62 protein-coding genes (2 of these 62 cut by a window edge) are annotated in these 55,262 nt (G+C 65.0%); 30 read left to right on the top strand and 32 right to left on the bottom strand.

Going from position 1 to position 55,262, the window contains the following annotated elements; genetic code table 11:
- The 3 genes from LK12_RS05820 to panC all read right to left on the bottom strand — a co-directional run.
- Positions 1-402 carry the 5' portion of a response regulator transcription factor gene (locus LK12_RS05820; protein ID WP_039280660.1) on the bottom strand. Its footprint begins 285 nt before the window's first position, so the window shows 402 of its 687 coding nt (coding positions 1-402); the start codon lies at positions 400-402; its stop codon lies off the left edge, out of view.
- Between the two features lie 537 nt (positions 403-939).
- On the bottom strand, positions 940-1,713 hold the full coding sequence (locus LK12_RS05825) for a CsgG/HfaB family protein (RefSeq protein WP_039280665.1): 774 nt from the start codon (positions 1,711-1,713) through the stop codon (positions 940-942).
- A gap of 120 nt (positions 1,714-1,833) precedes the next feature.
- Positions 1,834-2,694, bottom strand: a complete 861-nt coding sequence (gene panC, locus LK12_RS05830) for a pantoate--beta-alanine ligase (RefSeq protein WP_039280668.1) — start codon at positions 2,692-2,694, stop codon at positions 1,834-1,836.
- A 139-nt stretch (positions 2,695-2,833) separates the two neighbouring features.
- Here panC and LK12_RS05835 point away from each other — a divergent pair, with 139 nt between their 5' ends.
- From LK12_RS05835 to pgmG, 3 genes are read left to right on the top strand one after another with little or no spacing between them, the layout of a single operon-like run.
- Positions 2,834-3,643: a division plane positioning ATPase MipZ gene (locus LK12_RS05835; RefSeq protein ID WP_039280670.1), complete on the top strand. Its 810-nt coding sequence runs from the start codon at positions 2,834-2,836 to the stop codon at positions 3,641-3,643.
- Between the two features lie 9 nt (positions 3,644-3,652).
- On the top strand, positions 3,653-3,943 hold the full coding sequence (locus LK12_RS05840) for a J domain-containing protein (RefSeq protein WP_039280672.1): 291 nt from the start codon (positions 3,653-3,655) through the stop codon (positions 3,941-3,943).
- A gap of 7 nt (positions 3,944-3,950) precedes the next feature.
- Positions 3,951-5,345 carry a phosphoglucomutase/phosphomannomutase PgmG gene (gene pgmG, locus LK12_RS05845; protein ID WP_039280674.1) on the top strand — a complete coding sequence of 465 codons (1,395 nt, stop codon included), beginning with the start codon at positions 3,951-3,953 and terminating at the stop codon, positions 5,343-5,345.
- On the opposite strand, the gene LK12_RS05850 is transcribed toward pgmG, so the two are convergent.
- Positions 5,342-6,616 (bottom strand): MgtC/SapB family protein, encoded by a 1,275-nt coding sequence (locus tag LK12_RS05850; protein WP_039280677.1) that lies wholly within the window; start codon positions 6,614-6,616, stop codon positions 5,342-5,344. The two genes, pgmG and LK12_RS05850, sit on opposite strands and share 4 nt — an antisense overlap.
- A gap of 137 nt (positions 6,617-6,753) precedes the next feature.
- On the opposite strand from LK12_RS05850, the gene LK12_RS05855 reads away from it, so the two are divergent.
- Positions 6,754-9,222, top strand: coding sequence for a ligase-associated DNA damage response DEXH box helicase (locus LK12_RS05855; RefSeq protein ID WP_039281556.1), 2,469 nt, complete (start codon positions 6,754-6,756; stop codon positions 9,220-9,222).
- A gap of 21 nt (positions 9,223-9,243) precedes the next feature.
- Here LK12_RS05855 and LK12_RS05860 read toward each other — a convergent pair whose 3' ends face one another.
- From LK12_RS05860 to LK12_RS05880, 5 genes are all read right to left on the bottom strand, one after another.
- Positions 9,244-9,672 carry an ExbD/TolR family protein gene (locus LK12_RS05860; protein WP_039281559.1) on the bottom strand — a complete coding sequence of 143 codons (429 nt, stop codon included), beginning with the start codon at positions 9,670-9,672 and terminating at the stop codon, positions 9,244-9,246.
- A gap of 152 nt (positions 9,673-9,824) precedes the next feature.
- Positions 9,825-10,259, bottom strand: a complete 435-nt coding sequence (locus tag LK12_RS05865) for an ExbD/TolR family protein (RefSeq protein ID WP_039280679.1) — start codon at positions 10,257-10,259, stop codon at positions 9,825-9,827.
- Positions 10,260-10,288: 29 nt separating this feature from the next.
- Positions 10,289-10,822, bottom strand: a complete 534-nt coding sequence (locus LK12_RS05870; RefSeq protein ID WP_197063480.1) for an ExbD/TolR family protein — start codon at positions 10,820-10,822, stop codon at positions 10,289-10,291.
- A gap of 117 nt (positions 10,823-10,939) precedes the next feature.
- Positions 10,940-11,713, bottom strand: coding sequence for a MotA/TolQ/ExbB proton channel family protein (locus LK12_RS05875; RefSeq protein WP_039280684.1), 774 nt, complete (start codon positions 11,711-11,713; stop codon positions 10,940-10,942).
- A 65-nt stretch (positions 11,714-11,778) separates the two neighbouring features.
- Complete coding sequence (locus LK12_RS05880; protein WP_039280686.1) at positions 11,779-12,435, bottom strand: energy transducer TonB; 657 nt, start codon at positions 12,433-12,435, stop codon at positions 11,779-11,781.
- Positions 12,436-12,779: 344 nt separating this feature from the next.
- On the opposite strand from LK12_RS05880, the gene LK12_RS05885 reads away from it, so the two are divergent.
- Together LK12_RS05885 and LK12_RS05890 are read left to right on the top strand one after the other, a co-directional pair.
- Entirely contained in the window at positions 12,780-13,625 is an 846-nt protein-coding gene (locus LK12_RS05885; RefSeq protein ID WP_039280688.1) for a hypothetical protein, read from the top strand.
- Positions 13,626-13,711: 86 nt separating this feature from the next.
- Positions 13,712-15,019: a homoserine dehydrogenase gene (locus tag LK12_RS05890; protein ID WP_039280689.1), complete on the top strand. Its 1,308-nt coding sequence runs from the start codon at positions 13,712-13,714 to the stop codon at positions 15,017-15,019.
- A gap of 27 nt (positions 15,020-15,046) precedes the next feature.
- Here LK12_RS05890 and LK12_RS05895 read toward each other — a convergent pair whose 3' ends face one another.
- A complete protein-coding gene (locus LK12_RS05895) occupies positions 15,047-15,397 on the bottom strand; it encodes a hypothetical protein (RefSeq protein ID WP_039280692.1) in 351 nt (116 codons plus the stop codon).
- 171 nt (positions 15,398-15,568) lie between these two features.
- Here LK12_RS05895 and glpX point away from each other — a divergent pair, with 171 nt between their 5' ends.
- Positions 15,569-16,552 (top strand): class II fructose-bisphosphatase, encoded by a 984-nt coding sequence (gene glpX, locus LK12_RS05900; RefSeq protein ID WP_039280694.1) that lies wholly within the window; start codon positions 15,569-15,571, stop codon positions 16,550-16,552.
- Between the two features lie 170 nt (positions 16,553-16,722).
- Positions 16,723-17,658 (top strand): ribose-phosphate pyrophosphokinase, encoded by a 936-nt coding sequence (locus LK12_RS05905; protein WP_039280696.1) that lies wholly within the window; start codon positions 16,723-16,725, stop codon positions 17,656-17,658.
- A gap of 37 nt (positions 17,659-17,695) precedes the next feature.
- On the opposite strand, the gene LK12_RS05910 is transcribed toward LK12_RS05905, so the two are convergent.
- On the bottom strand, positions 17,696-18,640 hold the full coding sequence (locus LK12_RS05910; protein ID WP_039280697.1) for a helix-turn-helix domain-containing protein: 945 nt from the start codon (positions 18,638-18,640) through the stop codon (positions 17,696-17,698).
- 168 nt (positions 18,641-18,808) lie between these two features.
- Between LK12_RS05910 and LK12_RS05915 the strand changes: the two genes are divergently transcribed.
- From LK12_RS05915 to LK12_RS05985, 15 genes are all read left to right on the top strand, one after another.
- A complete protein-coding gene (locus LK12_RS05915) occupies positions 18,809-19,591 on the top strand; it encodes an inositol monophosphatase family protein (RefSeq protein ID WP_039281563.1) in 783 nt (260 codons plus the stop codon).
- 12 nt (positions 19,592-19,603) lie between these two features.
- Positions 19,604-20,041 carry a gamma-glutamylcyclotransferase family protein gene (locus LK12_RS05920; RefSeq protein ID WP_039280699.1) on the top strand — a complete coding sequence of 146 codons (438 nt, stop codon included), beginning with the start codon at positions 19,604-19,606 and terminating at the stop codon, positions 20,039-20,041.
- Between the two features lie 24 nt (positions 20,042-20,065).
- A complete protein-coding gene (locus LK12_RS05925; protein ID WP_039280702.1) occupies positions 20,066-20,827 on the top strand; it encodes an SDR family oxidoreductase in 762 nt (253 codons plus the stop codon).
- Between the two features lie 154 nt (positions 20,828-20,981).
- Complete coding sequence (rpmI, locus tag LK12_RS05930; protein ID WP_039280704.1) at positions 20,982-21,185, top strand: 50S ribosomal protein L35; 204 nt, start codon at positions 20,982-20,984, stop codon at positions 21,183-21,185.
- Positions 21,186-21,198: 13 nt separating this feature from the next.
- Positions 21,199-21,558 (top strand): 50S ribosomal protein L20, encoded by a 360-nt coding sequence (gene rplT / locus LK12_RS05935; RefSeq protein ID WP_039280706.1) that lies wholly within the window; start codon positions 21,199-21,201, stop codon positions 21,556-21,558.
- Between the two features lie 137 nt (positions 21,559-21,695).
- Complete coding sequence (locus LK12_RS05940) at positions 21,696-22,586, top strand: AraC family transcriptional regulator (RefSeq protein WP_052223213.1); 891 nt, start codon at positions 21,696-21,698, stop codon at positions 22,584-22,586.
- An 83-nt stretch (positions 22,587-22,669) separates the two neighbouring features.
- Positions 22,670-23,767 (top strand): phenylalanine--tRNA ligase subunit alpha, encoded by a 1,098-nt coding sequence (gene pheS, locus LK12_RS05945; protein ID WP_039280707.1) that lies wholly within the window; start codon positions 22,670-22,672, stop codon positions 23,765-23,767.
- A gap of 28 nt (positions 23,768-23,795) precedes the next feature.
- A complete protein-coding gene (pheT, locus tag LK12_RS05950) occupies positions 23,796-26,210 on the top strand; it encodes a phenylalanine--tRNA ligase subunit beta (RefSeq protein WP_039280708.1) in 2,415 nt (804 codons plus the stop codon).
- Between the two features lie 22 nt (positions 26,211-26,232).
- Positions 26,233-27,120: an aldose 1-epimerase family protein gene (locus tag LK12_RS05955; protein WP_082010388.1), complete on the top strand. Its 888-nt coding sequence runs from the start codon at positions 26,233-26,235 to the stop codon at positions 27,118-27,120.
- Between the two features lie 11 nt (positions 27,121-27,131).
- Entirely contained in the window at positions 27,132-27,884 is a 753-nt protein-coding gene (locus LK12_RS05960) for an SDR family NAD(P)-dependent oxidoreductase (RefSeq protein ID WP_039280709.1), read from the top strand.
- A 35-nt stretch (positions 27,885-27,919) separates the two neighbouring features.
- Positions 27,920-29,443, top strand: a complete 1,524-nt coding sequence (locus LK12_RS05965; RefSeq protein ID WP_039280710.1) for a peptide chain release factor 3 — start codon at positions 27,920-27,922, stop codon at positions 29,441-29,443.
- 118 nt (positions 29,444-29,561) lie between these two features.
- On the top strand, positions 29,562-30,269 hold the full coding sequence (locus tag LK12_RS05970) for an endonuclease/exonuclease/phosphatase family protein (RefSeq protein ID WP_039281571.1): 708 nt from the start codon (positions 29,562-29,564) through the stop codon (positions 30,267-30,269).
- A 151-nt stretch (positions 30,270-30,420) separates the two neighbouring features.
- Complete coding sequence (locus LK12_RS05975) at positions 30,421-30,759, top strand: P-II family nitrogen regulator (RefSeq protein WP_008832047.1); 339 nt, start codon at positions 30,421-30,423, stop codon at positions 30,757-30,759.
- Positions 30,760-30,773: 14 nt separating this feature from the next.
- Positions 30,774-32,099, top strand: a complete 1,326-nt coding sequence (locus LK12_RS05980) for an ammonium transporter (RefSeq protein WP_039280711.1) — start codon at positions 30,774-30,776, stop codon at positions 32,097-32,099.
- A gap of 251 nt (positions 32,100-32,350) precedes the next feature.
- The gene (locus LK12_RS05985) at positions 32,351-32,689 is read left to right on the top strand and encodes a P-II family nitrogen regulator (protein ID WP_039280712.1); all 339 of its coding nucleotides are present in this window, start codon (positions 32,351-32,353) and stop codon (positions 32,687-32,689) included.
- 1 nt (position 32,690) lies between these two features.
- Here the strand turns inward: LK12_RS05985 and LK12_RS05990 are convergent, their stop codons facing one another.
- Entirely contained in the window at positions 32,691-33,119 is a 429-nt protein-coding gene (locus LK12_RS05990) for a TIGR01244 family sulfur transferase (protein WP_039280713.1), read from the bottom strand.
- A gap of 295 nt (positions 33,120-33,414) precedes the next feature.
- On the opposite strand from LK12_RS05990, the gene LK12_RS25285 reads away from it, so the two are divergent.
- The 6 genes from LK12_RS25285 (at position 33,415) to queC (ending at position 38,560) form a co-directional block, all read left to right on the top strand.
- Positions 33,415-34,161, top strand: coding sequence for a cold-shock protein (locus tag LK12_RS25285; protein WP_039280714.1), 747 nt, complete (start codon positions 33,415-33,417; stop codon positions 34,159-34,161).
- 135 nt (positions 34,162-34,296) lie between these two features.
- Positions 34,297-35,487, top strand: coding sequence for an aspartate aminotransferase family protein (locus tag LK12_RS06000; protein WP_039280715.1), 1,191 nt, complete (start codon positions 34,297-34,299; stop codon positions 35,485-35,487).
- Positions 35,487-36,413 (top strand): ornithine carbamoyltransferase, encoded by a 927-nt coding sequence (argF, locus tag LK12_RS06005; protein WP_039280716.1) that lies wholly within the window; start codon positions 35,487-35,489, stop codon positions 36,411-36,413. The genes LK12_RS06000 and argF overlap by 1 nt, the downstream gene beginning before the upstream one ends.
- A complete protein-coding gene (hslO, locus tag LK12_RS06010) occupies positions 36,410-37,315 on the top strand; it encodes an Hsp33 family molecular chaperone HslO (protein WP_082010389.1) in 906 nt (301 codons plus the stop codon). The genes argF and hslO overlap by 4 nt, the downstream gene beginning before the upstream one ends.
- A gap of 181 nt (positions 37,316-37,496) precedes the next feature.
- On the top strand, positions 37,497-37,814 hold the full coding sequence (locus tag LK12_RS06015) for a hypothetical protein (protein WP_331454127.1): 318 nt from the start codon (positions 37,497-37,499) through the stop codon (positions 37,812-37,814).
- Between the two features lie 50 nt (positions 37,815-37,864).
- Entirely contained in the window at positions 37,865-38,560 is a 696-nt protein-coding gene (gene queC, locus LK12_RS06020; protein ID WP_039280718.1) for a 7-cyano-7-deazaguanine synthase QueC, read from the top strand.
- Positions 38,561-38,692: 132 nt separating this feature from the next.
- Here queC and LK12_RS06025 read toward each other — a convergent pair whose 3' ends face one another.
- The 19 genes from LK12_RS06025 to LK12_RS06110 form a co-directional block, all read right to left on the bottom strand.
- Positions 38,693-39,715 (bottom strand): OmpA family protein, encoded by a 1,023-nt coding sequence (locus LK12_RS06025; protein ID WP_039280719.1) that lies wholly within the window; start codon positions 39,713-39,715, stop codon positions 38,693-38,695.
- 190 nt (positions 39,716-39,905) lie between these two features.
- Positions 39,906-40,364 (bottom strand): DUF2793 domain-containing protein, encoded by a 459-nt coding sequence (locus LK12_RS06030; RefSeq protein ID WP_039280720.1) that lies wholly within the window; start codon positions 40,362-40,364, stop codon positions 39,906-39,908.
- 25 nt (positions 40,365-40,389) lie between these two features.
- Positions 40,390-42,585 carry a GTA baseplate fiber-binding domain-containing protein gene (locus tag LK12_RS06035; protein WP_052223215.1) on the bottom strand — a complete coding sequence of 732 codons (2,196 nt, stop codon included), beginning with the start codon at positions 42,583-42,585 and terminating at the stop codon, positions 40,390-40,392.
- A 1-nt stretch (position 42,586) separates the two neighbouring features.
- Entirely contained in the window at positions 42,587-42,997 is a 411-nt protein-coding gene (locus tag LK12_RS06040; RefSeq protein ID WP_039280721.1) for an NlpC/P60 family protein, read from the bottom strand.
- Entirely contained in the window at positions 42,994-43,818 is an 825-nt protein-coding gene (locus tag LK12_RS06045; protein WP_039280722.1) for a DUF2163 domain-containing protein, read from the bottom strand. The genes LK12_RS06040 and LK12_RS06045 overlap by 4 nt, the downstream gene beginning before the upstream one ends.
- Positions 43,815-46,148, bottom strand: coding sequence for a DUF2460 domain-containing protein (locus LK12_RS06050; protein ID WP_039280723.1), 2,334 nt, complete (start codon positions 46,146-46,148; stop codon positions 43,815-43,817). Before LK12_RS06050 ends, LK12_RS06045 begins: the two co-directional genes overlap by 4 nt.
- Positions 46,149-46,161: 13 nt before the next feature.
- A complete protein-coding gene (locus tag LK12_RS06055; protein ID WP_039280724.1) occupies positions 46,162-46,731 on the bottom strand; it encodes a hypothetical protein in 570 nt (189 codons plus the stop codon).
- A complete protein-coding gene (locus LK12_RS06060; protein WP_039280725.1) occupies positions 46,721-46,924 on the bottom strand; it encodes a phage tail assembly chaperone in 204 nt (67 codons plus the stop codon). Before LK12_RS06060 ends, LK12_RS06055 begins: the two co-directional genes overlap by 11 nt.
- The gene (locus tag LK12_RS06065) at positions 46,921-47,229 is read right to left on the bottom strand and encodes a gene transfer agent family protein (RefSeq protein WP_039280726.1); all 309 of its coding nucleotides are present in this window, start codon (positions 47,227-47,229) and stop codon (positions 46,921-46,923) included. Before LK12_RS06065 ends, LK12_RS06060 begins: the two co-directional genes overlap by 4 nt.
- On the bottom strand, positions 47,226-47,633 hold the full coding sequence (locus tag LK12_RS06070; protein ID WP_039280727.1) for a phage major tail protein, TP901-1 family: 408 nt from the start codon (positions 47,631-47,633) through the stop codon (positions 47,226-47,228). Before LK12_RS06070 ends, LK12_RS06065 begins: the two co-directional genes overlap by 4 nt.
- Before the next feature lie 30 nt (positions 47,634-47,663).
- Entirely contained in the window at positions 47,664-48,053 is a 390-nt protein-coding gene (locus tag LK12_RS06075; protein WP_039280728.1) for a DUF3168 domain-containing protein, read from the bottom strand.
- Between the two features lie 3 nt (positions 48,054-48,056).
- Positions 48,057-48,233 carry a hypothetical protein gene (locus LK12_RS24570; RefSeq protein ID WP_156135415.1) on the bottom strand — a complete coding sequence of 59 codons (177 nt, stop codon included), beginning with the start codon at positions 48,231-48,233 and terminating at the stop codon, positions 48,057-48,059.
- Complete coding sequence (locus LK12_RS06080) at positions 48,230-48,772, bottom strand: head-tail connector protein (RefSeq protein ID WP_052223216.1); 543 nt, start codon at positions 48,770-48,772, stop codon at positions 48,230-48,232. Before LK12_RS06080 ends, LK12_RS24570 begins: the two co-directional genes overlap by 4 nt.
- Before the next feature lie 78 nt (positions 48,773-48,850).
- Positions 48,851-49,981: a phage major capsid protein gene (locus tag LK12_RS06085; RefSeq protein WP_039280729.1), complete on the bottom strand. Its 1,131-nt coding sequence runs from the start codon at positions 49,979-49,981 to the stop codon at positions 48,851-48,853.
- Positions 49,982-50,049: 68 nt separating this feature from the next.
- Positions 50,050-50,547: an HK97 family phage prohead protease gene (locus LK12_RS06090; RefSeq protein ID WP_082010390.1), complete on the bottom strand. Its 498-nt coding sequence runs from the start codon at positions 50,545-50,547 to the stop codon at positions 50,050-50,052.
- A complete protein-coding gene (locus LK12_RS06095; RefSeq protein WP_039280730.1) occupies positions 50,544-50,852 on the bottom strand; it encodes a DUF6127 family protein in 309 nt (102 codons plus the stop codon). The genes LK12_RS06090 and LK12_RS06095 overlap by 4 nt, the downstream gene beginning before the upstream one ends.
- Entirely contained in the window at positions 50,839-52,002 is a 1,164-nt protein-coding gene (locus LK12_RS06100) for a phage portal protein (RefSeq protein ID WP_039280731.1), read from the bottom strand. Before LK12_RS06100 ends, LK12_RS06095 begins: the two co-directional genes overlap by 14 nt.
- A gap of 192 nt (positions 52,003-52,194) precedes the next feature.
- The gene (locus LK12_RS06105) at positions 52,195-53,520 is read right to left on the bottom strand and encodes a DNA-packaging protein (protein ID WP_039280732.1); all 1,326 of its coding nucleotides are present in this window, start codon (positions 53,518-53,520) and stop codon (positions 52,195-52,197) included.
- A complete protein-coding gene (locus tag LK12_RS06110) occupies positions 53,507-53,980 on the bottom strand; it encodes a hypothetical protein (protein WP_039280733.1) in 474 nt (157 codons plus the stop codon). The genes LK12_RS06105 and LK12_RS06110 overlap by 14 nt, the downstream gene beginning before the upstream one ends.
- A 364-nt stretch (positions 53,981-54,344) precedes the next feature.
- Between LK12_RS06110 and LK12_RS06115 the strand changes: the two genes are divergently transcribed.
- On the top strand, positions 54,345-55,001 hold the full coding sequence (locus LK12_RS06115; protein ID WP_039280734.1) for a YqaA family protein: 657 nt from the start codon (positions 54,345-54,347) through the stop codon (positions 54,999-55,001).
- An 8-nt stretch (positions 55,002-55,009) separates the two neighbouring features.
- Here LK12_RS06115 and LK12_RS06120 read toward each other — a convergent pair whose 3' ends face one another.
- Positions 55,010-55,262: the end of an IclR family transcriptional regulator gene (locus LK12_RS06120; RefSeq protein ID WP_052223217.1), read on the bottom strand. It continues 470 nt past the right edge of the window; 253 of the gene's 723 nt are visible here — the last part of the coding sequence; its start codon lies beyond the right edge, outside the window — the gene reads right to left on this strand; it ends in the stop codon at positions 55,010-55,012.

The following is a 55,262-nucleotide window of genomic DNA, read 5'->3' on the forward strand; positions in this document are numbered from 1 at the left end:
GCCGTAGAGGATGACGGCACTATGCGTGCCCCCCGAGGCACGCCGATGGAGCGCGCGCAGCCGGGCGAGCAATTCTTCGGCCTCGAAAGGCTTTGCCAGGTAATCGTCGGCGCCGCCGTCGAGCCCTTCGGCCCGGTCGCTGGTGCGGCCGAGTGCGGACAACATGAGAACGGGAGTGCCGATGCCGCTGTCGCGCAAGCGCGAAAGGATGGTCAGGCCGTCGACGTCGGGCAGCATGCGGTCGAGAATGATCACGTCGAAGCGTTCGACGCCGGCACGCAAGAGTCCATCGTTGCCGGTCGCGACCCAGGTCACGGCGTCACCGGATTCGGCGGCTACCTCCTGGACCTGCGATGCCGCGCGAGCATCGTCCTCGATGTAGAGGATGTTGAGCCCGCTCATGATCCCCTGCTGCTCCCCTGCTGCTCCCCGCAACGCCCAATACTGCACATCCGGCCCCGACTTCGCAACGGACTCTGGAATTCCCGCCCGCGCAATCGAGGCGATGCGTTCGATTAGCGCGGGCGGGAATGCCCGTGCCGAGCCTTGTGGCTTCCGGGTACAGACGGTGCGGTGCTGTTGATCCCGGTTGCTGGAAGGCTCGGCACAGGGCGGGGGGTCACGGAACGCCGTTGAAGGGGTCTGGGATCGGAGCGCTCGCTTCCCCTGAACGATAGTGGCGCGACACGGCACCTCTGACAAAGCAATGGATCGCATTCGCGATCTTGCGGGATTGCTCTTCGGAAGACTTCATCGCGGGTCCTCGCAGGCGTGTCGATTCGATTTCGATGAAGCGCAATGTTACGGCGCGCGGGTTGGTCGATCCTCTGACAAAGTTTGTTAGATACGCCTCTACCCCCAATGCGCACATGCCCGGAAATGCACGTGAAAGGGCGGACCGGCAGGCCCGCCCTTTCACGAATGCCGGTGACTGCGCCGTCAGTTGGCGACGGGTGCGGCAGCCGCTGCGTCGACGGGCAGGCCGCCGAGCTGGGTGACCAGTTTGGTATATGCATCGAGGTAGGCGAGCACGATGACCTGACCGATCTTGGTGTTTTGGTAACCACCGCCGCCGGCCGCAGCGAACGTTCCACCGAAGAAGCCGCCGGCGCCTGCACCGAAGCTGACGTCCGACTTGCGGGCATAGCCCTCGGTGAGCGCCTCTTCCACGGTGGTGCGCGCATTGACGATCGAGAGCGTCACGTTCGCTTCGCCCTTCTTGATGTTGAGACCGCCCGCGACGGCGCCGACACTACGGCCGAACAGGCCTCCGCCGATCCCGCCGAGAATTCCGCCGAGATTGGTGCCTCCGGAGTTGTTGTTGGTGGAAACGATGTCGGGCTGGAGAAAGTAATCGGCCGCCTTGACCTGGCCCTTGCCGAGGTTGGATCCGGCCTGCAATTCGCCCTGATCGGCAAGGGCGCGCTCCATGGCGCGGTTGTGCATCGAGCGGCCACGATTGACCAGGGTGAAGCATCCCGAGCGCTGGACGAACACGCGCAGGATCGCCTCGGGACTGCCGAGGCTGAGTTCGCGCCACCACTTGTTGTCCGGTTCGACGATCGCGACAGTGCCGAGGTTGCGGGTGCAAACGGGAATTTCCTGCGTACCCCGCTCCTGCGCCTGGCGGGCGGACGACTTGCTTTCCGCAAAAGCCGTAGATGCCGTGAGCGAAACCGCAAGCGCACCGAGTGCGCAGATGACCTTTTTCATGAAATATCCTCCCTGTTACTGCCGCGCGCGGACGTGCGGATTACCCGGTTCCATGAATATGCAGGAACCTATGCCCCAAGAAAACTTCGGGCAAATGACGATGACTGTGAGGTGATACTATCAGACAGCGGGTCGGACGGCCAAGTTGTCTATAAGGCGAGCCTTGCCAATCCGGGCGGCGACGAGCAGCCGCATGGGCCGGGATGTCGGACGACCGAGCAACTCGAGGTTTTCCGCATCGCGCAGGTCGGCATAGTCGACCGACGCGAATCCGGCTGCGAGCAACGCCGTTTCCAGGTCTGCGAGCGCGGCCTCGACGGTTTTGCCGCCCTCTATCGCGGCCGCGGCCTCGTTCATCGCGGCCGGCAGGGCAGCGGCCTGCGTCCGCTGTTCCGGCGTCAGGTAGGCATTGCGGGAGGACATCGCGAGCCCGTCCGCCTCGCGAACGGTCGGCACGCCCATGATGGCATCCGCATGCGGCCGGGTTAGATCGAGGTCGCGGGCCATGCGGCGGATGACCGCGAGTTGCTGCCAGTCCTTCTCTCCGAACAGCGCGAGGTCTGGCAGGACCTGGTGGAACAGCTTGCACACGACGGTGGCGACCCCGTCGAAATGCCCCGGCCGGGCCGCGCCACAAAGGCCTTCGCTGACGCCGGATACGGAAATGTTGGTTGAAAAGCCCTGCGGATACATGACCTCCACGGAGGGCGCCCAGATCAGATCGACGCCTTCTCCCTCGAGCAGCGCGCAATCGTGTTCGAACTGGCGGGGATAGGCGTCCAGGTCCTCCCCGGCGCCGAACTGCAGTGGATTGACGAAAATCGAGACGGCCACGCGCGCCGCGCGCTTCCTCGCTTCGCGCACCAGGGTCAGATGGCCGTCGTGCAGGGCGCCCATGGTCGGGACGAGCGCCAGCGTTCCCGCTTCGCGCAGTTGGGCGACTGCACTGCGCAGTGGATCAAGGCTGTGGACGGTTTGCATTGGCTGTGGCTGCTCCGATATGATGCGCTTGACCGGCAGACGCGCCAGCCCTTAGCCGCAGCGCGCCCTGTGCGGCAATGGATTTGAACTCACGAGGGCCGGCGGACCGGCCCCGCAGCAGGAAAGCGATCACCAGTTCGTGACAGCGCATCGCATCGTCTTCGCCAATGAAAAGGGCGGTACCGGTAAGTCCACCACCGCCGTGCATGTCGCCATTGCACTTGCCTACCAGGGCGCAAATGTTGCCGCGATCGACCTCGATCCGCGCCAGCGGACGCTGTTCCGCTACCTCGAGAACCGCGTCGAAACCGAACGCCGTCGCGAGATTGCACTGCCCGGTGCGCGCTTTGCGGTCTACGACGGTGACGACATTACCGAACTCGACGATCTCGCGGAGCAGATCGCGGAGGGCTACGATTTCCTGATCTTCGATACGCCGGGCCGTGACGATCCCTTCGCGCGCCATGTCGCGACGACTGCCGATACTCTGGTGACGCCGCTCAACGACAGCTTTGTGGACTTCGACCTGATCGGCCAGGTCGAGGGCGAAACCTTCAAGGTCAAGAAGCTCTCGTTCTATGCCGAACTCATGTGGGAAACGCGCAAGAAACGCGGCATGAAAACCCTCGAGGAAGGCCGCCGCGACCTCGACTGGGTCGTGGTGCGCAACCGTGTGCAGCACGTCGAGGCGCGCAACATGCGTCGTCTCGAAGGTGCCCTCAAGGAACTGTCCAAGCGCGTCGGCTTCCGGGTGGCCAGCGGCCTGTCCGAACGCGTCATCTATCGCGAGCTGTTTCCGTCGGGGCTGACGCTGCTCGACAAGGGCTTTCTGGGCGAACTCGGCACCAGCCATCTCGTGGCGCGGCAGGAACTGCGCAGCCTCGTGGCCGGGCTCAACCTGCCGATGCCGTCGCGCGGGCAGCAGGATCTTGCGCTCGCGGCGCAATAGGATCGGGCGGTGGTCAAGCTGCTCTGGCTGATAGCGTTGGCGTGCATCGCCTGGCGCTTGTTTACCGGGCGCTGGCCCTGGCAAAAGAAGCTGCGGGTGCGACAATCCTTCGCACTTGCCCACGCCCGCGAGGTGCTTGGCTTGCCTGACGGCGCCAGCCGCAGGGACATTCTCGAGGCGCATCGCCGCCGCATTGCCGCTGTCCATCCCGACCGCGGCGGCAGCAGCGATCAGGTCCACGAAGCGAATGCTGCGCGGGACCTGCTGCTGGCAGAACTGCCTGCGGAAACCCCATCCTGAGGCGGGCGTGGGCGTAGGCCATCGTTTCGAGCCGACGATCCTGCGCGAATACGATATTCGCGGCGTGGTCGGCGAGACACTGGACGGGCAGGATGCCTATGCCGTCGGCCGCTCCTTCGCCACCGTGCTGCGGCGCAGTGGCGGATGCCGGATAGTCGTGGGCTATGACGGCCGGCTCAGTTCGCCCATGCTGGAAGCGGCCGTCGTCGAAGGGATCATCGCGAGCGGGATCGATGTCGTTCGCATCGGTCTTGCGGCCACGCCGATGCTCTATTTTGCCGAAGCGTCCCAACCGGATGTTCACGGCGGTATCCAGATTACCGGAAGCCACAATCCTCGCGATCACAACGGTTTCAAGTTCGTGCTGGGCGGAAAGCCCTTCTTCGGAGCCGACATCCGGCATCTTGGAGACCTGGCGGCGGCCGGAGACTGGGATGCGGGGACAGGTGGCTGCGAGGCGCGCAACGTTCTGGAGGCCTACGTCGAACGCCTGCTGCAAGGTCTTTCCGGAATACCTGCCGATGCGCTGACGGGTTTGCGGGTCGGCTGGGATGCGGGCAACGGCGCAGCCGGACCGGCAGTGGAACGTCTGACGTCCCGGCTCCCGGGCGAGCACCATCTCCTGTTCACGGAAGTCGATGGAAACTTTCCCAACCACCACCCCGATCCCACCATCGCCGCGAATCTCGCGGACCTTCGCGCGCTCGTCGCGAAGGAGAAGCTCGATTTCGGGGTGGCATTCGACGGCGATGCCGATCGGATCGGCGCCGTCGACGGCACCGGCTGCATCATCTGGGGTGACCAGTTGCTGGCGATCTTTGCCGAGGACCTGCTGCGGCGCGTCCCGGGAGCGACTGTGGTTGCCGACGTGAAGGCTTCCCGCCTGGCGTTCGACGCCATCGCACGGTTCGGCGGCCATCCGATGATGTGGAAGTCCGGGCACTCGCTGATCAAGGCCAAGATGCTCGAGATCGGGGCGCCGCTCGGCGGGGAAATGAGCGGCCACGTATTCTTCGCCGACGATTACTTCGGCTTCGACGACGGTCTCTACGCTGCTGTGCGGCTGATGGCGGCGACGGTCCGTCTGGGTTCATCCCTGACGGATATGCGCGCGGCGATGCCCGCTACGTTCAATACGCCCGAACTGCGCTTTCACGTGGACGAAGACCGCAAGTTTGCAGCGATCGAAGAGGTGCGAGAGCGGCTCGCCGGAGACGGTGCCGACTTCGTCGACATCGACGGGGTTCGCGTTAACACCGAGGACGGCTGGTGGCTGCTGCGAGCATCCAACACGCAGGACGTGCTCACCGCCCGCGCCGAAAGCGACACCGATGACGGATTGCAGAGACTGGTGCGGCAGATCGATGCGCAACTGGCCCTGTCGGGACTTTCGCGCGGCTAGAATATCACCACCAGCGCACCGGCGATGACGGCCATCGCGCTGGCGACGAGGGGCAGGGCCCCGTGTTTGCCCTTTGTCCATCCTCCCACGCTGGCCGACACGAATGCCTTGAACAGCGTGTTGAGCGTCACCGAAAACGCCAGAACCAGTGCCGCGGTGGTTTGCGGCAGCGTGTCCGTCGGCAGGTTGCCCATGGTGATGATCGTCGAATCGACGTCGACGGTGCCGGATACGGCAAGGACGAGGGCGAGCTCGCGGTCGCCGAAGTGCTGCAGCACCCAGCGTGCAGCGACGGTGAGTGCCATGACCAGCGCAGTCAGCAGGAAGGCCGGTGCAAGGTCGAAGGGATTGCGCATCGGCACTTCCTCCTCCTGCGTGCCCGATGGCCCGCGCGGCACCTTGCGCAGATACCAACCGGCGATGACCAGGCTGACCAGCATTCCGGGTAGTATCAGCCGGATCAGCGGGAGGAGGGCAAAGGGAGCCAGCGCCGCGGTCAGCACGGCGACGCGCAGGTACATGACCACGGAGGCGGCGGAGATGCCGGTTGCGAGGATCGGCGTGCCCTCCGTTCCGTCACGCATTCGCGTCGCCAGCGAGGCGGTGACGGCGGTGGAGGACACCATGGATCCGGCCGCAGCCGTCGCGATGACCGCGCGCGTAGGTCCAAGCATGCGCGCGGCGAAATAGCCCGCGAACGAGAAACCCGAGACAAGCACTACGACCATCCACAGCTTGCGGGGATTCCACGCGTCATAGGGGCCGTACGGCTGGTCGGGCAGCAGCGGCAGGATCACGAGCGCAATCAGGGCGAAGCGCGCGATGGAAATCATCTCCTTCTCGGAGAGGTGGCGGACCCAGCGATGAAGCTGCGCGCGCATGGCCAGTATCAGCACCATGACCACGACAATCGTCGTCCCGGTCAGCCGCTCTCCGATGCCGACCAGAAAGCCGCTGGCCAGCGTCAGCAGCGCAACGACGCCGGAGGTTCCGTCGATTCGGCCGCTCAACCGGGAGGTGCGTTCGTAGCCGAGCAGTACGAGGAGCATGACCGCAACAAGCAGGCCGGTGGCCGGGCCGCGCGCCTCATCGAACAGTATCCCTGCAATCCCGCCGGCGAGGCCCATGAGCGCGAAAGTGCGAAAGCCGGCAAAGCGCGATCCCGCGGCCTGTTCACGCAGCACCCAGCCGCGTTGCAGGCCCACCAGGAGGCCGAGCGCGAGTGCCATCGCGATATTGATCAGGTGGGAATAGCCGGGAAGTGCGGTCATCGGGATGCTGTTTGCTGTGGTTGCCGGCGCTCATCGGACAAGATGGGCACGTTCGCAAGGGACCGCCTTTCGTGAAGGCCGTTTATATGCTCCACGCATTCCATGATGCGGCACTCCAGATCTGCAGGCAGGCGCCCATGACCGAAGCGGGCAAGGTTCCGCCCGAGATCGGCGCGTGGTTCGATGCGCGCAGCTGGCGCGTGCGCAGGCATCAGGCGCAGATGCTCGCCGCTGCCGATGCCGGCAAGCACGCCCTCCTCGTCGCGGATACGGGTGCAGGCAAGACCCTGGCCGGGTTCCTGCCGACGCTGGCTGCATTCTCCCCCAGCCGCCTTGGCAAAGATCCGGTGCCTGAAGGGTTGCACACCCTCTATGTCTCGCCATTGAAGGCCCTTGCGCACGACGTGCAGCGCAACCTGATTGCGCCGATCGAGGAAATCGGGCTGCCCATCCGGGTCGAGGCGCGCAGCGGGGATACCCCTTCCGATCGCAAGGCGAGGCAACGCGCCAGGCCGCCGCACGTGCTGCTCACCACGCCGGAATCCCTGTCGCTGCTGCTCAGCTACCCGGAGGCGCCCCAAATGTTCGGCCGCCTGCAGCGTGTCGTGATCGACGAGGTCCATGCCTTCGCCACCGGCAAGCGCGGCGACCTGCTGGCGCTTTCCCTGAGCCGGCTTCAGGCGCTCAGTCCGGGCCTGCAGCGCGTCGCGCTTTCGGCCACGCTGGCCGATCCCGATGCCTATCGTGGCTGGCTCGCGCCATGGGGGGACATCGACAGCGTAGCTCTGGTCGAGGGCGAGCCCGGAGCCGACCCGCAACTCGATATCCTGCTGCCGCAGGAAGAGCGCATCCCGTGGAGTGGCCACGCGGCGACATGGGCGATCCCGCAACTGATCGAACAGATCAGGGCGCACCGCACGACGCTTGTCTTCACCAACACGCGGTTTCTTGCCGAATACATCTTCCAGGAACTGTGGGATGCCAACGAGGGCAACCTGCCCATCGGCATCCACCACGGCTCGCTTTCGAAGGAAGCACGCCGAAAAGTGGAAGGCGCGATGGCGCGCGGCGAGTTGCGGGCGTTGGTCTGTACTGCCAGTCTCGATCTCGGCATCGATTGGGGGGACATCGATCTCGTCGTGCAGATGGGCGCGCCCAAGGGATCCTCGCGCCTCCTGCAGCGGATCGGGCGCGCCAACCACCGGCTGGACTGCCCTAGCGAGGCGCTGCTGGTACCGGGAAACCGCTTCGAATTTCTCGAAGCCTTTGCCGCCCAGCAGGCGGTGCGAGAAGGCCAGCGCGATGGTGAGACGTTCCGGCCGGGAGGGCTCGACGTGCTGGCACAGCATGTCATGGCTGCCGCCTGCGCAGGCCCCTTCCGCGAGGCGGAACTGTTGTCACAGGTGCGGTCATCGCTGGCGTATGCCTGGGTCGACGAAGCCGTTTTCGCGCGTGTGCTCGATTTTGTCGCGACAGGCGGTTACGCGCTGCGTTCCTACGATCGCTTTCGCCGGATCGTGCGCGAAAAGGACGGCTCCTGGCGCTTGACACATCCGGAGCATGCCGCGCGACATCGGCTCAATGCCGGCATCATCGTCGATGCCGAGATGCTGGACGTGCGCTTTCGCAACGGCCGCTCGCTGGGCAAGGTCGAGGAAGGCTTCGGTGCCAGTCTGGAACCGGGCGATACGTTTCGCTTCGCCGGCATGGATCTGGAGGTGGAATCGCTCAAGGACCTGGAATTGATTGTCAGGGCCGCCAAGCGTTCGGCGACGATCCCGAGCTACATGGGACAGCGCATGCCGATCTCCACGCATCTGGCCGACCGGGTGCGCGAGATGCTTTCCGACCGGGCGGGCTGGGCGCGCTTTCCCGATGACGTGCGTGAATGGCTGGAAGTGCAGGATTGGCGTTCGCACCTGCCGGCGCCCGGACGGCTGCTGGTCGAGAGCTTCCCTCACCGCGATCTCGCCTACACGAGTTACTACACGTTCGAGGGTTGGCCGGCGAACCAGTCGCTGGGCATGCTGATCACGCGGCGGATGGAGGAAAGAGGGCTCGGCCCGCTCGGTTTTGTCGCAACCGACTACACGCTTGTGGTCTGGGCGCTCAAGCCGGTGGACGATCCCGCCGCGCTGCTTTCGCCCGATATTCTCACGCATGAGTTCGTCGACTGGGTGCAGCAGAGCTACCTGCTGCGTCGTGCCTTTCGCGAAGTGGCGGTGATTTCCGGTCTCGTCGAGCGGCAACAGCCCGGCAAGCGCAAGTCGGGACGGCAGGTGACGTTCTCCACCGACCTCATCTACGACGTTTTGCGCAAGTACGAGCCCGATCACCTGTTGATAGAAGCCGCCTGGGCCGATGCCCGCGCACGCATGACCGACGTGGCGCGGATCGGCGATCTCCTGGACCGGGCCGCCCGGGAAATCGATCATGTACGGCTGGAACGGATCAGTCCGCTATCCGTGCCGGCGCTGTCGATGATCGGGCGTGAAAGCCTCCCCTCCGGTGCCGCAGACGACGACTTGCTGGCCGAGGCGGAAAGCCTCGCCTCGATGGCGATGCGTCTCGATCCGGCGGACAGTGACGAAAGGGAGGGGGATTAGGCATTCGGATAACCGGTCCCGTCACTTCCCGAAATCACGATGCCTTTCGTTCCCTACGAATCCGAAGCGAGTCACGCCCGCAGCCTTGATGGTGTTCAGGACGCGCGCGGCCAGTGCATAGCTGGTATCGGCATCCGGTTCGAACTGCAGTTCCGGCTCGATCGGCATTCGCGTTGTCTGGTGGAGCAGGCCGGCGAGTTGCGCGGCCGTGATCGCCGTTCCGTTCCACTCGATCGTGCCGTTCGCGGTAAGAACGATCTTGTTCTTCAGCTGATCGGGATGGACGGGACCGGGCTTGCCCTGGACGGGCAGGTCGATATCGATGCTGTTGGTCGCTGCCGGTATCGTGATCACGAACATGATCAGCAGCACTAGCATCACGTCGATGAGCGGCGTCGTGTTGATGGCGGCGATGGGGCTTGTGGACGGGGTGGACGCGGCAGAATGCATGAGCATGTCCTCTCTGACTGCTCCGCGCCTGTCCTATCCTTAGTGCCGGCGGGCCGATTTGCCAATCCGGTCCCGCATCGGGCGACAAAAAAGGGGCGGATTGCTCCGCCCCTTTTGGGTTCGACCTGCGAGAGGTCTGATGCTTGTCCCGTCTACTTGCCGAATTCGGCGAACTGCTCGTTGCCGACGAACCCGAACTTCGAGACTTTCGAGGCCTTGATGATCTGCAGCACCTGGGCCGAAAGGTCGTAGCTGGCGTTCGGCTCGGGCTGGAACTGCAACTCGGGCTCGGGGTCCATGCGGGTCGTGGCCTGCAGGGTGTCGAGCAGCCGAGCGCCGTCGATCTGCGTGCCGTTCCACAGGATCTCGTTGTTGACCGTGAGCACGACCTTGTTCTTGACCGGATCGATCGGCGGGGGCGTGTCCGTCGGAGGGGTCGCCACCGGCAGGTCGATGTCGATCGAGTGAGTCGCAACCGGGATCGTGATGATGAACATGATGAGGAGAACGAGCATGACGTCGATCAACGGCGTCGTGTTCATCTCCATCATCGGCGAGCCATCGTCCTTGCCGCCTGACATTGCCATGGAAAGTTACTCCTGTTCCTGCCTGAACGTCACGCGTTCGGATCGATCGGGTTGGTGATGAAGCCAACCGTCGGATAGCCCGAAATCTGGACGTTGTAGATCGCGCCGGCGACGCACCGCCACGGAGCGTTGACGTCGCCGCGGATGTGCACCTGCGGGATCAACTCCGGGCTGTTCATCAGGGCCTCGGGGCCGCCTGCGCGCTTCACGATCGCGTCCAGACGCTTGAAGGCCTTGTCGCGCAGTTCTTCTGCAGTGACCGGCGTGATATTGTTGAAGTAGATGCGGCATTCGCCGTTGCGCGACGCGCCGGCATAGCCTGGCTCGCCAGCACTGCGTCCGGCCTCGTCGGTGGTCGAGACGGTGAGAAGGAGGTTTTCGACCTTGTCCTTCGATTCAACGGCCACGATGACCGGGATGTGCAGCTTTTCGATCGTCTGGATCGCGACAGGAACCGCGATAAGGAAGATGATCAGCAGCACCAACATGACGTCGACGAGCGGCGTCGTGTTGATGTCGGACATCGGTGTTTCAGCACCGCCTCCGCCCGTGGATATCGCCATAGTCTTATCCTAATTCTTGCGTTGCCTTGGGGATGGCGGCGGGTTGCATGCATTGAACCGCCGCCGACCCCTTGCGGGAGCGGAACCGGGCGGGCCGGTTCCGCAAGCCCGTGCTCCTTACGGCTTGGCCGGAGCAGCAGCCGGCTTGGCCGGAGCCGGCTTCGCAGCCGGGGCAACGGTGGTGTTTGGCTTGACCGCGCCGCCCGAGGCGATGTTGGCGAGGACGTCGGTCGAGAAGCCGGTCAGCAGTTCGGCGATCCGCTTGTTGCGAGCCTGCAGGTAGTTGTAGGCAAGCACGGCGGGAACGGCGACGAGCAGGCCGAGCGCGGTCATGATGAGAGCTTCACCGACCGGACCGGCGACCTTGTCGATCGAGGCCGAACCGGCAAGGCCGATGGCGATCAGGGCGCGGTAGATACCGACGACGGTACCGAACAGACCGACGAACGGTGCGGTAGCGCCCACGGTGGCGAGGAAGGGCAGGCCGCCGGCGAGGCGAGCGTTGATCGAAGCTTCCGAACGGGCCAGCGAGCCGTGGAGCCAATCGTGCGATTCGGTCGGGTCCTTGAGCTTCGAGGCTTCTTCCTCGGCCTTCACGCCGTCATCGACGATCTGGCGCCATGCACTGTTCTTCTCGAGCTTGGTGGCGCCTTCCTTGAGCGTCGGAGCCTTCCAGAACGAGGTGCGGACGGCATTGAACTGACGAAGAATCTTCGACTGTTCGAACCATTTGGTGAAGAGGATGTAGAAAGAGCCGAACGACATGATGCCGAGGATCACGACGGTGGCGTAGGCGATGAAACCGCCCTGTTCGAGAGCTTCAGCGAAGCCGAACTTGTTCTGCGGTGCGGCGGCTTCGCCGGCAGCGGCAAGAATATCAACGATAAGCATGCGATTTACCTCTCAAGAAGAATGCAGGATGGACCGGGACCAGCTGACCCGGTCGAGCCGTCAAGTTAGTTAAGCCTGTACACAATCGCGGTCGAGTAGGTGCCCGTGGTCGGGTTGCCCGCGTCGTTCAGCGCAGGGTCGAAGCGCGCGTAACGCTCCATGCCCTCGCACGCTGCCTCGTCCAGGTCCGGACTGCCACTCGAACTCGTGACCGAGCAGGAACTCACGCGACCGTCAGTGTTGATCGTGACGCGAACGCCGACGCGGCCTTCGCGACCTTCACGTGCTGCGCGGGTCGGGTAGTTCGCCTGAATGCGGCCAGCCCAGCTGCTCATGCGCTTGGGCGACGCACCCCGGGCCTTGGACGGCGGCGGTGGTGGCGGCGGCGGCGGCGGGGCCGCGGTCGGAATCACGACCGGCGGCGGCGGCGGCGGCGTGATGACCGTCTGCACCGGCGGCGGAGCCGGAGCAATGTTGATCGGCGGCGGCGGCGCCACGATGGGCGGCGGCGGCGTTTCCTCCTTAGGAGGCGGCGGCGGAGGTTCCTCCTTGGGCTCCTCCGGTTCCTTGATATCCACTGTCGTCACTTTGTTGATGACCTTCTTCGCCGCCTCATAGGCAAGGCCCGTGACGAGCGCATAACCGACGAAGACATGGATCAGCGCGACAATGACAAGCGCGGTAATTTTGTTACCGCTCATTTGCTGGTCAGCGTAAGCCATTCAGACCCTTCACTCCATTACCTAGCCCCGGACAAGTCCAAGGGCGCCCATGGGCACCCCCCGGAGGCGGTGCCCATGACGAAACTCGAAATTACCCACCCTGACGGCTGACAGTCCACCTACCGCACGTGAGCGACAGGCAAGCGAACCGTGGGGCATTTTTGTGTTTTAGCCCCTTTTCGCGAGTTTCCTTAGCGGTGATGCCCCCCCTGCGCAACGTCTTATCGGCCTTGCAGGAGTTAACGTGCGATTCAGGGGCGGGCGTGCCAAACGAAAGTCACGCGATTTTGTGCCCGTTCCGGACCGGTCTATAACCTTCGACATTTCCACGGAGATTGTCCTTCATGTCACCGAAATCGAAGCCAGTTCTGGCGATTCTTGCCGGGGCAACGCTTGCTTTTCACGCGCTTCCCGCGCACGCCCAGACGGTCGGGGAGACCTCCTCGCAGCCGACCTATGCCGACATTGCAGACCTAGCTGATTCGGCAGGTGTGGTTGTCCTTGCCCAAGTGAAGAAAATGCTGCGCGTCGAGGATGAGCGGGCGCCCGGACTGCGGCCGGGCTACGGCCGTTTCTATATCGAGGCGGAGACGAAATCACTGCTCACCGGCAGTGCACCCTTGGGCGAATCGGTGAAGTATCTCGTCGATGTGCCGCTCGATTCCCGTGGCAAGCCGCCCAAGCTCAAGAAGACCGATGTCTTCCTCTTCGCGCGCGCGGTGCCCGGCCGTCCCGGCGAGTTGCAACTGGTGACCCCGACTGCCCAGCGGCCCTGGAGCGAGGCCGGCGAGGCGCGCCTGCGCGGCATCCTGAAATCGCTCGTTTCGTCCGACGCCCCTGCCGAGGTCACCGGCGTGCGCGAGCTCTTCTATGTCCCCGGTAACCTTGCCGGCCAGGGCGAGACGCAGATCTTTCTGACCACCAAGGATGGGTCCGCTGCATCAATCACGGTCCGCCATCAGCCCGGCAGTCCGCCGGCCTGGGGCGTGTCGTTCTCCGAACTGGTCGCGGACGTCGGCAATCCGCCACAGCGCGACACGCTGACGTGGTACCGGCTTGCCTGCTTCCTGCCCAACTCCCCGCCGCCCGGTGTCAACGTCTCCGAGGGTTATTCGGCCAAGCAGCAGGCGGAAGCCGACTACCGCATGGTGCTCGGCGAATTGGGCGTCTGCGAACGCCACATGTCGTGACCGCCCGGCCTCGGGGACGGCGCGGCGCGAAGGCGCTGGAAATTCGCCCGCACCTGCCCTAGGGCGCGCTCCCGAAAGGGAGCATTATGGCTGAACCGCTCAACATAGCACTTGCCGGTCTGGGTACCGTTGGCACCGGCGTCGTCCGTCTCATCGAGACCAATGCCGAGCTGATCGCCCGGCGCGCCGGACGCCCGATCCGCATCGTCGCGGTAAGCGCACGCGATCGTAGCAAGGATCGCGGCGTGGACCTTTCGCGCTACGATTGGGAAGACGATCCGGCGGCGATGACCGTGCGCGAGGATGTCGACGTAGTGGTTGAACTCGTCGGCGGCTCGGATGGACCGGCGCTAACTCTGGTGCGCGGTGCTATCACCCATGGCAAGGGGCTGGTCACTGCCAACAAGGCGATGATCGCACATCATGGCCTGGAGCTAGCCGCGGCTGCGGAGCAGGCCGGGGTTGCGCTCAAGTTCGAAGCGGCCGTGGCAGGCGGCATTCCCGTCATCAAGGGGTTGAGCGAAGGCGCCGCGGCCAATGCCATCGACCGTGTCTATGGCATCCTCAACGGCACCTGCAATTATATCCTCTCCACCATGGAAGACACCGGCGCGGACTTCGGCGATGTGCTCGCCGATGCGCAGCGTCTCGGCTACGCCGAAGCTGACCCCACCTTCGATATCGAGGGGGTCGACGCCGCCCACAAGCTTTCGATCCTGGCGGCTATCGCTTTCGGGGCGCGGCTGCGTTTCGACGCCGTGGAAACGATGGGCGTGTCGCGCGTCAAGGCCGCGGACATCGAGCAGGCGCGGGCCCTGGGCTACGTCATCCGGCTGATCGGTACGGCCGAGATCGACCGTAGTGGCGGTTCGCCCAGCCTCTTCCAGCGCGTGCGCCCGCACCTCGTGCCTTTCGGCCATCCGCTGGCCCACGTCGATGGTCCTACCAATGCCGTGGTTGCCGAGGGCAATTTCATGGGGCGCCTGCTGTTTCAGGGCGCGGGTGCCGGCGACGGGCCGACGGCCAGCGCCGTTGTTGCCGATATCATCGACATCGCTCGCGGCGAGAAGGGTGCCACGTTCTCGATGCCGGCTGGTGAACTCGAGGCCATGGAGCCGGCGCTTACCGGCCATCGGCTCGGCCGATCCTATATCCGTTTCACCGTCCATGACCGTCCGGGCGTGCTGGCGGAGATCACGGCGGCGATGCGCGACGCCAACGTTTCGATCGAGAGCCTGATCCAGAAGGGCGATCCCGACAACGACGGTGAAGTGATCCTCGCCATGGTGACGCACGAGGGGCCCGAAAGCGCAGTGAGCGAAGCCATGCGCATTCTTGAGGGCTCGGACAGCCTGGCGGCGCAGCCTTTGGTGATGCAGATCATCGGCGAGTAGTGCGCCGGCGCGAAGCCGATGGCGCTGTCAGGGCGCGCGCATTTCTCCCTTGGCTATCTTGTCGGCATCAGACCCGACGGGCGCCTCTGGGATCGAAGAGAGGTCGATGAGATAAGGCTGTTCCGGCGGGCATGGCGGGACGAGGCACATCCCGCCCATGGTCGCCTTGCCCTTGAAAATACCGCCCCCGGCCACGTCCGGCGGATGCAGCCGGCCGTCGTCCAGCGCTTCTGCCGAATTGGGATCGGAATCGGCCGTCGACGGGATCCGGAACTCGTCCTCGTCGGGAGCGCAGACCGTGATCTCGCCCTGCTTGATGGTCCGCAGGCAGTGGTTGCGCGACCTGTCGGGCGTGATCCGCCCTCCGGCGGACATCATTTTTTCCGCGATCGCCCGATCGGCGTCGCTGGGTTGCGGGGTGGCCTGGGCTATCGCCGGGGCGGGTGTAATTGCTGCAATAGCGAAAAGAAACGTCCAGCTTCTCGACAATCCGACATCCTCTGTCTAAGCGGTCCAAACCTTTCCTCCCTGGATTAATCCGGAGTGAACATGTCCAAGAAGCCGACTCCTGCAAGTAAAGTCCTCGACCGCGTCCTCGTACTCGAAATGGTTCGTGTTACGGAAGCCGCCGCCATCGCCGCATCTCATCTCGTCGGGCGGGGCGATGAAAAGGCCGCCGATCATGCCGCTGTTGAAGCCATGCGCAAGGCCTTTGACGAGCTTTACATCGACGGCACCGTCGTCATCGGTGAAGGCGAACGCGACGAAGCGCCCATGCTCTTCATCGGCGAGAAGGTCGGCGGTGCGCCCGACAAGGGCCCCAAGATCGACATCGCACTCGATCCCCTCGAAGGTACGACGATCACGGCCAAGGCCGGTCCGAATGCCCTGGCCGTGCTGGCTGCGGCCGAGGAGGGGTGCCTGCTCAACGCGCCTGACGTCTACATGGACAAGATCGCGGTCGGCCCCGGGTATCCGGACGGCGTGATCGATCTCGCCAAGTCGCCGACCGAGAATGTCAAGGCCGTGGCCGCGGCGAAGGGCGTCAAGCCGGAAGAGATCATCGTCTGCGTGCTCGATCGCCCGCGTCACGAGGCCCTGATCGCCGAACTGCGGTCGCTGGGCTGCGGTGTCGTGCTGATCGGCGACGGCGACGTGGCCGGCGTCATCGCGGTGACCGACGAAAACACGACCATCGATATGTACATGGGCTCGGGCGGTGCACCCGAAGGCGTGCTGGCTGCTGCCGCGCTTCGCTGCGTGGGTGGCCAGTTCAATGGCCGGCTGCTGTTCCGCAACGACGACGAGCGCGGCCGCGCCCGCAAGTGGGGCATCGACGACCTCGACAAGATCTACAAGCTCGAGGAACTGGCCAAGGGCGATTGCATCTTTGCTGCTACCGGCGTGACCAGCGGCTCGTTGCTCGAAGGTGTCAAGCACCTCAAAGGCGGCAAGATGACCACCGAGAGCGTGGTGATGCGCGCAAGCTCGGGAACGGTGCGCTGGATCAAGGGCGAGCATCGCGATACCTGATCGCGCGCGCCGCTTGTAAAAAGGCATTGCTGGCCGGGTCCGGGGCGTCCGGATCCGGCCTTCGCTTGTCCGGCTACCGGTGAAAACCTTTCGCGCTCTATTGCAATCGCGTGACGCAAGGCTAGAGGCGGCGCCATAATCCAGCACCTTCGGCCGTTTGGGGATTCGCCATGAAGATCATGTCCGGCAACAGCAACCTTCCGCTCGCGCGCGCCATCGCCGGGTATCTGGAACTGCCGCTTACCGACGCGAGCGTCCGCCGTTTCGCGGACGAAGAAATCTTCGTCGAGATTCACGAGAACGTGCGCGGCGAGGACGTCTTCGTGGTCCAGCCGACGAGCTACCCGGCCAATGACAACCTGATGGAACTGTTGATCTGCATCGATGCACTGCGCCGCGCCTCGGCCAAGCGCATCACGGCGGTGGTTCCCTACTTCGGTTACGCCCGCCAGGACCGCAAGCCCGGGCCGCGCACGCCGATATCGGCCAAGCTGGTGGCCAACCTGATCACCGAAGCCGGCGCGGACCGGGTGCTGTCGGTGGACCTGCACGCCGGGCAGATCCAGGGCTTCTTCGACATTCCGACCGACAACCTCTTCGCCGCGCCGGTGATGGCGGCAGACATCCAGGCGCGTTACGGCGACCAGTCGCTGATGGTCGTCTCGCCGGACGTAGGCGGCGTGGTGCGTGCGCGCGCACTGGCAAAACGTCTCGACAATGCGCCGCTGGCCATTGTCGACAAGCGTCGTGACCGTCCGGGCCAGTCGGAAGTGATGAACATCATCGGCGAGGTGAAGGGCCGGGCCTGCATCCTCATCGACGACATCATCGATTCGGGCGGAACCCTTTGCAACGCCGCGCAGGCGCTGATGGACGAGGGCGCTGCGAGCGTCACCGCCTACATCACCCATGGTGTCCTTTCCGGCGCCGCGGTCTCGCGCGTCAGCAATTCGGCGCTCAAGGAACTGGTGATCACCGATTCGATTCAGACCACCGAAGCAGCCCAGCAATCCGACCGTATCCGCGTTCTGACGATCGCACCGCTGGTCGGTGAAGCGATCCGCCGCATTGCCGACGAAAGTTCGGTGTCGAGCCTGTTCGACTGATCGCAGGTGTGCGGGGGTATCCGCCCGCTGCCTGGCCTTATTCCCAGGGCCGCGACTGGCCGGGCTTGATCCGCTTGAGTGCTTCCAGCCTTCGTGCCTGGCGCGATTCGAGCGCAAGCGTCATCAGTGGTTGCGGTGTCGCCACGAATTGACGGGGCGACATGCCGAACAGGGCCGTGAACTCGTGGATGAGGTGGCTTTCGTCGTAATAGCGTAGCGCGATTTCGTCGCCTTCCTCCGAATCGGCTACGCCGCGCAGGTGGCTGGCCATGTCGAGCGCGCGGGCGCGTCGCAGGACCTGCTTGGGTGACATGCCGAAATCGCGATTGACAACGCGTTCCAGTTTCCGCCGTTCTACGCCGCACAGTTCCGCCGCGTCGCCCACGGTGATGCCCGGATCGGCGAAGGCTATCTCCTCGAATCGCGACGACACCGGGTCGGGTAGCGCCCCGTCCATGTGTTCGACTCGTTTTCTGACCAATGCCTCGAGTGTCTGCAGCCAGTCTTCTGGCGAAGCGTCTGGCGGGAGCATCTTGAGCAGCCGGTCGGATGGCATGGCGACCGTGCCCGTCGGCACGAGGCGATCGATGAACTCCCCCACGCGCGGTCCGCACAACGCGTTGCAGCCGCCGGGACGGATGCCCACGCCGACGCTGATAAAGCTTCCGGTCACGGTGACAGGCATGCGTTTGGACTGAGGGCCGAAAAACAGGGCTTCGCGTCCCATCTCCTCGTGCCCAGTGGCCGTTTCGGCCGTCCATGCTCCGGCGAGCTGGACACGCACGAAAGCGATATCGTTGAACAGGCCGCACGACAAAGTGTAGTCTGCGGGCGCTATAACTTTAGTTACGTAAAGGCGAGCGACCCACGGCGCGAGGTCGGGAGCCGGCGCGCGGTTATAGGAAAGCGGTTGCCCGTCCCTTGTCACTCCTTGTTCCGGCATGATCGATGTATCGACGGCCGGACGGTTCTTTTCGTTCATGCCCCACTCTTGCCGCGTCCCTGGCGAGTTCGATTACTTGTAACTGTGCAAGTTCGCAACTTGGGAAAAGCACACATACTTATGTGGTTGCCCACCATTTTCTTGCAAGCTGATCGCCTGTTGAGAGAAACCTTGACCCAAATGGCCGTAAATGGGCACAGCGTCGACATGAGGATCGAACAGGACATCGCACTCGCCGTCAGACTTGCCGATGCAGCCGGCAATGCCGTGCGGCCCCATTTCCGCAGCGGCCTGAATGCCGAGCGCAAGGCAGATGCAACACCCGTGACCGAGGCCGACCGGGCCGCTGAAGAGGCGATGCGGCGCATCCTTCAGGCAGAAGCGGCGCGCGATGCCATCATCGGAGAGGAGTTCGGCACCCAGGAAGGCTCTTCGGGGCGGACATGGGTGCTCGATCCCATCGACGGCACGGTCTCTTTCATCGCCGGACGGCCGATTTTCGGCACGCTCATTTCGCTCCTGGTCGATGGCTGGCCCGTACTCGGCATCATCGATCAGCCGATTCTCGGAGAGCGCTGGATTGGAGCGAGCGGGCATCCCACACTGTTCAACGGCAAGCCGGTACGCACGCGGCCATGCCGTGAACTGTCCGAGGCCATGCTGGCGACCACCGGGCCACAATATTTCAACGATCACGAGGGCGACCATTTCATGGCCCTGGCAGCCAGGACCGATCACCGTCGCATGATGATGGGCGGAGACTGCTACAATTACGGGTTGCTGGCGAATGGGCAGATCGACCTTGTCTGCGAAGCGGGGCTCAAGCTGCACGACTGGGCCGCGCTGGTCCCCGTCGTGGAAGGCGCGGGTGGGACGATGTGCGACTGGAACGGCGAACCGCTCAACGCCGATTCGGAAGGCCATGTCCTGGCGATCGGCGACCCGGCCCGGCTGGAGGACGTCGTCGAAGCGCTTGCCTGCCATCACTGAGGCGGCAATCGGATGACCCTTCCACGGCGGCTGTTCGTATACGGAACGCTGCAACCGCAAGCGGCCACGCGAATGGGGGATTGGATCGCGCAGCGGCTCGTCCGATGCGAACCCGCGTCCGCGCCGGGACGGCTTTTCGCGGTACGCGGCGGCAATGGCTGGTTTCCTGCTTTGATTCCCCCGAGCGGCCAGGCGCGTGTCTCGGGGACGCTGTGCTGGCTGGATCTTGAACCGGGCGACCTTGCCCTGCTCGATCGGTACGAGGGACGCGAATATCGTCGCGTAGCGTCCCCGGTGCGGACGGCTTCCGGTCTTTCGGAGGCTGGGCAGCTGTACCTCTGGCGCATCGCCTTGCCGGACGAGGCGGAGGCGATTGCCGGCGGCGATTTCCTGGCATGGCTGCGCCGGACCGGGCGAAGGGCCTTTTCTACGCCGCGCAATGGCACTTGAAAGCAGTTCGTCGGTTAGGCCGGCATGACCCAGAAGACAGCTATCATAACCGGCGGCGGCGCCGGCATCGGACGCGGACTGGTCTTGCATTTTGCGGGGAGCGGCTGGCGTGTCGTCGCGCTCGACTGCGACGAGAAGGCGCTGGCGGAGCTTGAAACGCTGCTTCCCGGCTCGCAGATCCTGGCGATCGCTTGCGACGTCGGGATCGAGGAGGACGTGATCCAGGCTTTTCGGCGCATCGGCAATTGGACCGATGCCGTGCATCTGCTCGTCAACAATGCCGGGATTGCCGATCCCTATTGCGGTCCCCTGGAACAGCTTTCGCTGGAGAAATGGCGATCGTGGATCGACGCGAGCCTTACCGCCGCGTTTCTGTGCTCTCGCGAAGCGCTTTCTCTGCTGCGGGCAGGAGCACCCTCGGCCATTGTAAATATTTCCTCCACCCGCGCGCTGCAGTCGGAGCCGGATTGTTTCGCCTATGCTGCCGCCAAGGGCGGGCTTTGCGCTCTGACGCACGCCATGGCGGTGAGCCTCGGGCCGCAGGTTCGAGTCAATTCCGTGCTTCCCGGCTGGATCGAGACCGGCCCCTGGCAGCGGGCCGATCGCCGGCAGGATCCGGCCCACTCGCAGCAGGATCGTGCTCAGCACCCCGTCGGCCGGGTCGGCAGGGTCGAGGACATCGTCGAGGCCGTCGCCTGGTTGGCGGGAGAGAGTGCAGGGTTCGTCACCGGGCAGGAGATCGTAGTCGATGGCGGAATGACGCGGCGCATGATCTATGCGGAGTGAGCGCAGGAGGTAGCACTTGCCTTTCGGCATTTTGCGCCCTAAAGGGCCGCCCTTCACTCGACACGGTTGAGTCTTTCACAAAGAGATTCGCGGGTCGGCCTGGCGAAAAGGGCTGCCAGGGCTGACTGCACGTGTCCCTGAACAGGAGACGAAAATGCCCAAGTTGAAGACCAAGAGCGGTGTGAAGAAGCGCTTCAAGATCACCGCCTCGGGCAAGGTGAAGCACGGCGTCGCCGGCAAGCGCCACCGCCTGATCAGCCATAACGGCAAGTACATCCGCCAGAACCGCGGCACCGAAGTGATCTCCGACGCCGACGCGAAGGTGATCAAGAAGTGGGCGCCCTACGGGCTGAACTGAGGAGCGCTAGACTATGAGCCGTATCAAGAGGGGTGTCACCACCCGCGCCAAGCACAAGCGTATTCTGGACCAGGCCAAGGGCTACCGTGGCCGCCGCAAGAATACGATCCGCGTTGCTCGCCAGGCCGTCGAAAAGGCGGGTCAGTACGCCTACCGCGACCGCAAGGTTAAGAAGCGGAATTTCCGCGCCCTGTGGATCCAGCGCATCAACGCCGCCGTTCGTGCCGAAGGCCTCACGTACTCGCAGTTCATGCACGGCGTTAAGCTTGCTGGCATCGAACTCGACCGCAAGGCGATGGCCGACCTGGCGATGAACGAAGGCGCCGTCTTCTCGGCGGTGATCGCTCAGGCCAAGGCAGCGCTGCCCGCCTGAACCGGCGTGGCGCGTTTCCGGAAGTTCATTCCGGACCGGCAATGAGAACAAGGGGCGCGGCCAGACAGGTCTGCGCCCCTTTCCCTTGCCTGATTGGGCACGAAGGATAGAATGACTGGTTTCCGGAGCGATCAGGAATGCCCTCGGCCTGCAAGGTTACCGCCAACTATCTCGGCAGCTCACCAGAATTGAGCCGGTATTTCGCGGGCATATTCCATATCGAGATCACCGTCAGGGATGGCGGTTCCATCGAGGATATCATGTTCCCTGATTGGGCGACGATGCGCTTCAACCAGGAGCCCGTTGTTGCCGGCGAGACGCGAGACGGTGGGCAGATCGATACGTCCATATTCACCGTGTCGGGGCCGCGATCCCAGGAAGTCTACATTCGCACCGGCACGATCCGCCAGTGGGGTGTTTTGATCCATCCCCTCGGCTGGGCACTTTTGGTGGGCGAACCCGCGCATGAATACGCGAACCGCTCGGTCGACGGTATGCAGGACCCGGCCTTCGAGAAGTTTCGTCCGCTTGCGAAGTCACTGTTCGCGCGCGAGAGAGATCCGCAAGCGGAACTGCGGCGTCTGACCGACTTCTTCCGGGCCATGGAACCTTTCGACGAACCGGCGGAGAAGACTATCGCCAAGGTCTACGAGGCACTCTTCAATCGCGAAATCGATTCGGTCGCCAAGCTGGCGGACGAGGCCGGGCTCAACCGTCGGTCTCTAGAGCGATTGTGCCGTCGAACCTTCGGCTTTCCCCCCAAGCTGCTGCTGCGCCGCCAACGTTTCATGCGCAGTCTCACCGATTTTACGGTCGACCCTTCGTTGAAATGGATCGGCGCGCTCGATGCTTCCTATCACGACCAGGCCCAGTTCGTGCGCGATTTTCGCTATTTCATGGGCATGACCCCGACCGAATACGGAAATCGGCACAAGCCTGTGATCGAATCGGTCATCCGCGAGCGCGCTCGTTACGGCCGCGAAAGGCTCTGGAATCCCGGTAGCGTAGGAGGGCTGGCCCTGACGTAGTTCCTGTCTCCTCCGTTGCGATTCCGCCGCGAGCCTCCTAAGGACCGCGGCGCAATACCGACCAACAACCAGGCAGAAGACACTTGGACTACGCAGCAACCGGCCAGGAGGCCCTTTTGCGCATTGAAGGCGCGACCGATCTCGAGACGGTAGAGGCGCTGCGGGTCGAGTTTCTCGGCAAGCAGGGATCGATTTCGGGCCTGCTCAAGACGCTCGGCAAGATGACGCCGGATGAGCGCAAGGTCGAGGGCCCCAAGATCCACGGTCTGCGCGAGAGCGTTGCCGACGCTCTGGCGGCCCGCAAGGACGCGCTGGAAGCCGCCGCGCTCGATGCGCGGCTGGCGGCCGAAACGATCGATCTTTCGCTGCCTGCCCCCGAAGCGCCCAAGGGTACTGTTCACCCTGTTTCTCAGGTGATGGACGAGCTGGCCGAGATCTTCGCCGACATGGGGTTCGCGGTCGCCACCGGTCCGGAGATCGAGGACGACTGGCACAACTTCACCGCGCTCAACATGCCCGAAAGCCATCCGGCGCGCGCCATGCACGACACCTTCTATTTCCCGGACCGCGATGCGCAGGAGCGCGAGATGGTGCTGCGCACGCACACCTCGCCGGTCCAGATCCGCACGATGCTCGCCGAAGGCGCGCCGCTGCGCATCATCGCGCCGGGCCGCGTCTATCGCTCGGACAGCGACGCGACCCACACGCCGATGTTCCACCAGATCGAAGCGCTGGTGATCGACAAGGACATTCACCTCGGCCACCTCAAGTGGACGCTGGAGACTTTCCTCAAGGCCTACTTCGAGCGCGAGGACATCGTCCTGCGCCTGCGCCCCAGCTACTTCCCCTTCACCGAGCCCTCGGTGGAAGTGGATGTCGGTTACGCCAACGAAGGCGGTCGCCGCGTTGTCGGCGGGTCCGGCGATGCGCCGGGCCACGCCTGGATGGAAGTGCTGGGCAGCGGCATGGTCAACCGCCGCGTCATAGAGGCCGGCGGTCTCGATCCCGACGAATGGCAGGGCTTTGCCTTCGGCGTGGGCGTCGATCGCCTCGCCATGCTGAAATACGGCATGGATGATCTGCGCGCCTTCTTCGACGGTGATGTACGCTGGCTCTCTCACTACGGATTTTCCGCCCTCGACGTTCCGACCCTTTCGGGCGGCGTCGGTACGCCTGCCTGATCGGCCGGATCGCGGAAGGAAAGAACACATGAAATTCTCGCTCTCCTGGCTCAAGCAGTACCTGGAAACCGAAGCGACGATCGAAGAGATCGCCGCCAAGCTCAATGCTATCGGCCTTGAAGTCGAAGGCATCGAGGATCCGACCGAGAAGCTCGCGGGCTTCCGCGTCGCCAAGGTGCTGACCGCCGCCAAGCATCCCGATGCCGACAAGCTGCAGGTGCTGTCCGTCGATACCGGCGAAGGCGATCCGCTGCAGGTCGTTTGCGGTGCGCCCAACGCGCGCGCCGGCATGATCGGCGTGCTCGGCTTGCCGGGTGCGACGGTTCCGGCCAACGGTCTGGTTCTGAAGAAGTCGGCGATCCGCGGTGTCGAATCGAACGGCATGATGTGCTCGACCCGCGAACTGGAGCTGGGCGAAGATCACGACGGTATCATCGAGCTTCCCGAGGATGCGCCCGTCGGCACGGCCTTTGCCGAGTATCACGGTGCCGATCCGGTGATCGATGTCGCCATCACCCCCAACCGTCCGGACTGCATGGGCGTCTACGGCATTGCCCGCGACCTTGCGGCGGCCGGCATCGGCACGCTCAGCCCGATTGCGGAACTCGACCTGCCCGGCGCGTTCCCGTGCCCGGTCGAAGTGCGCACGGATGATCCCGAAGGCTGCCCGGCGTTCTATGGCCGTGTCATCAAGGGCGTGAAGAACGGCCCGTCGCCGCTCTGGCTGCAGGAACGGCTTACTGCAGCGGGCCAGCGCCCGATCTCGGCGCTGGTCGATGCGACCAACTATCTGATGCTCGCTTATGGGCGTCCGGCCCACGCCTACGACCTTGCCAAGCTGAACGGCGCGGTTGTGGCGCGGCGCGCAAAGGACGGTGAGACCGTGCTGGCGCTCAACGAGAAGGAATACACGCTCGATTTCGAAATGACGGTGATCGCCGATGACAGCGGCGTGCACGACATTGCCGGGATCATGGGCGGCGAGCATTCGGGCTGCGGGGACGAGACCACCGACATCCTGCTCGAAATCGCCTATTTCGATCCCGAGCGTATTGCCCAGACCGGCCGCAAGCTGAACCTCACTTCGGACGCGCGCGGCCGCTTCGAACGCGGGATCGATCCGAACTTCCTCGATCAGGGCCTCGCGCACCTGACCAAGCTGATCCAGACGCTGTGCGGCGGTGAGGCTTCGGAAGTGGTTCGGGCCGGCGCGGCGCCGACGACGCCCAGGATCGTTCACTTCGATCCGGCCCTGACCGAAAAGCTCGGCGGCGTGGTCATCAAGCCCGAAGAGCAGCAGCGCATTCTCGAATCGCTGGGGTTCTCGGTGGTGGCCGAAAAGGCCGGTTTCGAGAACAGCTGGGCCGTAACGGTTCCAGGCTGGCGTCCGGACGTCGATGGCGCCCCCGATCTCGTCGAGGAAGTCGTGCGCATCCATGGTCTCGACAAGATCGAGAGCGTGGCCTTGCCGCGCGCCGAAGGCATCGCCCGCCCGACCGCGACACCGGGCCAGAAACTGGAACGGCGCGTGCGCCGCGCGGCTGCGGCACGCGGTCTTCACGAGGCCGTTACCTGGTCGTTCCTGCCGCAGGCTGAGGCGGACTTCTTCGCCGAGGGCAATGGCGGCCTGTGGGCCCTTTCCAACCCGATCAGCGAGGACATGAAGGTCATGCGCCCCTCGCTGCTTCCCGGCCTGCTGATGGCAGCCAAGCGCAATCTCGATCGCGGGGCTTCCTCGCTGCGGCTGTTCGAACTCGGCCGTCGCTATCTGCGTGGCAATGGTGGCGCGAGCGACGAGCGCATGGCGCTGGGCGTCGTGCTCGCGGGTGAAAAGACGGCGCGTGGCTGGGCCACGGGCAAGGCCGTTGCCTTCGATGCCTACGATGCCAAGGCGGAGGCGCTTGCCCTGCTTGCCGAAGCCGGCGCCCCTGCCGACAAGCTGCAGGTCATGGGCGAGGCCGGGCCGCAATTCCATCCCGGCCAGTCGGGCACCCTGCGCCTCGGTCCCAAGAATGTGCTGGCGCGCTTCGGCATGCTGCATCCGACGGCGGCCAAGGCTTTCGACATCGATGGCCCGGTGGCGCTCGCGGAAATCTACCTCGACGCCATTCCCGGCAAGAAGGGCGCTGCCTCGTTCGCGCGCAGCCACTACGCGCCGCCGGCGCTGCAGGCGGTGACGCGTGACTTTGCGTTCCTCGTGCCGGTCGATCTGCCCGCCGCCGATCTGGTGCGCGTGGTGCAGGGCGCGGACAAGGCCAATATCGTCTCCGCCCGGCTGTTCGACGACTTCCGCGGACAGGGCGTTCCCGAGGGACAGAAGTCGCTGGCCCTTGAAGTCGTGCTCCAGCCGCTCGAAAAGAGCTACAAGGACGCGGACCTCAAGGCGATCGCCGACAAGGTGACCGCCGCCGCCGCCAAGCTTGGAGCCGTCCTGCGCGGCTGACCCAGGAAACAGGAGATCGCCGGTGTCTGAAGTGGACTATGTCACCATCTCATCCGGCGATCTTGCTGCCCGGATCGATCCGTTCGGCGCTGAACTCTGCTCGCTGACCGACAGTCACGGCCGCGAGTTCATGACGGACGCCGACCCGGCTTTCTGGGCGGGGCATGCGCCGCTGCTGTTCCCGATCGTTGGCGGCCTCAAAGACGACCGCTACCGCATCGATGGCAGCGAATACGAATTGCCGCGCCATGGCTTCGCCCGCCGCTCGCGGTTCGACGTGATTGCGGCAGAGGAGGGCGAAGCACGGTTCCGCTTGCGCGACAGCGACGAAACGCGCGCGGTCTATCCTTTCGCGTTCGAGCTGGAAGTCGCCTTCCGCATCGAGGCCATGACGCTTCGTGTCGAGGCGACGGTGCGCAACCCCGGAACGGCGGCACTGCCGTTCAGCTTGGGCTACCATCCGGCTTTTGCATGGCCGCTGCCGGGTGGTGCGCCGAAGACCGATCACGTGATCGCCTTTGCAGAGCCCGAGCCGCAGCCGGTCCGGCGCCTCGATGCTTCGGGGTTGCTGCAGTCCGAAACCTTGCCGACGCCGGTAGATGGGCATCATCTGCTCCTCGATACCCCGCTTTTCGAGGATGACGCGATCATCTGGGACCAGCTGACCAGCCGGTCGCTGACGTATGGTACGCCCGGCGGCGCCCAGCTCGCCATCGCCTTTCCGGACATGCCGATGCTGGCGCTCTGGCAGAAACCGGGTGCGGCCTTCCTGTGCATCGAGCCCTGGCAGGGCCATGCCGATCCGGTTGGATTTTCCGGCGATTTCCGCGACAAGCCCGGCGTGGTGCAACTCGCGCCGGGCCGGAGCCGTTCGTTCCGCCTGGACGTGTCCGTCCTCTCGGCCGATTGAAGGAGTTTATCATGAAGACCGTTCTCGTCACTGGCGCTACCGCCGGTATCGGCGAAGCCTGTGCCCGCGCTTTCGTCGAAGCGGGCTGGCGCGTGATTGCGACGGGACGCCGGGCCGAGCGGCTGGACGCGCTGGTTGAGGAACTGGGCGCGGATCGCGTTCACCCTTGCGTGTTCGACGTGCGCGACGAGGCAGCGCGCGACGCCGCACTGGCCGATCTTCCGGCCGAATTCTCGAAGATCGACTGCCTGGTGAACAATGCCGGGCTCGCGCTCGGCACGGCCAAGGCGCAGGATGCCGATCTCGGCGACTGGAAGACGATGATCGAGACCAACGTCACCGCGCTGATCTCGCTGACCCACGCGCTCCTGCCGAAGCTGATAGAAAGCAAGGCGGTGATCGTGAACCTGTCCTCGGTCGCGGCGACCTATCCCTATACCGGGGGCAACGTCTATGGCGGCACCAAGGCCTTCGTGCGCCAGTTCTCGCTTGGCTTGCGTTCCGATCTGTCGGGCACCGGCGTGCGCGTAACCTCGATCGAGCCGGGCATGGTGGAGACCGAATTCACGCTGGTGCGCACCGGCGGCGATCAGGCGGCCTCGGATACGCTCTACGCAGGCGTGAATCCGTTGACCGGCACCGACATTGCCGACGTCGTTCTGTGGGTTGCCAGTCAGCCACCGCATGTGAACATCAATGCGCTGGAGCTGATGCCGGTGAACCAGTCCTTTGCCGGTTTCCAGGTGGCGCGGAACGGGCAGTAGTTGCGAGCATCGCCGCGCATCCCTAAAGCGCGCGCATGACTGCATCGCGCCGTACCTTCGCCATCATTTCGCACCCCGACGCGGGTAAGACCACGCTGACCGAAAAGCTTCTGCTGCAAGGCGGTGCGATCCACCTTGCCGGCGAGGTCAAGGCCCGCGGGCAGGCGCGGCGTGCGCGGTCCGACTGGATGAAGATCGAGCAGCAGCGTGGCATCTCCGTCACCAGTTCCGTCATGACCTTCGAGCGCGACGGCATCACTTTCAACTTGCTCGACACACCGGGTCACGAGGACTTCTCGGAAGATACCTACCGTACGCTCACCGCGGTCGATTCGGCGATCATGGTGATCGACGCGGCCAAGGGCATCGAGCCGCAGACGCGCAAGCTGTTCGAGGTCTGCCGCCTGCGGTCGGTGCCGATCATCACCTTCGTCAACAAGGTCGACCGCGAAGGTCGGGCCTGTTTCGACCTGCTGGACGAAGTGGCGGACATGCTGGCGCTCGATGTCTGCCCGATGTCCTGGCCGGTCGGCATGGGTGGCCTGTTCGAGGGCATCCTCGATCTCGGCACGGGCAAGGTCAGCCGGCCCGAAGGCGGCTCGCGCGAGTTCCTCGGCAAGGTCGATGAGAACGCGGAGCTTCCCGGGGAAGTGGCCGAGGAAGTCGAACTGGCGCAGGTCGGCTATCCCGAATTCGATATCGATGCCTATCGCGGCGGGGACCTGACACCGGTCTATTTCGGTTCGGCGCTCAAGAATTTTGGCGTGGTCGAGCTGATCGAGGCCATTGCCAATTTCGCCCCGCCGCCGCGCCCGCAGCCGACCGAAGCAGGCCCCGTGGAGCCGGACAACAAGGAAGTGTCGGGCTTCATTTTCAAGGTGCAGGCCAACATGGATCCGATGCACCGTGACCGCATCGCCTTCATGCGACTGGTCTCCGGCACCTTCAAGCGCGGGATGAAGCTGACGCCGTCGGGGCTGGGAAAGCCGATTGCCGTGCACTCGCCGATCATGTTCTTCGCGCAGGACCGCGAGATCGCCGACAGCGCCGAGCCGGGCGACATCATCGGCATCCCCAACCACGGTACGCTCCGGGTGGGCGATACGCTGTCGGAGAAGAACCAGATCCGCTTTACCGGCCTTCCCAACTTCGCGCCGGAAATCCTGCGCCGCGTCGCACTCAAGGACCCGACCAAGACCAAGCAGTTGCGCAAGGCGCTGGACGATCTTTCCGAGGAAGGGGTGATCCAGGTCTTCTATCCCGAGATCGGCGCGCAATGGATCGTGGGCGTGGTCGGCCAGCTCCAGCTCGACGTGCTGATCTCGCGGCTGGAGGCGGAATACAAGGTCGAGGCGATGCTGGAAGCGGCGCCTTTCGACACCGCACGCTGGATCAAGGGCAGTGACAGGGCGCTCGACGAGTTTGCCGAGTTCAACAAGATGAACCTCGCCAAGGACCGCGACGGCGACCCGGTGTTCATGGCAAGGTCGGCCTGGGACGTCGGTTACCAGCGGGAGCGCAATCCGGACCTGACTTTCAGTGCCACGAAGGAACGTTGAACACCGCTGACGGGAACCGAGCACAAGGCCTGCGCATTGGCGGAGGGGTCCGCATTGGCAATTGGGCGCGCGCGGGCCTAAGTTGCTCGATGCCAGCAGATCGCTCGAGGCCCCCAGATTGCAGATCAAGTTTGCCAGCTACAACATCCACAAGGCCGTAGGACTGGACCGGCGCCGCGACCACGAGAGGATTCTGCGGATCCTTCGTGAGGTCGACGCCGACATCATCGCCTTGCAGGAAGTGGACCGCAGGTTCGGCCGCCGGATGGCCGTGCTGCCACTCGATGCCATCCATGCCGCCACCGATTACGTGCCGGTTCCGCTGTCGATGAAGCCCGACAGCCTGGGATGGCATGGCAATGCCCTGCTCGTGCGCAAGGGCATTGAATTGATCGAGGCTGCCCCGGTGCCTCTTCCGGTGCTGGAACCGCGCGGGGCCATCCGGGCCGATTTCGCAGTGGATGGACGGCGCATCCGGACTATCGGGATGCATCTGGATCTTTCCGGCCTGCGCCGCAGGCATCAGGTGCGCAGCGTGCTCGACCACTGCGCGGATTGCGACCATCACGTTCCCACGGTGATGATGGGAGACCTCAACGAGTGGTCCCAGCACGGGGGGTGCCTGCAGGAATTCCATCACGGGGCGTGGAAGGTCCTGTCTCCCGGCCGCAGTTTTCCCTCGCGCCGGCCCATCGCCCGCCTCGATCGCATCATTGTTTCGGCGGAATGGCAGGTTCTGGGAACCAATGTGCATCATAGCCCGTTGTCAGCGACAGGTTCTGACCACCTTCCGGTCTTTGCCTCTCTCGCATTGCCTAAAAAATAGGCAGCTGCTCAGGAATCGGGCGGTACAGTGTGCCTGATCTGCGGTAATCGGCGCCTCGGTGCCTTGAATCTTGCCGATTGGTAAATTGGCACACCCTTTGCTTTGTCTATCCACAGCCGGCGCTGGGGCCGGTGGCTAACAGGGGATAGGCATGAAGTTCATCATAGCCATCATCAAGCCCTTCAAGCTCGACGAAGTGCGAGAAGCGCTGGGCGGGATCGGCGTTGCCGGCATGACCGTGTCCGAGGTGAAGGGTTTCGGCAGGCAGAAGGGCCAGACGGAAATCTACCGTGGGGCCGAATATTCGACCAACATGCTGCCGAAGGTGAAGATCGAGGTCGCTGCACCTGACGATCTGGCACCGAAGATCGTCGAAACGATCCAGCAGGTCGCCAGCACCGAAGCCATCGGCGACGGCAAGATTTTCGTCCTCGACCTGGCTTCTGCCGTGCGCATCCGCACCGGCGAAGCCGGCGACACCGCGCTTTGAGGAGGGTAACCACGATGAACCGCAAGATTCTCTGCGGCGCCGGCGCTCTTGGTGCGTCGCTGTTCGCCGCCATGCCCGCCTGGGCACAGATGCAGGCTGCCGAATCGGCGCCGGCTGTAGCCAATCCCGGCAACAACGCCTGGATGATGACCGCGACCATTCTGGTCCTGCTCATGATCCTTCCCGGCCTTGCCCTGTTCTACGGCGGTCTGACCCGCTCGAAGAACATGCTTTCCACCATGACCCAGGTCGGTGCCGCCGCTGCGTTGGCCATGCTGATCTGGGTGATCTACGGCTACTCGACCGCGTTCGGTCCGGAAGGCAACGCCTTCTTCAGCTGGGGCAACCTGTTCCTCGCGAACACCACGCCGGACAGCACCGCTGCAACGTTCTCCGATGAAGTCATCAGCGAGTACGTTTTCATCTGCTTCCAGATGACCTTCGCTGCAATTACTGCCGCACTGGTCCTGGGTGCCACCGTCGAGCGCATGAAGTTCTCGGCTGTGATGGCGTTTACGGCTGTCTGGTTGACGATCGTCTATTTCCCGATCGCGCACATGGTCTGGGCAGGTGGCGGCCTTCTCTTCGAGATGGGCGCTCTCGACTTCGCCGGCGGTACCGTCGTGCACATCAACGCCGGCGTCTCGGCGCTGGTAGCTGCGATGATCCTCGGCAAGCGCAAGGGCTATCCCGCCGAGCCGATGCCGCCGCACTCGCTGACGCTGACCATGGTCGGCACCGGCCTGCTGTGGGTGGGCTGGTTCGGCTTCAACGCCGGTTCCGAACTCGAAGCCGACGGCACCGCCGGCCTCGCCATGATCAACACTTTCGTCGCTACCGCTTCGGCCGGTCTGTTCTGGATGCTCGCTGAAAAGTTCAGCGGTCACAAGGGCTCGGCCCTGGGCTTTTGCTCGGGCATCATCGCCGGTCTGGTCGCTGTTACCCCGGCTGCCGGCAACTCGGGTCCGTTCGGCGCGATTGTGCTTGGCGCCGTTGCCTCGATCATCTGCTTCATCATGGTCTCCAAGGTGAAGCCGGCCTTCGGGTACGACGACTCGCTCGACGCTTTCGGCATCCACGGCATCGGCGGCATCGTCGGCGCCATCGGCACCGGCATTGTCTATCAGCCGGGCCTCGGCGGTCCGGGAGACGGCTCGGTCGCCATGGGTGCTCAGGTCTGGATCCAGATCCAGGCAGTGCTCGTCTCGATCGTCTGGGCTGCCATCGGCACCGCAATCGCGATCTTCATCGCCAAGTTGATCACCGGCCTGCGCGTCACTCCCGAAGTCGAACAGGAAGGTCTCGACATCGGCGAGCATGGCGAGCGCGCCTACAACTAAGACTTACGAGTTTGGCGGCGGCGGGTACTTCCTCCTCTCCTCCCACCTGTCGTCGCCAACAGATGTTCCTCCTGCGAACATAACCTCAATGGGCCGGAGCCAGCCGCTCCGGCCCTTTTTTCTTTGGCCGGTTACACGGGAAGCGCGGTTTTTCTTTCCTGCGGTCCTACAATGTGGAACACTATTACGGCAGGGCGACGTCACGCCGCTCGGCGGATCTATGGCAACGTGCAGGGAAGCGGGGGGTAGCCATGAAGTTCGTCACCGCCATCATCAAGCCTTTCAAGTTCACCGAGGTGAAGGAAGCGCTCGCCGAGGCGGGGATCCTGGGGCTCACCGTCACGGAAGTAAGCGGATACGGGCGGCAGAAAGGCCAGAGCGAGGTCTATCGCGGCGCGGAATACACCTCGAGCATGTTGCCCAAGCTCAAGCTGGAAATGGCCGTGCCCGATGCTATCGAGGCGAAGGTCCTCGAGGTGGTGCGCCAGGCGGCGAACAACCAGGAAATCGGGGACGGAAAGATTTTCGTGTTCGAGCTGTCCGACGCGGTCCGCATCCGGACCGGGGAACGCGGCGAACTGGCTCTCTAGGTCATTTTCCCGCTGCGAGCATGTCGATCAACTGGCGTACGGGCGTGACATCGTAGCCGGCCGCTGCCGCCTTCGAGGCGATCGCCGCCGGGTTGTCGCCGGCCTTGGCACGTGCCAGCGCCCACAGCAGGGTCGAGCGGGTTCCCGAACGGCAGTAGGCCAGCACCGGGCCCTGCGCGCTTTCGAGAGCTTCATGCATGGCGTCGACCTGGGCCTGGCTGAATCCCGCATGAGTCACGGGAATCGCGACGTAGTCGATTCCCGCATCGCGTGCGGCCGCTTCGATTTCGGAGCCGGGCGTCTGGTCGTCGCTTTCGCCTTCCGGACGATTGTTGATGATCCGTGCGATCCCCATCGTCTTGGCCTGCGCCACGGCGTCCTTGTCGATCTGCGGGCTTGCAAATACGGTGTCGGTGATCTGGCGGAACATGGATTTCTCCGTAAAAAGGACCGTTTGGAGCCCAATCGAGCTCTTGCACTGCGACCTTCAATACCCGGTAGACCGAACATGCAAGGCAAATAGCAGGTTAAAATCTTTCGGCGGCTGCGACCTATTCGAAATAGCCACGTATTTGTGTTCGCTATTGGGCGCAGACTCGTGTAAGAGGCATGATTGCAGGAAAGGGTTGGGCCATGATCCCGGCTCCTTACCTGACGCCCGGCGCGGTTTCGTCCACGTGTCCGGGCGAATGCTTTTGGGGCGTTGTGAAGGTACGTTCGTAAAGATGGGTTTTGATAGAGGTCGTCGCGGAAGGGGACGCGACAAGCGGGATCGGTTTGGAGAGGACGATTTCGATCCGTTCTTCGGCGGTCAGGATCGTTTCGGTGGCCAGGATCGCTTCGGCGGTGGTGACCGATTTGGCGGAGGCGATCGTTTCGGCGGCGGTGGCGACGACCGCGGCGGCGGTTTCGGCGGTGGCCCGCGCGGCGGCGGTGGCGGTCGTGGTGGTTTCGGCGGCGGCCCGCGTGGCGGCGGCATGCCTGCCCAGGTCGTCGGACAGGGCAAGGGCACGGTCAAGTTCTTCAACTCTGCAAAAGGCTTCGGCTTCATTCAGCGTGATGAAGGCGGCGACGATGTGTTCGTGCACATCAGCGCAGTCGAACGCGCCGGCCTGGAAGGCCTGGCAGAGGGGCAGGAACTGGAATTCCAGCTCGTCGATCGCGGCGGCAAGATTTCCGCCAGCGACCTGGTGGTCGTGGGCGACGTGATCCCGGTCGAAAAGCGCGAAGCGGCGCCGCAGCGCCAGCTGACCGGCGAACGGGCAACCGGCACGGTCAAGTTCTTCAACTCGATGAAGGGTTTCGGCTTCATCACCCGCGATGATGGGCAGGCTGACGCTTTCGTCCACATCAGCGCCGTGGAGCGTTCGGGCATGCCGGGCCTCAACGAAGGCGACCGGGTGGAATTCGACATCGAGGTCGATCGACGAGGCAAGTACTCGGCGGTCAACCTTGTGCCGCATCAGGGTTGAACCTGCTCGCTCTGCTCCCGGTGGTTTGACCGGGAGGTTGCAAAAGCATAAATGCGCGCAAATGGCGGTCCGGTAAGGGCCGCCATTTGTCGTTTCCGATCTTCACATCACACTACAGTTTCAAGGAATGCCGACATGTCGATCACACCGCTGATGCCTGTTTATCCCCGTTGCGGCGTTCGGCCCGTGCGCGGAGAACATTGCCATCTCATCAGCGAGGACGGTCGCCGATTCCTGGACTTTGCCAGCGGCATCGCCGTCAATGCCCTCGGGCATTCGCACAAGGGGCTGATCGGCGCGATCCAGAAGCAGGCCGAGACGCTCATGCATGTCTCCAATCTCTATGGCAGCCCGCAGGGGGAGAAGATTGCCCAGCGGCTGGTCGATCTGACATTCGCCGATACCGTGTTCTTCACCAATTCCGGTGCAGAAGCGGTGGAATGCGCTATCAAGACCGCGCGCGCCTATCACCAGTCCGTGGGCAACGAGGACAAGTTTGAACTGATCACGTTCAACAATGCCTTCCATGGCCGTACGATGGCGACCATCAGCGCATCCAGCCAGGACAAGATGCACAAGGGCTTCCTGCCCCTGCTTCCCGGCTTCAAGTATTGCGATTTCAACGACCTCGAGGCGGCCAAGGCGGCCATCGGCCCCAACACCGCCGGCTTCCTGGTCGAGCCGATCCAGGGCGAAGGTGGGATTCGCGAGGCTAGCGATGAATTCCTGCAGGGCCTGCGCAAGCTGTGCGACGAACATGACCTGATGCTGGTGCTTGACGAAGTGCAGAGCGGTGTCGGCCGCGCCGGCACTTTCTATGCCTACGAGCAGTACGGCATCGAGCCCGACATCATGGCGACGGCCAAGGGTATCGGCGGCGGCTTCCCGGTGGGGGCCTGCCTCGCGACCGAAAAGGCTGCCCGCGGCATGGTGTTCGGCACGCACGGGTCCACGTATGGCGGCAACCCCTTCGCCATGGCGGCAGTCGGAGCCATACTGGACGTAGTGCCCGACGAGACGTTCCTCGCGGAGGTGCGGGCGAAGGGTGACCGGCTCAAGGCGCGCATCGAGCAGTTCATCGGCAACTACCCCGAGCTGTTCGAGGGCGTGCGCGGGCGTGGCCTGTTCATCGGCATCAAACTCAAGACTGAACCGCGGCCTTTCGTGGCGCATCTGCGGGACAATCACGGAGTTCTGACGGTTGCCGCGGGCGACAACGTGGTCCGTGTCTTGCCGCCGCTCGTGATCGATGACAGCCACATCGACGAATTCATGGAAAAGCTGTCCGCAGGAGCGGAGAGTTACCAGCCGCAGGAGGCGGGGTGATGGCGCATGACTTCCTGAGCTTGTCCGATGCCGGCGGCGATGCGCTGGCCGCCATGATCAATGACGCCATGGACCGCAAGTCGCTGCGCAAGGACTGGGCCAAGGCGCGCCCCGACATGGATGCGCCGCTTGCGGGGCATGTTCTGGCAATGATCTTCGAGAAGAATTCCACGCGCACGCGGGTGTCGTTCGACATGGCCATGCGCCAACTCGGCGGGTCGGCGCTGATCATGGAATCGGGAAGCACGCAGCTTGGTCGCGGCGAAACCGTGGCGGACACGGCGCGCGTCCTCAGCCGCATGGTCGATGCGATCATGATCCGGACCGATGACCACGCCAAGATCGAGGAACTGGCACACTATGCCGATGTGCCGGTGATCAATGGCCTCACCGACCTTTCGCATCCCTGCCAGATCGTTGCGGACCTGCTGACGGTGGTCGAGCAGGGCTTCGCGTTGCCCGGGCTCCAGATGGCCTGGCTGGGAGACGGCAACAACGTCGCAAATTCGCTGATCGAGGCGGCGGGCCTCATGAAGTTCACCATCCGCATCGGTGGTCCTCCGGGCTACGAGCCGGATGTCGGCTTCATCGAGCGCGCACGCGCCGCCGGTGGCGAAGTGATCCTGACCAATGATCCCCGCGAGGCGGTCTCCGGGGCGCAGATCGTCGTGACGGATACCTGGGTCTCCATGGGGCAGCCCGGCGGCGAAAAGCATGTGGCGGCCATGCAGCCCTATCAGGTCAATGCCGATCTCATGGCGCTGGCCGCACCGGCAGCCCGGTTTCTGCACTGTCTGCCGGCGCACCGTAACGAGGAAGTTACCGACGAAGTGATCGACGGGCATCAGTCGGTGGTCTGGGATGAAGCCGAAAACCGCATTCACGCACAGAAGTCTGTCCTGCTCTGGGCTTTGGAAAAGCTGTGACCGACGACTATCTGATCCGCCACGACACCGGTTTCGACCGGGTGCTGGCCTTTTCGGTTCCCGCCCGGCATGCGCGGGGACGGGTCGTACGGCTCGGTCCCGTGCTGGAGACCGTTCTTTCGGCGCACGATTATCCTCCCGTCATCAAGCATCTGCTTGCCGAAGCCCTGGTGTTGACCGCCTTGATGGGAGCGCTCCTCAAGGAAGAGGGGTCGCAAATGACCATTCAGGCCCAGTCGGAGGGCGCCCCGGTCGATTTGCTGGTCTGCGATTACCGAGATGGGGAGGTGCGCGGTTACGTGCGCCACGACGATGCGGCGCTTGAAGGCCTGAGCGAAAACCCGAACCTGGAAGCGCTGTTCGGCAAGGGCTATCTGGCGATAACCTTCGATCTGGCTGCCACCGGGGAGAGATACCAGGGCGTCGTTCCGCTGGAAGGGGAGTCGCTGGCCCAGGCCTGCGAAACCTACTTTGCGCAGTCCGAGCAGATTCCCTCGCTCATCCGCGTGGCGGTCCGGACGAACGGGCCGCGATGCAATGCAGGCGGTCTGCTGCTCCAGCACCTTCCCGACAGCGAGGAAGGCAAGGAACGGTTGCATGCCGGCGAGGAGCACCCGGACTGGGAACATGTATCTATCCTGGCTGCGACGATCCAGCCGGAGGAACTGGTCGATCCCATACTCACTCTGGAACAGCTGATCTGGCGCCTGTTCCACGAGGAAGAGGAAGTGCGGGTCGAGCCGCTTGCACCCCTGGCGCGTGGGTGCCGGTGCACGGTGGAGCACTACCAGAAGATTCTCTCGCGTTTTCCGGAAGATCAAAGAGAAGAAATGCGCGATCCCGATGGACTAATTCCAGTCGATTGCGCATTTTGTTCCAAGATACTTCGGATACCCGCTTAAGGCCTGCTTCATCGGCAATGTGCTTAAGTTGCTGCAACTGGCATCGGTTACATGTAAAAGTGGAATCTGTCGGAGGCGTTGGTTTCGGGGAACGAAGTTGAAAATTCGCTACGCAGTATTGTCCTTGGCGGCCATGGGGGGCGTCGCGGTTCCGGCATACAGCCAGAAGCCTTCATTGGGCATGCTCGATGAACTCGATAAAGGTGCGTGGGAGCTTCGCGAAAGAGGGGATGGCGCCGCCGTTCACAAACTGTGCGTCGAAAACGGGCGCGAACTGATCCGGCTGAAGCACCGCGGAATGGCGTGCAGCAGCGTGGTGGTCGAAGACAAACCCGACGAAATCACGGTCCAGTATACCTGCCGGGGGCGGGGCTACGGCAGGACCCACATTAGGCGGGAGACTAATCGGCTTGTCCAGATCGACAGCCAGGGCATTGTGAACGGCCTGCCTTTTTCGCTGGTGGAGGAAGGACGAAGGGTCGGAGCCTGCCGCAACTGATCCGATGCCTTTCCGTTGCCAGCATGACGCAACCGGCGTAGCGCAAAGCCATGCAGAATTCTTCCTCCCCGCAAGCAAGGCAGGCTGTCGTGCTTCTGTCCGGCGGTCTCGATTCCATGGTCTCCGCCGGCATCGCGCGTGAATCCGGCTTCGAAATCAACGCGCTCACCATTGACTACAACCAGCGTCATCGCCGCGAAATCGAAGCGGCGGGAACGATCGCCCAGCATCTCGGTGCAAACCGTCACGTCGTGCTGCCGCTGGATTTACGCCAGTTCGGCGGTTCCGCACTCACCGACGACATCGATGTGCCGAAGGAGGGTGTTGGCGACGATATCCCGGTCACTTACGTGCCTGCACGCAACCTCGTGTTTCTCTCGCTCACACTGGCATGGGCCGAAGCCCTGGGCGCGCATGACATCTTTATCGGCGTCAATGCCCTCGATTATTCCGGCTATCCCGATTGCCGGCCCGAATTCATTGCCGCCTTCGAGAGCATAGCCGATCTGGCGACGAAGGCTGGCGCGCAGGGACAGAAAGTAAAAATTCACGCTCCACTGCAGTATCTCGGCAAGGCCGACATCGCACGTGAAGCGGATCGCCTGGGGCTGGATGCCGGGATGAGCTGGTCCTGCTACGATCCGCAACCGGATGGCCGCGCCTGCGGGCTGTGCGACAGTTGTCGGCTGCGCAGGACGGGCTTTGCGGAAGCCGGTCTGGTCGACCCCACGCCCTACGCCGCCTGAAATCGCGTCGGCGCCGGTACCGGGCGGGCTTCCAGTCGCCGGTTCCAGAGGCCTGTCGGAGTTCGCCTCAGGCAAAAGAAAAGGGGCCCGGATTTCTCCGGGCCCCAATTCTCTTGACCGTTGCCGGTTCGCTTACATGCCCGAACCCGGACCGTAAGTGATCTCGACGCGGCGGTTCTGCAGTTCGCGCACACCGTCTGCGGTGGGAACGCGCGGATTGCTTTCACCGAACGCCTGGCTCGAGATCGCGCCGTCGGGGATCCCGTGGCTGGTGAGGTACGCACGGACCGAGTCGTTGCGACGCTCGGACAGGCCCATGTTGTACTGCACGGTGCCCGAACGGTCGGTGTAGCCGGCCAGCATGATCGGAACATTGTCGCAGTTCCCGTAGGCGCTGATCGCGCTGTCGAGAATGGTCGCGGCCTCCGGCGTGATGTCCGACTTATCCCAGTCGAAGAACACGATGTACGGACCCTTGTTGCAGACCACTGCCGGCGGAGGCGGCGGGGGCGGCGGGGGCGGCGGAGGCGGCGGCGGAGGCGGCGGGGGAGGCGGCGGCGGAGCAGCCGGTTCGCCGAAGTTGTAGGTCAGCGTGCCGAGCAGCGAGTGCGAACGCCAGCGGGTGCTGAGCTGCTCGCCGGTCGGGGCGACGAGGTCGACGTTGTCGACGTTCATGAAGCGGTACTTCAGGCCCGCGTCCCAGTGATCGTTGATCGGGGCGCGAACGCCGGCAAGGATCTGCCAAGCAAAACCGCTGTCGGAATCGTCGATGTTGTCGACATCGACACGAGCCACGCCGACACCGCCGCCGACGAAGCCCTGAATGCCGTCATCGGGACCGAAGTCGAGAAGACCATTGGCCATGAACGACAGGTTGCTGGCATCGCCGCTGATGTCATTCAGGTTGGCCTGGCGATAGCTCGCTTCGGTTTCGAGACGGAACGCGCCGAAATCGTAACCGAGCGTAGCACCGCCGTCCCAGCCCTTGTCGAAATCGATAGTTTCAGCGTTGTTGACACCGTCAATATCGACGTCGGCATCTTCGACGATCATGCCGCCGAAGCCGAGTTCGATATACCAAGAGTCGTCACGCGCGAACGCGGGCGTGGCAATGGCAGTAGATGCCAGCGCCAGTCCAATGACGAGTTTCCTCATACGTTTCCCCTACTAAAGAGATATGGAGCCACCGAGTGCAGCGAGTGTCTAACCCCTCCGTAAACTGCGTGCAAGTGCACATTCATCGCGACTGTTGCAATAATGTCGCTATTTTGTGCGCCTGCAGATAGTTTCGGCGTCTTGGTCAGACAGAACACGTCACTAAATAACCCCTGTTTGTTACAACCTGTTATTCCGTTGGGAAGGCACCCACTACCCGAAGGGCGTCGATCAGCAGACCGATCGCGGCCCGGGCTTCGACATCAACGGTCGTCCCGCCCTGGGGTTCCAGTGGGGCGGAAGCTTTTCTCCAAAAACCAAAAAAAAGATTTTCCTGGCCTGTGGAGACATCGAAGACACGCAGGCCATCGCGCGGTTGGATGAATGTCCAACTATTCGCGCTGAAACACGCAAGCGCGCCTTCCCGACCTTCCCAATCCCCCGTGGCTCCAGCCGCGACCAGCCACGTCTCTCCCTGCGTCGGAGCGGGTGGCGGCGTACCGGTTTCGCCCTCGATGCTGCAATGGAGCAGTGCATCCGTAAGGACGAAGGCCTCGTTTACGAAGACTTCCTTCTGGGCCTGTTCCGCGTAGAGCAAGGGGAGGCCAAAGCGCGGGCTGGCGCTGTCGAACATTAGCGGGTCGGTCATGAAGATCTCCTGGGTGGAAGCCGTGTCATGGAAGGGCACACAGCAGCAGTGGGTCGGACAGCGCGTGGGTGCCTTGCTGGCGCACCAGCACCGGTGCGTCCCGGAATTGCGGCGAGAGCTGTGTGAGCTCGGCCGCCGACAAATCGAGGCCGGGCCGACTGGTGAACCACCGTGCAACGGGCACCTCGATCGGCCCCAGGGTCACGAGGTAGGACTCGCTCTGTTCGACGAGCGGCACGTCCACGCCGTTCTGCCATTGCCAGCCCCCTCTGGCGCGGCGCGTCCAGTGAAGGGACAGCGATCCGTCCGGCCCGACGGAGCAACGCGGATGTACCGGGGCAAGCGGCCGCAAGGTTATTCCGCCGAGCAGGACCGGGGATGTGGCAGGCGCCGCGTCGGCACGCCCGAGGGCCACGACCTCCCGCTCCCCTCCGCTGCCGAGAATGCCCGCATCGAGCATCACCGGCCTGGAATCGAGCAGGACGAAGGCCTCTCCGGCGGAATGGCTGGCGATGGTGCTTTCGGTCCCGCCTCGGCCGCGAAGCAGTCCCTCCAGCCGCCAGCTTCCCTGGCCGAGGGATGTAGCCCTTGCGAACTGGAGGATTTCCTCGCCCACGAGGGCCAGGTTGGCGCCGAGCGCCAGCTGCCGCACATCTGCCGAGATGAGCGCCATGGCCGGATCGACCAGCGATACTTCGAGTGTGGAGTGACGGTCGAAGAGAAGTGGGGTGCCGGTCGCAGGAGGGCTCGTCACCGTGCCCAGGACGCTGCGGGCGCGACCGCTGGGACCGAGCGGCCTGAGCTCGCCGTCGCCGCGGTCCGCATAGAGAGCGGCACCGGGCCAACTCGCGCTGGAGCTGGAAACCGCGGCAAATATGCGAGGCCTATCCGCGCTGATGTCCGGGCCGCTCAGTGGCAGTTCGAAGGCCACCAGCGCCGTCGGTCCGGGCTGCTCGTCGGGGGGCAGGCCTGCCCGTCCCGGGTCGGCAGGCAGCTGCGGCGCGATGTCCGCCTCGTTCGGCAGGACCCGTGTCAGCGACAGTTCCACGCCGCTGCCGCGCCACTCCCAGTCCGCGACGCGCCAAGTGCCTGGCAGGTGCGGCAGCGCTACGATGCTGCCGGGGGCCACCGCCGGATCGAGCGCGCTGGTGCGCCATTGTGCGCGGTCACGCGTCCAGTCGATGCGCCGGGCCGTCCTTTCGATCAGTGCCCGCGCCGTTGCCGCGTCGAGGGCGGCGGGCAGGTCGACCACCGACGGCGAGCCTGCACAAGCGCGCCCGGAGGCACGCTGCACGCCGGGCTGGAAGTCCCGCTCGAGCTCGTAATAGCGCAGCGCTGTCGGCGGCTGAGGGGGCAGTGGGGCCCGCTGGCGGGAATATCCCGAGCCGCCTCCGAAGGCATCGTCTTCGGTGCTCACGAATGCGTCGCCGAGCGTGACCGGGCCGGTCTGCAGCCGTTCGCGCGAGATGCGCAGGTGCTCGCCGCCGGCGTCGGCCTCGAGCGGGATGACCTGCCCCAAGGCCTGCAAGCTGTCGGCCAGCCGGCCATCGCAGCTGAATCCGGCCATGCCCTGCAGCGATACGTCGGCGTCCGCATCCTCGATGACCTCGCCGACGATATCCTGGAGAGTGAAGCCGTCGTCGGCGATTATCTCGAACGTGAGTGCGGGAATGCGGTTGTAGTATTCCGCCAGTTCGAGGTCTTCGAACACGACATAGGCCAGGTCGCGATGTGCGGGACAGCGTCGGGCACCTTCGGCGGCGAGCATGAGCGGGTCCGGCGCCTCGTCGCCTGCGCCCAGATGGATGCGCAGCGCGCCGCCGACCTTGAGGTCTCCGGCTTCCCCGCGCAGCAGCTTTCCATCGGCCCAAATGCGGCCGATGCCCTTGATCGGGCGGCTTGCGAAGGCAACCGCGAAGTTGGCGGTATAGCTGTAGGTGGTAACCGACGGAGAGCCTTTGCCGCCGCCAGCGGTCTCGCTGTGCTCGACCAGATCGGTGGCCCAGATGATCGAGCCGGGCACGCGCATGCGGCCGAAGTGGCGGGGCAACGCCTGTCCGTAACTCGAGGTGCTGACCGCGAGTTCGGTGAGGCGCGGCCCCTGGCGGTGGTTGGTGCCGAACAGGGCGGTATCGACCTGACGGCCCACCAGCGAGCCGATGGCTCCGCCTACCGGGCCGCCGAGGTAGGTGCCCACGGCATTGAATACGATGGTTGCCATCTCAAGTCCTCTTGGTGGTGGGGCGCAAATGGCGGACCACGGGCCAGTGCCGTGGCAGCGGCCCCTCGACGACGCGGCGCAGGCCCGCGTGGGCATGGACGAAACTGCCCGGCGCGGTCGCGATGGCCAGGTGATGCTGGCACGGCGAAGGGCGGACGATGAGCACGTCTCCGACCGTGGCGGGCCCCTCGGCATCGCGCAGACCGAGCAGGCCGATCAGGGTCTCCAGTGGCGGGAGACAGCGCGTGCGCAGGGTGTAGGCGTTGGGAAGGCGCGTCGTGATGCCGCACGCTGTCAGGGCCGCTTCCAGCACGCCGATGCAGTCCAGTCCTGTACGCGGGTCGCGTCCGTGCAGCAGGAAGGGGCAGCCGATAAGCGCCCGCGCGGCCTGCGCCAGGGCGGCACCTGTCATCCTGCGGGCGGGGGATAGCGGGTCAGCAGGTCGTTTCCCGGCAGGAACGGTTCGCCGCGAAAGTTCGCGGCGTTGGCAAAGCGTTCGCCGCAGGTGTCGAGCGTGTGGTCGCAGCCTTCGCGCAGTCTTGCCCGCGTTCCGTTCTGCATGGTCTCGTCGATCGGCCTGTCCAATACCAGTCCACCCGATCCATTGCCGGCGACGATGCCCGACACGAAACTCGCTTCGGGGCCGTCCAGCCAGAGCAGGGTGCCGCCCACGTAGAGGTCGACATCAATTGCCTCGGCAAACTGTACCGAATTGGTAGCGGGATCGACCGACGACAGCGACACTTCCCGGGAAAAGCGCATCGGATTGAGATTGCAGCCCGGTCCACAAAAGGCCGCCCGGCAGGTCGGGCTGGTGCGCGGTACCGGGTCGCGGTGCAATTCCGCCTTGCGTGAGACAAGGTCCGCCGAAAAGCCGCCATCTTCTTCCCGAATGGCGCCGATGATGCCGGCATAGAGCACCTCCCGGTCGCGGGTTTCCCAATCGACCACGCCGATGCGCACTTGAGCGCCGTCGAAACGTCCGGCGGCGAGGTCTTCGCCGGTGATCGCCTCGTGCGTGAGGGCGCCGCGCACCTCGGCGCTGTCGGGCTCCAGATCGGCGGACTTGCGGATGGCGGCAGGCACCATGCCGGGCGAGGCGCGGTGGAGCACGCCGTCGAACCACAGATCGCGGTCATGCGTGGTGAAACCCAGCGTCACCCCATCGCGGCGCAGCACACGCCAGAAAGTGGCGGCGGTTTCGAGATCGCCGGCGAACCAGACCCTGCTCATGATGCCTCCCGCACTTCGACGACGGGCACGCTGGGCGCCTCGCCGGCCGCAAAGGCGGCGCCGGAGATCTCGAGCTGGTCTTCTGCAAAGCGGACAGGCACGTCGAAGAGAAAGCCGGCCTTCACGACTGCGCCGTTTGCCGGTGGCGTATCGAAGGCGATCACGCCGCCGTCGCCCAGCGACCAATTGCCGGCCTGGACCGCTTCATCGATGGAAACCGAGACCGTCGCGAAGTCGGGCCGGGTGATCCGGCGAACCTGCGCATCTTCGCCGTCGCCATAGGCCTTGATCAGCGCGAACTCGGTTTTCAACCCGTCGCCGATGCCCAAGGTTTGGTCGAGCGCCGTCGGCACGCCGGTCATGCCGTTCGAGCTGTGATCGCTCGGGTCGCACAGGCGGAAACCGCGCGCCGGTCCGCGACGGGCGCGGTAGAAGCCGATCAGCGTGCCGAGTTCGGCTTCGGAGCGCACGCCCGGCCCGACATCGAAGCGCAGCCGCGCGTTCGACCACTGGCTGTTGCGCCGCTCGAAACCGGACGCCGTCACCGCCACGCTGGTCGAGAATTCGGGAATGACCGTTGCATCCCGCCCCAGCGCGAGCGGGTAGGATACGTCGTCGAAAGCCTGCATGTCGGCGGCTCCTGTCGTGTCTGGGGAGGGCAAGCGCACGTATCCGTCGCGCGCGATCTGCGGCAGCGCCCAGACGACGATCTCGTGCGGGCTGCGGGCAAGCGCTTCGTCGATCCCGGCATCGATCCGCAACCACTGGTCGCTTTCAGCGGGATCGAGCACGAAGCCGGCGAGATAGTCCTGCTGCGCCGGTGGATAGCCGAGCCGCTGGTTCACTTCGGCATAGGCCTTTCGGCGCAGGCCGTCGGCGCCGGCAGTGAGCCAGTCGTAGTCCTCCACCTGCAGCCGGTCGAAGGCGGGCGAGGCCCAGCCCAGGGGCAGGTTCGCACGCTTCAGTTCAGGCATCTCGGCGGCGAGCAGCGTGGGCGTGAATACCAGTGCCAGCGCCTCGGCGGGTGCGGGATCGGCAGCCGCGCGCACGGCGCTCACCAGATCGGCGGTCGATTGCGCGAGCAGCGCGCCGGCGGCATCGAGCAGATCGGTCTGCGCTGCGTTCAGGCCGGCGCGCATGTCCGGAATGGCCGGCGGCGCCCCGCCGAACGCCGCGGTCGCGGCCGCGTCGTAAAGGCAGATGCGTCCATCGGGGAACGTCCACCACCACGGCTCGCCCACTTGAAAGCGTACCGGCGTTGCGGTTTCGGTCATTAGGTCAGTGAAGGCCGCGGCGACCGATTGCAGCCAGGCCATCGCCTGCGCATTCGCCGGGGACAGCAGCGTCGAGGGTGGCGACCATCCGGTCAGTGCCGGATTGCCCTGATGGTCGCGCTGCTTCCAGTCCTCGGGGCAGTGCTGGTCGAGCAGTTCGTAAGAGAGCGAGGCGATGGGGCTGAAACCCATCGCGGTGGCTTCCGCGAAGACCGCTTCATGCCAGACGCGGGTGGGGGTGTTGAGCGGATCGGCGGTCTGCCCGGCAATATAGGTGCCGGACTGCGCCACCAGCCGGAAGTAGTGGCTCATGCCGACGTAGAGCACCAGCGAACCGCGATAGCCGAGCTGGCGGGCATTGCGCAGCAGCCGCGCCGGGGTCTGCACGCCCTGATCGTCGAACCCGGTTGCTAGCGCGAGGCCATGCGGCGGCACCACCACGTCGCCGATTTCGAGCATCGCGCGGGCACCGTCAGTGGCGATTTCGCTCATCTCGATCCAGCCTTCGGCTTCGACGGGCAGCGGATCGGTGCTGCCGTCGTAGCCGGGCGGGGCGAAGGAGATGAACATGCGGTCGATGTCCTCCGGCCAGACTGGCTCGCCCGGTAGCGAGAAACCGGCCTGCAGGTCGGAGAAGCGCAAGGTGATCAGGGCATCTTCACCGGTACCCTCGGCGTAGTTCCAGAGCCGCACGTACCAGGTTCGCGCAGCGCCGTTCTCGTCGCGGCCTTCGATGGTCAGCGTCGGGCCATATACCGCATCGAGCGGCAGAACCCCGCTGGAGCGCCAGCGGAAGGCGAACGACGTATGCGCGTAATTGCGGTCGGTCTTGTAGGCGAGCAGCGGGTGGTCCAGCGCATCTTCGCTGGTCCAGATCAGCCCGCCCAGATCGCCCTTGCGCAGGAAAGAGGCGTCGACGCGCAGGGCATCGGGTCCGGTCGAGACGACCGTCGCCACCATAGGGCGCGGGAAATTGACGGTCCAGAAGCGCGGATCGAAGCGGGTGATCCAGCCGCTCGCCTGCCCCTGCCGCTTATCGGCAAGCCAGAATGCCATGATGCCTCTCCGCTCAGGATTGGGTCAGTGCGCGCCGCACCGCGCTCGCCACCTGGCGCGAGGAGCGCTGGAGCGACTGCGGTGTAGTGCTGCCTCGCGGGGTGTTGACGGCGATGGCGACGCGAACGTCGCGGCTGGTCGGGTGCGATGAGCCCTCGATGCGCCCGGCAGAAGTCGGCACGAAGACCTCGGGACCGCGCTCGCCGACGACGTAGCCGCGCCCCGGTGCGACATTGCCGCCCGTCGCGCGGCCGGGAAGGCCGAGCGCGGCGGTGAACAGCCCCGCGAAGTCTATCAGTCCGCCGCTCCCGCCGGAGCCTTGGCCCAAGTTCCCGAGCAAGGTTTGCGCGGCCTGTCCGGCGATCTCGTCGAGGGTGGACAGGGCCATGCGCTTGAGATCGTCGAAGCCCAGGCTGCCGCTGCGGATCGCGCCGGCGAGGCCCTTTTCCAAGGCCTGCCCGGCTCTGGTGAAGCCGGAAACGAGATCGGCGTCCACGGCGGCACGCATGGCCGCGATATCGCGGGCAAAGCCTTCGGTACCGGCGCGGACTTCCACCAGCAGGCTGTCGATTTCATCGTCCATGATCGTGTTCCATCAGCCGTTGCAGGGTTGGCCGGTCGAGACCGGGCGCGGCATCGCCGGGCGCAAGCAGCCCCAGCGCCGCCGCCAGTTCAGCGGGTGTGGCCGCCCAGAATTCGGGTGGACGCCAATGCAGCGTGCGGGCGGCAAGCGCGCAAAGGGCGAGAGCGGCTGGGGCAAATTGGAGGCCCGTCATCCCGCGCCCTTGAGGATCTGCGAGAGCAGCACGCGCAAGGGTGCAGCACAGGCGGCAAGGCCCTGCGTCATGACGGCTTCGCCAACTGTTTCGCGGGAGATTTCGGTGCGTCGTTCCAGGCAGTGCCAGAACAGCGTGGTCATTTCGCTCAGGCGCAGCTCCCCCGCGCCAGCCCGTTCGACCAGCGCGAAGAGCGGACCGAGTTCCTCTTCCGCCGCGACGAGCGCGCCGAAAGTGGGGCGCAGGACATGCGGGACGCCGCCGATGATCAGCGTGGACTCGCCGCGCAGGGCATTGGCACTCATGCCGAGACGACCTCGCCCGAGCTTTCGAGCTGGAGCGTGTAGTTGCGCTCGCCGTTGAAATCGCCGGCATAGTCGAGCCGCTGGACGAGGAAGCGGCCTTGCAGCTTCTCGCCGTCCTCGAAGCTGAGCTGGTAGTCGTCGAGCGTGCCGGCCATGGCATTGGCGCGGACCTGCGCTTCGGCCGCGCTGCCGAGGAATATCCCGGCCGCGCTCACTGAAACCGCACGGACACCGGCGCCGGAGAGCAGTTCGCGCCAGCCGCCGCTATCCTTGCTGGTGACGACGACGGTTTCGCCTGTCACCGACATCTGCGTGGTGCGCAGTCCGGCGACGGTCTGATAGCTGGCGGGCGCGCCGCCGTCGGAAATCTTGAGGAGGAAGGCGCTGCCTTTCTGGGCGGTCATGGGGTTCTCCTTGAATGGCTGGGCGAGGGATCATTCCGCCAGCAGGCGGAAGCGATATTCGAGCAGCACGGCGCGGCGGTTCTGGCCGCGCTGTTCGGCGCGGGCGCGCAGGAACCGGATGGTGGCGACGGCAAAGCCGGTCTGCGCCCGGGGCAGGTTTTCGATTCGCGCCTCGATGGCGGTCACCAGATCGGCGGCGGCACCGGGCGCGTCTCCCCGGCAATGCAGTTCCAGCGCAACGCGCACTTCGCGCCCGCTTGCTGTCTTGCAGCTCCAGTCGGTGCTGGCGCTGGCAGCGAGGGCGAGCCAGGGCGGACTGGTACGCGACGGGGCCTCCTCGACCACGGCGTTGAGCTGGCCGGATAGCGCGGGATCGGCGGCAAGCCAGGCGATGAGGGCAGCGCGCAAGGCGATTTCCATAGCCTATCCTTTCGCGAACAGAGGCCAGAGCAGGTGGGCGCGGCGCCATCGCCGGGCATCGTGGCGCCGGGCCAGCGCACGGGCCCCGATGTGGGCGATGGCGAGCGCACGGGCTTTTCCGGCAAGGCGGGAGGCGAGCGATGCGAAGTCCGCTTCGGCGTCGATCATGCCGCCGCTCATGCGAGATGCATCCGCCGCCAGGGCCGCCACAGCGCCGCGACCGAAGCGGGCGGCAGCGGGGCGGCGCCTTCGGTCTCGCGCTCGCGGTGCTGATGTGCAGCGAGGCGGATCAACCCGTGGCGCAGGCTCTCGGGCAGGGCGGCCCAGTCTGCAGCCAGTCCCGCAGTGAAGCGGACGGCGACACGCGCGCCGGTTTCGGGCAGGCGAATGCGTCCCGCCCCTTCGGCATCGAGGTCGATTTCGTACGATCCGGCATCAAGTGCAGAGCGCGAACTGTCGGCAGCGATGACTTCCACGCCCGAAATCGCCTGAACCGGGCGCGTGGCCAGCGTGTGCCACCCGGCGCGTGCGCCCAGCACTTCCTCGCACTCGGCTTCGAGCGGCATCTGGCCGGTGAAGCCCTCGCAGACCTCGAGCGCGGTTGTCAGCAGCGAAAGCAGCGGCGTGTCGTCGCCCGTCGTGGTAATGCCGAGCCATTGCTTGAGCTCGGCCAGCGCCGCGCCGGGCAGGACGGCGGGCGTAAGGATGACGCGGTTCATGAACGTCTCCGTTCGCAGAGGAGGGGTGCCCGCGCCGCCGGGGAGGGAAAGCGGCGCGGACGCGATCGCGGCGGACGGTCAGGCCGCGATCTTGAGCAGCTTGATCGCGTCGGAGTCGAGCACTTGCCCGCCGATCCGCTTAGTGGCGTAGAAGTGGACGAAGGGCTTGTTGGTGAAGGGATCGCGCAGGATCGCGGTCGCGCTGCGTTCGGCGATCAAGTAGCCGGCGCGGAAGTTGCCGAAGGCGATGGGGCATTCGTTCGCGGCGATGTCGGGCATGTCCTCGGCCTCGACCACCGGATAGCCGAGCAGGCGGTCGGGCTGGCCATCGACCAGTCCGGGCTGCCACAGGAATGCACCGTCCGAGGTCTTGAGCTTGCGCACTTCGGCCAGCGTTGCCGAGTTCATCACCCAGCTTGCGCCCTGCCGGTGCCCGGCCTTGAGCGCGTGGACGAGGTCGATCAGCACCAGCTCGACCACGCTGCCCAGCGTATTGGCATCGCCCGAGACGAGGTGCTGCAACATGCCGAACGGCCGCGCCGCGTCGCCGGAAGCACTGGTGGCGCCGGTGAGGAAGCCCTTGGGCTGGTTGGTGCCGCTGCCGCCGACGAAAGCCGCGCCTTCCGCACGGGCGAATTCCATCGCGATCTCGTCTGCCAGCCACGACTGGATATCGAAGGCGGCATCGTCGAGCATCGCCTGGCTGGCAGCAGGATTGGCGTAGAGTTCGCCGGAGGGCGGGGCGATTTCGGAGAATGTCGGCGTATCGGTTTCGGGCCGCGCGGTGGTTTCGCTCACCCAGCCCGAGGCGGTGCCGCCGGTGGTGACGAGCTTGCGATAGCCCGCCGAGCCTGTCTGCACGACCTGGGCGATGGCGCGGATCGGGCTGATGTTCTTGAGCCTTGCGGCGATCATCGCATCGATTTCCTGCGGCACGGCATAGCCGCCCTCGGCGCCACTCGTGCCGCTCAGCGACTTGATCTCGCTCTCGCGGCCAAGGCGCAGGTAGCCGTCGACGAAGCCTTTCACTTCCATGCTCGGCGCGCTGGCACCGTCGAGCGCGGGCCGGGCTGCGGCGCGGCTGACCTTGTCGAGGCGGACTTTCACGTCATCGACGTCGCCGCGCAGGGTTTCGACGGCCTGTTCGGTGGCGTCTTGGCGGGCGACGAGATCGAACGAGGCGTCGAGGGATTCGGTTGGCGTTTCCATGGGGCAGATACCTTTCGTGTGGGGAAGAAATCCTCCCCCGGCGGGGGGAGGGGAGGGGCACAGGCGGTTTACGGAACGGCGAGAGGGCAGGTCTGGCGGCGTGTGCCCCTCCACCACTCGTCGAGTGGTCCCCCTCCCCGTGCCGGGGAGGATACAAGATGCACCCGCGCGCCGTGCTGCATCGGGTGGGTGACGAGGCTTACTTCGAAGAGGTCGAGCTCGATCAGCTCGCGGCCCTCGCGGGTGCGCAGGCTTTCGCGGACGCGATAGCCGAAGGAGAGGCCGGTCACGACGCCGCGCTTCACGGCCATGCCGGCGGCCCCTTCGGGATTGTCGATTCCGGCGATAACCCGCAGGCCGCGTTCGTCTTCGGCCACGGTTTCGACCCAGCCGAGGCGCTGGTCGGCGCGGTGCTGCCAGAACAGCGGGAGGGGATCGCGGCGCGCGGCCAGCGTGCGGGCGAAAGCGCCGGGCCGGATCGTGTCGCGCCCGGCGTCGCGCTTGCCGAACAGGGCGGCGTAACCGGCGAAGCGGAGCCGCTCATCCTGAGCTTGCCGAAGGGTCACCGCAGCAGCTCCGTCGCGCCGAGCCGGACGGCGAGGCCCAGCAGCAGCAAGGCGAGAAGCCCCCGCACCACCCAGCCGATCACCGCCGTCTGCGCACTCGACTTGGCATCGCGCCAGGCCTGCAGAAGCTGCCGCAGTTCGGAGAGGTCCTGCGTGGCGCTTTCATCGTCGAGCCCGACGCGTTCGAGCATCCGCGACGCGCCCCGCTCGCTCGCTTCCTCGACGATCGCGCGCAGCGTGACGAGATCGCTGCCTTCGTCCGCCGCCTGCGCGAGCAGTTCGGCCAGCATGTCATTTCTGTTCATGAAATGTTCCTTTCATTTCACCCAGGCCGAGCAAGGCGCGCTTTTCCTGCGGGTCGAAGAAGTCCGCGGCGCTGATTTGCGCCCAGAGCCGTTCGCGGTCCTCGGCGAGTGCGGGGACCCGGTCGAGATCGACGGCGAGGTCGGCCTCGGGGAACCAGGGCGAGAGGCCCTCGCACAGCCCGGCGAAGATCTTCGCGGCGAGCGGCAGCAGGGTGAGCCGCCACAAGGCGCGGTTGGCCTCGCGGTAGTTGGCGTAAGTCGAATCGCCGGGCAGGCCGAGCAGCATCGGCGGCACCCCGAAAGCGAGCGCGATGTCGCGCGCCGCCGCCGCCTTCAGCGTGGCGAAGTCCATGTCCGCCGGGCTCAGCGCCATGGTCTGCCATTTGAGGCCGCCTTCCAGCACCATCGGCCGCCCGGCATTGCCCGCACCGGCAAAGGCGCTGGCAAGCTCGGCCTTGAGCCGTTCGAACTGCTCGCCGGTCAGCGCGCTGCCATCCTCGGTTTCGTAGACCAGCGCACCGGAGGGGCGTGCGGCGTTTTCGAGAAGCTGGCGGTTCCATTCGGCGGCGGCGTTGTGGATTGCCACGGCCTGATCGGCGGCGCTCAGGCATCCGGCGCCGTAGTGATCGTCCGCCGGGTGGAAGTGGCGCAGATGGATCAGGTTGGGTGAAGCGTCCTCGTCCAGCAGCGGGATCGACAGCCGCTTTCCGGCGACATCGTAGGCATAGGCGCTGGGCCAGCCGTTTGCGCCTGCGGCGATGGAAACGCGCTCGGGCCGCAGCGCGAAGAGTTCGACGGGCCGCCCGCGGGCATCCTTGAGCACCTGCACATAGGCATTGCCGTGCAAGAGCAAGTGTGCGGCGAGCGTTTCCAGTAGCGATTGCCCGGCGCTGGTTTCGCCGACGAGCGCGAGGAGTTTCGCATCCGCCGGTTTCAGCGGCGCGCCGCCGATCCCTTCGGCCACCAGCCGCACCGCGCGCTGCGCCACCGGATTCTCCAGATAGGCGCGCCGGATGGCGGCGTTGTATTCGAAGGGGGCACGCCCGCCGCCGCTGTCGGCGAAGAACCATGGCGAAGCCGGCCCGCGTGCTAGCGGCACACGCGCACTCTCGCCCTTGAAGGCGGCGACGAGCGTATCGATGAAGGACATGGATTTCCTTTCTGCAAGGCCTTCCGGCGAAGCCCGGAAGTCGCATAGTTCCCCTCCCGCTTGCGGGAGGGGCTAGGGGAGGGCCTGTTTTTCGCGTTCAGTGTCGTGAGGAGGGAAAGGGACATGCCCTCCCCCGATCCCTCCCGTTCACTGGAGGGGGAGAATGAAGAAGCCACCGCTTCCCGTAGCTGCTCAGGTCACCCGAACCCGCGGTTCAGTCGCTTTCCCGAGCATCAGCTCGGTCAGCGCCCAGACCAGCGCATCGGCGCGGTCTGGCGAGCGGCCCGGCCCCTGATAGGCGCCGCCCGCTATCAGTCCGCACAGTTCGTCTTCCAGTTCCGGGAACGTCCCGGCGTGGCGCACGCGGCCGGCTTCGTAGAGCGCGGCCACCGGTTCGGCGCGGGCGACTTTGCCCCGGCTGGCGTGGACCAGCTTGAGCGGCAACGAAATGTCCGCCGCGCGCAGGACGCTGGCGACCATCGCACCGCCCTGATTGGCCTCCGCAACCACCTTGTCGACCCGCCAGGCCCTGGCAGTCCGGGCGACGGCACGGGCCCAGCGTTCGGGGCTGGCCATTTGCACCGAGGCATCGGCGAGAACATGTGCCGTGCCGTCCTCCGCGCGGCCCGCAACGATGATCCCGCAGGCATCGCCGCCGCTGGAGGCGGGCGGATCGACGCCCACCACCACGCGGACAAGCTCGGGCGCTTCGGTTTCGCGGCGCTGTTCGATCAGCGCGCGGGTCCACAGGGCGCCTTCGATATCGTCGAGCAGTTCGCCGTCCAGCTCCTGTCGGCCCAGCAGTGATTTGCCGAACTGGCGGCGAATATCGCGAACGAAGCGGTCGGGCAGGTTGGCACGATTGTCTTCGGTGCAACCGCGGGTGATCGCCAGCGCATCGTCCGCCTCCTCCATCAGCCGGCGCACCAGCGGCACCGCGCGGGGCGTTGTCGTTGCGACCAGACGCGGGAGCTCGCCGAGGCGCAGGCCGAACAGCAGGTTGTCCCAGGCGCGGGTCGCCCGCTGCGAGGCATTGTCCCATTTCGCGATCTCGTCGCACCAGGCGTGGCTGTGTTGCGGACCGCGCAGCGTCTCGGGATCGCCCGCCGAATAGAGCAGCGCCTGTGCGCCGTTGGGCCAAGAAATCCGCCGCAGGCTCGGTTCGAACTCCGGACGGTGGCGTAGCGGACACACGCCCAGCAGCCCGCTTTCGCCCTCGACCATCACCGCGCGGACTTCGGGCAGCGAGGCGCCGACAAAGGCAATGCGCGCCTGCGGATCGGCGTCGGCAACGGCGCGGGCCCATTCGGCGCCTGCGCGAGTCTTGCCGAAACCGCGCCCGGCCATGATCAGCCAGGTGCGCCAGTCGCCTGGCGGCGGGAGCTGTTCGCTGCGGGCCCAGAGCTTCCAGTGGGTCTGCACTTCCTCGCGTTCGGTTTCGGACAGCGTTCGCAGTTTTTCCCGTCGTTCCTCCAGAGTCAGCGTGTTCAGGATGCGAAGCTGCTCACTGATCGGCATCGGCGTTCCCGGCAGGCGCCTCGTCCGGGGCGGGCAGGGCATTGAGCGAACGTTCGCGCATCTTCTCGATCTTGGCGTTGATGGCATCGAGGATCGCTTCGGAATTGCGGTTCTGGTGGATCGCCCGCTGGCGCGCGGCGCTTTCGCGGTGGGCAGCGAGTAGGCGCAGCGCGGTGGCATTGTCGAACACGCGGGTGCCGCGTCTGGCGCCGCTGGCGGGCTTGATCTCGCCTTCGCGCAGGCGCTGCAGCAGGCTCATTTCGAGGTGATCGTAGCCCTCGCACAGCGCGACCTGCCATTCGCGGTAGAACTCCGGATCGCTGCGGCGCAGGTCGTAGACGGTGGAGGTTCCGATACCGGCCTTGCGGGCGGAAGCCGCGACATTGGAGGTGGCTGCCAGTCCGGCAAGGAACGCCTTGCGCCAGTTGCGCGGCCTCGAGCGCGCGGGCTGCTTGGCCATGCGGATCTCCTTGAAGGATGGGATAATCTCCTTCCCCCTCGATGGGGGAAGGATACGAAGCCTTGGTGAGCGAAGCGAACCTAGGCGCAGTTGGACGGGGGTGAGGGGAGCGCGGTGCTGAAAAGTCACCCCCACCCACTTCGGCCAGGCAGGCAAGCTGCCAAGCCCGCGTACATCTCCCCATCAAGGGAGAGGAGGATGGGGGCGACTCGGTTTATCGCGATGTTCTCTATATGTACCTAAATGGCGTGACGCTGTCAATCGAAAATAACCAAATAGGTTATGTGCTCCACAAAGGCTTGCCGCTTGCCGCGGCGCAGCACCGCCGGTAAGCACGCCTTCGCAAGGATTTCCGGAGACCTCGATGCTGCGCCGCCTCTACGACTGGACGATGGAAAAGGCGGCCCACCGCCACGCCCAATGGTGGCTGGCAGGGTTCTCGTTCGTCGAATCGAGCTTTTTCCCGATCCCGCCGCATCCGCTCCTGGGCCTCATGTGCCTTGCCGAGCCGAAGAAGGCGGTGCGCTATGCGGCGATAACCACGATCTTTTCGGTCCTCGGCGGCATATTCGGCTACCTGATCGGGTACTTCCTCTACGATACGGTCGGCGTTCCGATGCTCAACGCGCTGGGGCTGATGGAGAGTTTTCCCAAGGTGCGCTGCTACTTCCAGGCCAATGGAGAATGGGCCGTCCTGCTCGGTGCGATGACCCCGATACCATTCAAGCTGCTGACGATCATGGCCGGCTTCATGGAAATGAGCCCGGTGCGTTTCATCGTTTCGGCGCTGGTCGGGCGCGGCGCGATCTTCATGACCGTGGGCGTGCTGTTCCGGCTCTTCGGTGCCCCGATCAAGGCGGTCATCGACAAGCACCTTGGCAAGGTCACGATCCTGTTCGGCGTTCTTCTCGTCGGCGGCTTTGCCGTGCTTGCCCTGCTGGGCGGCGGTGCAAAGAAATCCAACGAGCAATGCGCGGCGCCTGCGGAAACGGCCGCCGTGAGCCTGCTCCCGAGCGCGTGACCAGCCGCTCAGCCGGTTTCCGTTGAAAGCTGCCGGGCGCCTGCGCTCAGAAGCGAGCCCATCGCCGCCCGGCGGTCGGGTTTCAGCCGCTCGGCGGGGCCGGTCAGCACCAGCGTTCCCACCGGCAATCCATCCGGCCCCAGCACCGCCGCGGCCATGGCGACCGCGCCGGCCTGCAGTTCCTCGTCGTTGACGGTGTAGCCCCGCGTGCGAGTCGCATCGAATTCGGTGCGGGTGCCCGCATCGGGCGGCGATCCCAGG

The organism is Novosphingobium malaysiense (assembly GCF_000802225.1).
In the GTDB taxonomy this organism is placed as follows: domain Bacteria; phylum Pseudomonadota; class Alphaproteobacteria; order Sphingomonadales; family Sphingomonadaceae; genus Novosphingobium; species Novosphingobium malaysiense.

Coding starts and splice junctions, on each gene's coding strand:
- LK12_RS05825 (WP_039280665.1), bottom strand. CDS start 1,713: ATGAAAAAGGTCATCTGCGCACTCGGTGCGCTTGCGGTTTCGCTCACG.
- panC (WP_039280668.1), bottom strand. CDS start 2,694: ATGCAAACCGTCCACAGCCTTGATCCACTGCGCAGTGCAGTCGCCCAA.
- LK12_RS05850 (WP_039280677.1), bottom strand. CDS start 6,616: ATGACCGCACTTCCCGGCTATTCCCACCTGATCAATATCGCGATGGCA.
- LK12_RS05855 (WP_039281556.1), top strand. CDS start 6,754: ATGACCGAAGCGGGCAAGGTTCCGCCCGAGATCGGCGCGTGGTTCGAT.
- LK12_RS05860 (WP_039281559.1), bottom strand. CDS start 9,672: ATGCATTCTGCCGCGTCCACCCCGTCCACAAGCCCCATCGCCGCCATC.
- LK12_RS05865 (WP_039280679.1), bottom strand. CDS start 10,259: ATGGCAATGTCAGGCGGCAAGGACGATGGCTCGCCGATGATGGAGATG.
- LK12_RS05870 (WP_197063480.1), bottom strand. CDS start 10,822: ATGGCGATATCCACGGGCGGAGGCGGTGCTGAAACACCGATGTCCGAC.
- LK12_RS05875 (WP_039280684.1), bottom strand. CDS start 11,713: ATGCTTATCGTTGATATTCTTGCCGCTGCCGGCGAAGCCGCCGCACCG.
- LK12_RS05880 (WP_039280686.1), bottom strand. CDS start 12,435: ATGGCTTACGCTGACCAGCAAATGAGCGGTAACAAAATTACCGCGCTT.
- LK12_RS05885 (WP_039280688.1), top strand. CDS start 12,780: ATGTCACCGAAATCGAAGCCAGTTCTGGCGATTCTTGCCGGGGCAACG.
- LK12_RS05890 (WP_039280689.1), top strand. CDS start 13,712: ATGGCTGAACCGCTCAACATAGCACTTGCCGGTCTGGGTACCGTTGGC.
- LK12_RS05895 (WP_039280692.1), bottom strand. CDS start 15,397: ATGATGTCCGCCGGAGGGCGGATCACGCCCGACAGGTCGCGCAACCAC.
- glpX (WP_039280694.1), top strand. CDS start 15,569: ATGTCCAAGAAGCCGACTCCTGCAAGTAAAGTCCTCGACCGCGTCCTC.
- LK12_RS05905 (WP_039280696.1), top strand. CDS start 16,723: ATGAAGATCATGTCCGGCAACAGCAACCTTCCGCTCGCGCGCGCCATC.
- LK12_RS05910 (WP_039280697.1), bottom strand. CDS start 18,640: ATGAACGAAAAGAACCGTCCGGCCGTCGATACATCGATCATGCCGGAA.
- LK12_RS05915 (WP_039281563.1), top strand. CDS start 18,809: ATGAGGATCGAACAGGACATCGCACTCGCCGTCAGACTTGCCGATGCA.
- LK12_RS05920 (WP_039280699.1), top strand. CDS start 19,604: ATGACCCTTCCACGGCGGCTGTTCGTATACGGAACGCTGCAACCGCAA.
- LK12_RS05925 (WP_039280702.1), top strand. CDS start 20,066: ATGACCCAGAAGACAGCTATCATAACCGGCGGCGGCGCCGGCATCGGA.
- rpmI (WP_039280704.1), top strand. CDS start 20,982: ATGCCCAAGTTGAAGACCAAGAGCGGTGTGAAGAAGCGCTTCAAGATC.
- rplT (WP_039280706.1), top strand. CDS start 21,199: ATGAGCCGTATCAAGAGGGGTGTCACCACCCGCGCCAAGCACAAGCGT.
- LK12_RS05940 (WP_052223213.1), top strand. CDS start 21,696: ATGCCCTCGGCCTGCAAGGTTACCGCCAACTATCTCGGCAGCTCACCA.
- pheT (WP_039280708.1), top strand. CDS start 23,796: ATGAAATTCTCGCTCTCCTGGCTCAAGCAGTACCTGGAAACCGAAGCG.
- LK12_RS05960 (WP_039280709.1), top strand. CDS start 27,132: ATGAAGACCGTTCTCGTCACTGGCGCTACCGCCGGTATCGGCGAAGCC.
- LK12_RS05965 (WP_039280710.1), top strand. CDS start 27,920: ATGACTGCATCGCGCCGTACCTTCGCCATCATTTCGCACCCCGACGCG.
- LK12_RS05975 (WP_008832047.1), top strand. CDS start 30,421: ATGAAGTTCATCATAGCCATCATCAAGCCCTTCAAGCTCGACGAAGTG.
- LK12_RS05980 (WP_039280711.1), top strand. CDS start 30,774: ATGAACCGCAAGATTCTCTGCGGCGCCGGCGCTCTTGGTGCGTCGCTG.
- LK12_RS05985 (WP_039280712.1), top strand. CDS start 32,351: ATGAAGTTCGTCACCGCCATCATCAAGCCTTTCAAGTTCACCGAGGTG.
- LK12_RS05990 (WP_039280713.1), bottom strand. CDS start 33,119: ATGTTCCGCCAGATCACCGACACCGTATTTGCAAGCCCGCAGATCGAC.
- LK12_RS25285 (WP_039280714.1), top strand. CDS start 33,415: ATGGGTTTTGATAGAGGTCGTCGCGGAAGGGGACGCGACAAGCGGGAT.
- LK12_RS06000 (WP_039280715.1), top strand. CDS start 34,297: ATGTCGATCACACCGCTGATGCCTGTTTATCCCCGTTGCGGCGTTCGG.
- argF (WP_039280716.1), top strand. CDS start 35,487: ATGGCGCATGACTTCCTGAGCTTGTCCGATGCCGGCGGCGATGCGCTG.
- LK12_RS06015 (WP_331454127.1), top strand. CDS start 37,497: ATGCTCGATGAACTCGATAAAGGTGCGTGGGAGCTTCGCGAAAGAGGG.
- queC (WP_039280718.1), top strand. CDS start 37,865: ATGCAGAATTCTTCCTCCCCGCAAGCAAGGCAGGCTGTCGTGCTTCTG.
- LK12_RS06025 (WP_039280719.1), bottom strand. CDS start 39,715: ATGAGGAAACTCGTCATTGGACTGGCGCTGGCATCTACTGCCATTGCC.
- LK12_RS06030 (WP_039280720.1), bottom strand. CDS start 40,364: ATGACCGACCCGCTAATGTTCGACAGCGCCAGCCCGCGCTTTGGCCTC.
- LK12_RS06035 (WP_052223215.1), bottom strand. CDS start 42,585: ATGGCAACCATCGTATTCAATGCCGTGGGCACCTACCTCGGCGGCCCG.
- LK12_RS06040 (WP_039280721.1), bottom strand. CDS start 42,997: ATGACAGGTGCCGCCCTGGCGCAGGCCGCGCGGGCGCTTATCGGCTGC.
- LK12_RS06045 (WP_039280722.1), bottom strand. CDS start 43,818: ATGAGCAGGGTCTGGTTCGCCGGCGATCTCGAAACCGCCGCCACTTTC.
- LK12_RS06050 (WP_039280723.1), bottom strand. CDS start 46,148: ATGGCATTCTGGCTTGCCGATAAGCGGCAGGGGCAGGCGAGCGGCTGG.
- LK12_RS06055 (WP_039280724.1), bottom strand. CDS start 46,731: ATGGACGATGAAATCGACAGCCTGCTGGTGGAAGTCCGCGCCGGTACC.
- LK12_RS06060 (WP_039280725.1), bottom strand. CDS start 46,924: ATGACGGGCCTCCAATTTGCCCCAGCCGCTCTCGCCCTTTGCGCGCTT.
- LK12_RS06065 (WP_039280726.1), bottom strand. CDS start 47,229: ATGAGTGCCAATGCCCTGCGCGGCGAGTCCACGCTGATCATCGGCGGC.
- LK12_RS06070 (WP_039280727.1), bottom strand. CDS start 47,633: ATGACCGCCCAGAAAGGCAGCGCCTTCCTCCTCAAGATTTCCGACGGC.
- LK12_RS06075 (WP_039280728.1), bottom strand. CDS start 48,053: ATGGAAATCGCCTTGCGCGCTGCCCTCATCGCCTGGCTTGCCGCCGAT.
- LK12_RS24570 (WP_156135415.1), bottom strand. CDS start 48,233: ATGAGCGGCGGCATGATCGACGCCGAAGCGGACTTCGCATCGCTCGCC.
- LK12_RS06080 (WP_052223216.1), bottom strand. CDS start 48,772: ATGAACCGCGTCATCCTTACGCCCGCCGTCCTGCCCGGCGCGGCGCTG.
- LK12_RS06085 (WP_039280729.1), bottom strand. CDS start 49,981: ATGGAAACGCCAACCGAATCCCTCGACGCCTCGTTCGATCTCGTCGCC.
- LK12_RS06095 (WP_039280730.1), bottom strand. CDS start 50,852: ATGAACAGAAATGACATGCTGGCCGAACTGCTCGCGCAGGCGGCGGAC.
- LK12_RS06100 (WP_039280731.1), bottom strand. CDS start 52,002: ATGTCCTTCATCGATACGCTCGTCGCCGCCTTCAAGGGCGAGAGTGCG.
- LK12_RS06105 (WP_039280732.1), bottom strand. CDS start 53,520: ATGCCGATCAGTGAGCAGCTTCGCATCCTGAACACGCTGACTCTGGAG.
- LK12_RS06110 (WP_039280733.1), bottom strand. CDS start 53,980: ATGGCCAAGCAGCCCGCGCGCTCGAGGCCGCGCAACTGGCGCAAGGCG.
- LK12_RS06115 (WP_039280734.1), top strand. CDS start 54,345: ATGCTGCGCCGCCTCTACGACTGGACGATGGAAAAGGCGGCCCACCGC.